The 48,871-nt window shown below is 44.9% G+C and carries 43 protein-coding genes; 40 read left to right on the top strand and 3 right to left on the bottom strand.

Features of this window, described 5'->3' with window-relative positions:
• On the bottom strand, nucleotides 1–539 hold a 539-nt coding region (locus tag C6P11_RS06825), incomplete at its 3' end, for a transposase (RefSeq protein WP_210114206.1).
• A gap of 283 nt (nucleotides 540–822) precedes the next feature.
• Here C6P11_RS06825 and C6P11_RS06820 point away from each other — a divergent pair.
• The 33 genes from C6P11_RS06820 (at nucleotide 823) to C6P11_RS06665 (ending at nucleotide 42,015) form a co-directional block, all read left to right on the top strand.
• Nucleotides 823–2,472, top strand: coding sequence for a GH25 family lysozyme (locus C6P11_RS06820; RefSeq protein WP_135519774.1), 1,650 nt, complete (start codon nucleotides 823–825; stop codon nucleotides 2,470–2,472).
• A gap of 40 nt (nucleotides 2,473–2,512) precedes the next feature.
• Complete coding sequence (locus tag C6P11_RS06815) at nucleotides 2,513–2,995, top strand: hypothetical protein (RefSeq protein ID WP_135519772.1); 483 nt, start codon at nucleotides 2,513–2,515, stop codon at nucleotides 2,993–2,995.
• A gap of 158 nt (nucleotides 2,996–3,153) precedes the next feature.
• Complete coding sequence (locus C6P11_RS06810; RefSeq protein ID WP_135519770.1) at nucleotides 3,154–3,780, top strand: YveK family protein; 627 nt, start codon at nucleotides 3,154–3,156, stop codon at nucleotides 3,778–3,780.
• Nucleotides 3,781–3,804: 24 nt separating this feature from the next.
• Entirely contained in the window at nucleotides 3,805–5,187 is a 1,383-nt protein-coding gene (locus C6P11_RS06805) for a hypothetical protein (protein ID WP_135519768.1), read from the top strand.
• Nucleotides 5,187–5,960 (top strand): DUF4422 domain-containing protein, encoded by a 774-nt coding sequence (locus C6P11_RS06800; protein ID WP_135519766.1) that lies wholly within the window; start codon nucleotides 5,187–5,189, stop codon nucleotides 5,958–5,960. The genes C6P11_RS06805 and C6P11_RS06800 overlap by 1 nt, the downstream gene beginning before the upstream one ends.
• 132 nt (nucleotides 5,961–6,092) lie before the next feature.
• Nucleotides 6,093–7,271 carry a UDP-galactopyranose mutase gene (glf, locus tag C6P11_RS06795; RefSeq protein ID WP_135519764.1) on the top strand — a complete coding sequence of 393 codons (1,179 nt, stop codon included), beginning with the start codon at nucleotides 6,093–6,095 and terminating at the stop codon, nucleotides 7,269–7,271.
• A 128-nt stretch (nucleotides 7,272–7,399) separates the two neighbouring features.
• Entirely contained in the window at nucleotides 7,400–8,335 is a 936-nt protein-coding gene (locus tag C6P11_RS06790; protein WP_135519762.1) for a glycosyltransferase family 2 protein, read from the top strand.
• A 169-nt stretch (nucleotides 8,336–8,504) separates the two neighbouring features.
• Nucleotides 8,505–10,127 carry a hypothetical protein gene (locus tag C6P11_RS06785; protein ID WP_135519760.1) on the top strand — a complete coding sequence of 541 codons (1,623 nt, stop codon included), beginning with the start codon at nucleotides 8,505–8,507 and terminating at the stop codon, nucleotides 10,125–10,127.
• Between the two features lie 156 nt (nucleotides 10,128–10,283).
• Nucleotides 10,284–11,183: a glycosyltransferase family 2 protein gene (locus C6P11_RS06780; protein ID WP_135519758.1), complete on the top strand. Its 900-nt coding sequence runs from the start codon at nucleotides 10,284–10,286 to the stop codon at nucleotides 11,181–11,183.
• A 7-nt stretch (nucleotides 11,184–11,190) separates the two neighbouring features.
• Nucleotides 11,191–12,222 carry an acyltransferase gene (locus tag C6P11_RS06775; RefSeq protein ID WP_135519756.1) on the top strand — a complete coding sequence of 344 codons (1,032 nt, stop codon included), beginning with the start codon at nucleotides 11,191–11,193 and terminating at the stop codon, nucleotides 12,220–12,222.
• Nucleotides 12,223–12,310: 88 nt separating this feature from the next.
• A complete protein-coding gene (locus C6P11_RS06770; RefSeq protein ID WP_135519754.1) occupies nucleotides 12,311–13,018 on the top strand; it encodes a KxYKxGKxW signal peptide domain-containing protein in 708 nt (235 codons plus the stop codon).
• Nucleotides 12,964–14,313 (top strand): NlpC/P60 family protein, encoded by a 1,350-nt coding sequence (locus tag C6P11_RS06765; protein ID WP_135519752.1) that lies wholly within the window; start codon nucleotides 12,964–12,966, stop codon nucleotides 14,311–14,313. Before C6P11_RS06770 ends, C6P11_RS06765 begins: the two co-directional genes overlap by 55 nt.
• A gap of 87 nt (nucleotides 14,314–14,400) precedes the next feature.
• Nucleotides 14,401–15,861, top strand: a complete 1,461-nt coding sequence (locus C6P11_RS06760) for a flippase (protein ID WP_135519750.1) — start codon at nucleotides 14,401–14,403, stop codon at nucleotides 15,859–15,861.
• Between the two features lie 176 nt (nucleotides 15,862–16,037).
• A complete protein-coding gene (locus tag C6P11_RS06755) occupies nucleotides 16,038–17,975 on the top strand; it encodes an SGNH/GDSL hydrolase family protein (protein WP_135519748.1) in 1,938 nt (645 codons plus the stop codon).
• Between the two features lie 130 nt (nucleotides 17,976–18,105).
• Entirely contained in the window at nucleotides 18,106–18,264 is a 159-nt protein-coding gene (locus C6P11_RS10990) for a hypothetical protein (RefSeq protein WP_167849547.1), read from the top strand.
• Nucleotides 18,265–18,329: 65 nt separating this feature from the next.
• Entirely contained in the window at nucleotides 18,330–19,838 is a 1,509-nt protein-coding gene (locus C6P11_RS06750; protein WP_135519746.1) for a hypothetical protein, read from the top strand.
• Nucleotides 19,839–19,990: 152 nt separating this feature from the next.
• A complete protein-coding gene (locus C6P11_RS06745; RefSeq protein WP_135519744.1) occupies nucleotides 19,991–22,252 on the top strand; it encodes an SGNH/GDSL hydrolase family protein in 2,262 nt (753 codons plus the stop codon).
• 186 nt (nucleotides 22,253–22,438) lie between these two features.
• Nucleotides 22,439–23,416, top strand: coding sequence for a 1,4-beta-N-acetylmuramidase (locus tag C6P11_RS06740; RefSeq protein ID WP_135519742.1), 978 nt, complete (start codon nucleotides 22,439–22,441; stop codon nucleotides 23,414–23,416).
• Between the two features lie 117 nt (nucleotides 23,417–23,533).
• Nucleotides 23,534–25,192, top strand: a complete 1,659-nt coding sequence (locus C6P11_RS06735; RefSeq protein WP_135519740.1) for an LTA synthase family protein — start codon at nucleotides 23,534–23,536, stop codon at nucleotides 25,190–25,192.
• A 75-nt stretch (nucleotides 25,193–25,267) separates the two neighbouring features.
• Nucleotides 25,268–25,525, top strand: a complete 258-nt coding sequence (locus C6P11_RS06730; RefSeq protein WP_135519738.1) for a hypothetical protein — start codon at nucleotides 25,268–25,270, stop codon at nucleotides 25,523–25,525.
• Between the two features lie 145 nt (nucleotides 25,526–25,670).
• Nucleotides 25,671–27,596, top strand: coding sequence for a DUF6020 family protein (locus C6P11_RS06725; RefSeq protein WP_135519736.1), 1,926 nt, complete (start codon nucleotides 25,671–25,673; stop codon nucleotides 27,594–27,596).
• Nucleotides 27,583–29,532, top strand: coding sequence for a DUF6020 family protein (locus tag C6P11_RS06720; RefSeq protein WP_135519734.1), 1,950 nt, complete (start codon nucleotides 27,583–27,585; stop codon nucleotides 29,530–29,532). The genes C6P11_RS06725 and C6P11_RS06720 overlap by 14 nt, the downstream gene beginning before the upstream one ends.
• An 85-nt stretch (nucleotides 29,533–29,617) precedes the next feature.
• Nucleotides 29,618–30,565 (top strand): glycosyltransferase family 2 protein, encoded by a 948-nt coding sequence (locus C6P11_RS06715; protein ID WP_135519732.1) that lies wholly within the window; start codon nucleotides 29,618–29,620, stop codon nucleotides 30,563–30,565.
• Between the two features lie 109 nt (nucleotides 30,566–30,674).
• Nucleotides 30,675–32,159 carry a polysaccharide biosynthesis C-terminal domain-containing protein gene (locus C6P11_RS06710; RefSeq protein WP_135519730.1) on the top strand — a complete coding sequence of 495 codons (1,485 nt, stop codon included), beginning with the start codon at nucleotides 30,675–30,677 and terminating at the stop codon, nucleotides 32,157–32,159.
• 143 nt (nucleotides 32,160–32,302) lie between these two features.
• On the top strand, nucleotides 32,303–33,328 hold the full coding sequence (gene hrcA, locus C6P11_RS06705; protein WP_112464122.1) for a heat-inducible transcriptional repressor HrcA: 1,026 nt from the start codon (nucleotides 32,303–32,305) through the stop codon (nucleotides 33,326–33,328).
• Nucleotides 33,329–33,343: 15 nt separating this feature from the next.
• Nucleotides 33,344–33,904 (top strand): nucleotide exchange factor GrpE, encoded by a 561-nt coding sequence (gene grpE, locus C6P11_RS06700; RefSeq protein ID WP_135519728.1) that lies wholly within the window; start codon nucleotides 33,344–33,346, stop codon nucleotides 33,902–33,904.
• A gap of 58 nt (nucleotides 33,905–33,962) precedes the next feature.
• Nucleotides 33,963–35,792 carry a molecular chaperone DnaK gene (gene dnaK / locus C6P11_RS06695; protein WP_135519726.1) on the top strand — a complete coding sequence of 610 codons (1,830 nt, stop codon included), beginning with the start codon at nucleotides 33,963–33,965 and terminating at the stop codon, nucleotides 35,790–35,792.
• A 114-nt stretch (nucleotides 35,793–35,906) separates the two neighbouring features.
• Complete coding sequence (locus C6P11_RS06690) at nucleotides 35,907–36,818, top strand: DnaJ C-terminal domain-containing protein (RefSeq protein WP_135412095.1); 912 nt, start codon at nucleotides 35,907–35,909, stop codon at nucleotides 36,816–36,818.
• A 211-nt stretch (nucleotides 36,819–37,029) separates the two neighbouring features.
• Nucleotides 37,030–37,302, top strand: a complete 273-nt coding sequence (locus C6P11_RS06685; RefSeq protein ID WP_135519724.1) for a hypothetical protein — start codon at nucleotides 37,030–37,032, stop codon at nucleotides 37,300–37,302.
• 12 nt (nucleotides 37,303–37,314) lie between these two features.
• The gene (locus C6P11_RS06680; RefSeq protein ID WP_135519722.1) at nucleotides 37,315–38,061 is read left to right on the top strand and encodes a hypothetical protein; all 747 of its coding nucleotides are present in this window, start codon (nucleotides 37,315–37,317) and stop codon (nucleotides 38,059–38,061) included.
• Nucleotides 38,062–38,186: 125 nt separating this feature from the next.
• Nucleotides 38,187–39,176 (top strand): ribonuclease Z, encoded by a 990-nt coding sequence (gene rnz, locus C6P11_RS06675; RefSeq protein WP_135519720.1) that lies wholly within the window; start codon nucleotides 38,187–38,189, stop codon nucleotides 39,174–39,176.
• 12 nt (nucleotides 39,177–39,188) lie between these two features.
• The gene (gene recJ / locus C6P11_RS06670; RefSeq protein ID WP_135519718.1) at nucleotides 39,189–41,495 is read left to right on the top strand and encodes a single-stranded-DNA-specific exonuclease RecJ; all 2,307 of its coding nucleotides are present in this window, start codon (nucleotides 39,189–39,191) and stop codon (nucleotides 41,493–41,495) included.
• 4 nt (nucleotides 41,496–41,499) lie between these two features.
• Nucleotides 41,500–42,015, top strand: a complete 516-nt coding sequence (locus C6P11_RS06665) for an adenine phosphoribosyltransferase (RefSeq protein ID WP_135519716.1) — start codon at nucleotides 41,500–41,502, stop codon at nucleotides 42,013–42,015.
• A gap of 47 nt (nucleotides 42,016–42,062) precedes the next feature.
• Here C6P11_RS06665 and lexA read toward each other — a convergent pair whose 3' ends face one another.
• On the bottom strand, nucleotides 42,063–42,695 hold the full coding sequence (gene lexA / locus C6P11_RS06660; RefSeq protein ID WP_135519714.1) for a transcriptional repressor LexA: 633 nt from the start codon (nucleotides 42,693–42,695) through the stop codon (nucleotides 42,063–42,065).
• 134 nt (nucleotides 42,696–42,829) lie between these two features.
• On the opposite strand from lexA, the gene C6P11_RS06655 reads away from it, so the two are divergent.
• The 3 genes from C6P11_RS06655 (at nucleotide 42,830) to C6P11_RS11410 (ending at nucleotide 44,627) form a co-directional block, all read left to right on the top strand.
• Nucleotides 42,830–43,084: a DUF896 domain-containing protein gene (locus C6P11_RS06655; RefSeq protein ID WP_003607723.1), complete on the top strand. Its 255-nt coding sequence runs from the start codon at nucleotides 42,830–42,832 to the stop codon at nucleotides 43,082–43,084.
• 90 nt (nucleotides 43,085–43,174) lie between these two features.
• On the top strand, nucleotides 43,175–43,402 hold the full coding sequence (locus tag C6P11_RS06650; RefSeq protein WP_135412082.1) for a YneF family protein: 228 nt from the start codon (nucleotides 43,175–43,177) through the stop codon (nucleotides 43,400–43,402).
• 217 nt (nucleotides 43,403–43,619) lie between these two features.
• On the top strand, nucleotides 43,620–44,627 hold the full coding sequence (locus C6P11_RS11410; protein WP_135519712.1) for an NlpC/P60 family protein: 1,008 nt from the start codon (nucleotides 43,620–43,622) through the stop codon (nucleotides 44,625–44,627).
• A gap of 102 nt (nucleotides 44,628–44,729) precedes the next feature.
• On the opposite strand, the gene C6P11_RS06640 is transcribed toward C6P11_RS11410, so the two are convergent.
• The gene (locus C6P11_RS06640) at nucleotides 44,730–45,374 is read right to left on the bottom strand and encodes a lysophospholipid acyltransferase family protein (protein WP_135519710.1); all 645 of its coding nucleotides are present in this window, start codon (nucleotides 45,372–45,374) and stop codon (nucleotides 44,730–44,732) included.
• 76 nt (nucleotides 45,375–45,450) lie between these two features.
• Here C6P11_RS06640 and C6P11_RS06635 point away from each other — a divergent pair, with 76 nt between their 5' ends.
• The 4 genes from C6P11_RS06635 to C6P11_RS06620 all read left to right on the top strand — a co-directional run.
• Nucleotides 45,451–46,212 (top strand): tRNA1(Val) (adenine(37)-N6)-methyltransferase, encoded by a 762-nt coding sequence (locus tag C6P11_RS06635; RefSeq protein WP_118703884.1) that lies wholly within the window; start codon nucleotides 45,451–45,453, stop codon nucleotides 46,210–46,212.
• Complete coding sequence (locus C6P11_RS06630; protein WP_135412080.1) at nucleotides 46,205–46,495, top strand: GIY-YIG nuclease family protein; 291 nt, start codon at nucleotides 46,205–46,207, stop codon at nucleotides 46,493–46,495. The genes C6P11_RS06635 and C6P11_RS06630 overlap by 8 nt, the downstream gene beginning before the upstream one ends.
• A gap of 8 nt (nucleotides 46,496–46,503) precedes the next feature.
• Nucleotides 46,504–48,213 (top strand): AAA family ATPase, encoded by a 1,710-nt coding sequence (locus C6P11_RS06625; protein ID WP_135519708.1) that lies wholly within the window; start codon nucleotides 46,504–46,506, stop codon nucleotides 48,211–48,213.
• A gap of 119 nt (nucleotides 48,214–48,332) precedes the next feature.
• On the top strand, nucleotides 48,333–48,871 hold a 539-nt coding region (locus tag C6P11_RS06620), incomplete at its 3' end, for a transposase (RefSeq protein ID WP_210114206.1).

The following is a 48,871-nucleotide window of genomic DNA, read 5'->3' as shown; positions in this document are numbered from 1 at the left end:
ACGGTTCCAGTTAAAGCATCGGTCATGATAAGCGGATGGTAACCGACGTTCAAGTAGTGATAATTAAAACCAATTTTTTCTTGATGACCAAAGGTCTCAAAGTAGGTTGAATCCAAATCTAGCACCAGTTCAGTGTTGGCTGATCTTTCATCAATTAAAGAGACAATACGACGATTTAATTCTTGTAGCTCATCAATGTCTTCGTTCGTGAGATGTGATAGAAATCTGGAAATAGTTGGTTGAGATGCCATGTTTTGCGCATAAACAAGTCGATGTTCGATATCTTGGGTCAAGTAATCTGCAACGTCGTCGTTGCGATAACCTTCGATAACTTGAATGAGCATTTGCAATAACAATTCTACCTTAGCATAGCGTGGATTTTTGCGATTATCGTTGAATTCAACGTTATTAAAGAGCCTGGAAATTACAGGCGAATTCAGAAAAATACTAAGCAGCACGTTGCCACCATCCGAGGTAATTGGTGCCCCATTGTCTGAAACTGCAACTAAATGGTTGCTAGGTAATACTTTTTGAGTCATAATTTTAGACGCTCCAATTTTTGAGTATTTGGTTTGTTTTCCACTAACAAAATATCATAAAAAAGAGCTCCTATGGTTTTCACCCAACGGGTGAAAGCGCAAAACCCGCTGAAACGGTATTAACTTGCTGTTTCAGCGGTTTTTTGTTTGTCTTGATGAATAATCCGGGTTAAAGTTTCGTAAGACAGTTAAGAGCTGTCTGTAACAAGATTGACACCGATGTCGGCTAAGATTGATATCGGACTTATAAATCGGGAGAGTCAGAACAATTAGGGAGAAAGTTATGAACTTTAAGAAGGTTCTATTTGGGGCTGCAGCTGCGACAGTTGCCGTAAGTGGTGTATCTTTGATGCCACTCACATCTGCCTTTGCGGCGGATGGTATCCCAACAATTACAGCAGGTGATTCAAACGTCCCAGCGATGGACGTTGTTGACGTGGCTTCATACCAAGGAAACTTGTCAGTGAGCGCGTACAACACAATGAAGAAGTATGGTGTTAAGGCTGTCATCGTTAAGGTGTCAGAGGGTACAAACTACGTTAACCCATACGCTTCAACGCAAATTAAGAACGCACAAGCTGCCGGTTTGGCTGTTGGTGTGTACCACTACTCACGTTTCTCAAACGCAAGTGGTGCTAAGGCAGAAGCAAATTACTTTGCTAAGCAAGTTGCTGCTTTGGGATTGCCAAAGTCAACGTTGATGGTCGACGACTTGGAAGATTCATCAACGAGTGGTAGTGGTTCAACGACGAATGCGAATGCATTTAAGTCACAATTGTCAGCAAACGGTTACGATAACCAAATGCTATACACGTATCCTTCATACATGAGCGCAACTGGTTTGAATGTTTCAAGCTATGGTAACGATCGTGTGTGGATGGCATCGTACCCATTTGCACCAAACAAGAATAACTTGTGGTACACGAACTATGGGGCATGGCAATGGAACTCAGCTACTAAGTTCCCAGGCGTGAACGGATTCTTTGACGTTTCAAAGGATTACTCAGGTAAGTTGTCAAGCAGTGCCATGACTGGTTACTTGCAAGATAAGGATGGTAACTGGTACTGGTTCGAAAACGGTGTAAAGTACACTGGTTTCCGTTTCTACATGGGAACGTACTACTACTTCAAGCAAGGTGTTCGCCAAGAGAACCAATGGGTATCACAATGGGGTAACACGTACTACGTTGGTGCAGATGGACGTGCCTATGATGGCGTTCGTACGATCGACGGTAAGAAGTACTTCTTCGGAAACGACAACACATTCAACCTACGCACGAACCAAATCGTGAAGGTTGATAACGTTGATTACCGTGCCACAGCGGATGGTGTCTTGACACCAAACTCTGGTTACCACTACGATGGTTCTCAATACAACGGTGGTTACCGTTGGTACGAGAACGGCCAATTGTACACTGGCTTCCGTTACTACATGGGAACGTACTACTGGTTCGTTGATGGTGTTCGTCAAAACGAAGGTTGGCGTCAAGCTTGGGGTCTAACTTACTGGACGGACAACCAAGGTCGTGCCGTACAAGGTTTGCGTACACTTGAAGGTAAGCAATACTACTTCGGAAACGACGGTACTTACAACATGCGTAAGAACCAAGTTGTGACGACTGGTAGTGAAGGTGGCGTTGACGTGAAGTACCGTGCCGGTGCTGATGGAACGTTGTCACCATACTCTGGTTATCAAAACGACGGTACTGGTTGGTACTGGTTCGAAAACGGTGCAAAGTACACTGGCTTCCGTATGTACTACGGTGCTTACTGCTACTTCGAAAACGGTGTTCGCCAAGAGAACCAATGGGTATCACAATGGGGACACAAGTACTACGTTGGTGCTGATGGACGCACGGTCCAAGGATCAAACGTTAACATCAATGGTCAAACGTACAACTTTGGTACTGACGGAACGTTCTACCTACGCTAAAATAATGGCATAGGGGTTTGATACCATAGGAGGTTTCGACATGAAAAAGATTATTATCAGCATTATCGCTGTGTTGGTTGTAGTCGGTGGTGGGGTAACTGCTGCCGTTATGACGCACAAGAGTGCACTGAAGGAAGAATCATCTTCATCAGTTGTGAAGAAGGAGACGTCAAGTGAATCTTCAAGTTCATCTGAGTCATCGTCTTCATCTTCATCAAGCTCAAGCGAAGTGGCGCCTGAATCATCTTCAGCACCAGCTGTTTCTGAAACGGCACCGGTTGAATCAAGCTCATCATCAGCCCAAGCGCAAGCTGAGGCTAACAGCGATTGGGCTAACCCAAATCGCACTGATGCGGGTGAGACAATCACTGCCAAGACAGTAACGCAAGCGCGTGCTGAATTGAAGGAAAACGGTGTGGATGACACAACGTTGGGTGACGGTGACGTCCAACAATTGATCAAGATTGGCCAAGCTCAAAACATGTCAGTTTACGACGTGTACAAGCAAAGCTTTAATCAATAATCATTAAGAAAGGATTGCAGATTGTTGCAATCCTTTTTCTATGGGATTTTAAGTTTGGGTTAATCTTGTAAAAACGCGATATAGGCTATAAATCCGGTCTTTATTACGGTATACTTGAAAACGGATTTAATTTTTAAATATGTATTGAGGTAGATATCATGGAAAATCAATTTACCGTAGGCGCATTGTTTAAGCACATGTTGCGCAATGCCTGGTGGATTATTGTCTTGGGAATCGTCGGTGGTGCGGCGATGTTTATTTTGACGAACAAGGTTGCAACGACAACGTACCAGGCAACCCGTCAAATGTACATTGGCAAGAACAACACGGACGCAAAGGATCCTAACTCTCGAGTTATGGCGGATTCATGGTTGTTGAATTCATACGCACAATTGGCAAAGGACGATGCAGTTGTAAACGCAGCTGTTGCTGACCTAAAGGCTGATGGCATTAAGATTAAGCCAGCTGCTTTGACTGCAGCGGTTCACGTTTCTCCTAAGAAGGATACGTTGTTGATGACAGTTCGCGCAACGGCTAACACAAATAAGAAGGCTGTTAAGTATGTTAACGCATACGCAAACGCGTTCAAGACGGTTGCACCTGACAAGTTGTCAGCAATGCCACAACCAGTATTGTTCTCAGCACCTAAGAAGGCTGTTGCTGTGACGACGCCAGGTGGTTCATCAAAGAAGGCCTTGGTCTTCGGTACTGCTGCTGGTTTGCTAATCGGTATCGTTTTGGCATTCTTTACGGGAATTTATAAGAATATGAAGGCAACTGCCTAAGCGAGTATAGAAAGGGGTATGGTGATGGTTTCTTGGTTATTACCAATCGCACTATTACCAAAGACTTACACATACTATCTCTTTGATAGCTCTGCCCAATTGGCCTTGCCGCTGTTCGGCTTGTTCATTTTGGTGAAGCTATATCTGCAACCAACTCAGTTGGAGACAGTTCTGCCAAAGAAAAGCACTCTACGTATTTGGGGTGCTTTTATTGTAGTTCAGCTCGCATTGATGGGCTGGGAGTATTTAAAGATAGGTGAGTCTGTACAGGTTTACGGCCTGATTCACGGTTTCGTCGCCTTTATGACGATGTTGCTAGTTATCTGGGTAGCGTACACGATTCAAAAGATGTCACTGCAAAACTTTGACGATGCCGTTAAGTTTGCTAAGTCAGGTTTGATTGCTTTGGTAGTCTACTTGGCGCTAATCGTTTTGCCACAAATGCTAGTCATGGTTGGGTTCCACCAATTGGACTTTTACGTGAACGGCTTGGCAAAGGTGTTTGAGCGTCACTGGCAAGATCGTGACTTCTACGACAATGGTTCATATGTGACCACGTTGCACCGTTTGAACGGATTTGAACCAGAAGCATCATTCTTGGCACTTTTGTTGGGGATGGTCTTCTCACCAGCGTTGATTATGTTGGTACAAGAACCGATCAAGAATTTCCGTAGCAAAAAGTGGCTTTACTGGCTTGGATGGGGCTTGATTGCCTTTATCTTGGTCGTGATGATGCTTGCTAAGACAACGACTGGTTTCTTGTTGATTGGTTTGCTAGGCTTGATTTTCTTGGTGTCAGCACCAAAGACGCAAAAGATTTGGTTTGGCTCAGCGGCAGTGGCCTTCTTGGTGTTGGTTGCATTGGCCTACCAATTCGTGCCACCGGTTACCCACCAATTGAACACGTGGTTGTTCGAAAAGGGCGGTACGGATAACCGTCTTGGCGGTACAATCGGGTTGCTACAAGCGTGGTTGCACCACCCAATTTTTGGGGTTGGTTTTGGTTTTGAAAGTCACTATATCAATGAGTTCTTGCCAAAGTGGTCTAAGGACAACTTGGAATACATTTACGTTTATAAGAAGACAGCATACCCAATTTTGAACGACATGTTGGGATGGTTGACCCGTTTCGGGTTGGTATTTGTGTTGATGGCCTTCTGGCTATTAGCTGGTTTGCTAAAGCGTGCAGCGTTTGTGTTGAAGCGTTTGGGATCAGGTACTGACTTTAAGACGATGTTCTACCGTGTCACGGTGAAGTCATTCTTCGTTGCTGTGTTCTTGGTAATCGTTGTGGCTTCTATCACGCCAGCTAATGCGACGGGATGGCCAATGATGTTGATGGGATTCTTCTATTGGCGTGTCATCCACATGGCAGAAGATGATTTGAATAACGGAGTACTACAGTAATGAAGATTTTGATTGCGGCACACAAGCCATATCAAATGCCAACTTCAGATATTTATGAGCCAATCATGGTCGGCGCAGCCTTGCATGATAAGGTGATTGATGGTTACACACCTGACAACACTGGCCAAAACATGTCTGACAAGAATGGCTTTTACAATGAGTTGACGGCCTTGTATTGGGCTAAGTACAACTTGCAAGATGAAGATATCCTTGGTTTGGCGCACTACCGTCGTTATTTGGGACGCAAGGCGAGCCACGACTTGGCGGATATTTTGTCTGAAGACGATATTCGTAAGGGATTGGATGAGGCTGACATTTTGTTGCCAAAGCAACGTAACTACTTTATCGAAACGCAAGAAAAGCACTACTTGAACGCCCACGTTAACGAGCCTTACTATGCAATGCGTGAAGTGTTGGAAGAGTTCTATCCGGACTATGTACCAGCATTTGATGCCTTGGGTAAGTCAACGAAGGCACACTTGTTTAACATGAGTGTGATGCGTCAAGATAAGTTCCAAACGTACACGGACTTCTTGTTTGATGTATTGGGTAAGGTTGATGAACGCATCGACGTTGCCAAGTACGAAGGGCAAGATCATCGTTCACTAGGCTTTTTGGCTGAGCGTTTGATGGACACTTGGGTTAACACACAAAACTTGCGTGTTAAGGAATACCCAGTGGTAACAACTGAAAAGACAAACTGGTTGGATAAGGGAACCCAATTCTTGAAGCGTAAGTTTATCAAGAATGGCGAACGTAAGGTTCACTTCTAAACCGAATGAAACACCGCAGATTTTTTCGAATCTGCGGTGTTTTGTGCTCTACGACTAACTTTTTAACCCATTGACGGGCAGTTTATGGTAAAGTAAATAGGAAGATTTATATTCTGAAAGGAATCATCAAAAATGACTTTGAATGATAAGAACTACGACTACCTAATCGTCGGTGCTGGACCATTTGGTTCAATTTTTGCCTACGAGGCGGCCAAGCGTGGTAAGCGCTCATTGATTATTGAAAAGCGCCCACACATTGCTGGAAACATGTACACACACATGGAGCACGGAATTACGGTTCACGACTTCGGTGCACACATCTTCCACACTGATAACAAGGAAGTTTGGGACTACATCCGTCAATTCGCTGATTTTAACGGATACCAAAACCAAGTTGTGGCAAACTACAAGGGTACGTTGTACAACTTGCCATTCAACATGAACACGTTCTACGAGATGTGGGGAACAAAGACTCCTGCAGAAGCTAAGGCTAAGATCGAAGAACAAAAGAACGCTGCTTTGGCTGACTTGGGTGACCGTGAGCCACGTAACTTGGAAGAGCAAGCTATCTCATTGATTGGTACTGATATCTACGAGAAGTTGATCAAGGGTTACACTGAGAAGCAATGGGGACGTAAGGCCACTGAATTGCCAGCGTTCATCATCAAGCGTTTGCCAGTTCGTTTCATCTACGACAACAACTACTTTAACCACCGTTACCAAGGTATTCCAATTGGCGGATACACACAAATCTTTGAGAAGATGTTGGATAATGATTTGATCGATGTTCGTTTGAACTCAGACTTCTTCGAGCACAAGGATGAGTACATTGCTGAGTTCCCACGTATCTTGTACACGGGAATGATCGACCAATTCTTCGACTACAAGTTCGGTGAGTTGGAGTACCGTTCATTGCGCTTCGAGCACGAAGTTATCGAATCAGACAACTACCAAGGAAACTCAGTTATCAACTACACTGATGCTGAGACGCCATACACGCGTGTGATGGAGTGGAAGCACTTCGATGGTTTGTCAGACGATGGTGTGACGATCATTACGAAGGAATACCCACAAACTTGGGATCGTTCAAAGGAAGCTTACTACCCAGTTAACGACGAGAAGAACACGAACTTGTACAAGGAATACGCTAAGGAAGCGCGCCAACACAAGGATCAATTCATCTTTGGTGGTCGTTTGGGACAATACCGTTACTTTGACATGGACCAAGTCTTCAACGCAGCATTGAACGAAGTACGTAAGGAATTCAAGATTCCATCAAGCTTCAACTTTGCTCACGACGAAGAGCACTAATTTAAATTAGCAAATACTAACTGTTTCATTCCGTATGGGATGAAGCAGTTTTTTGTTATCATCTTGAAGCCAAGATAACAAACTGTGTATACTAGGAGTAACGTGAAAAGATTTAGTTGGGGATAAAAATGTCAGAAACATTATCAATTATTGTGCCAGTATTCAATGAACAAGAAACTGTGCCACTATTTTATAAAGCAGTCAATGATGTTCGTGAAAAGCAATTGGCTGACTACACATTCGAATACTGGTTTATTGATGATGGATCAAACGATAATACAGTAGCCGAAATTCAAAAGTTGGCCGACAAAGATGACAATGTTCACTTTGTTGCGTTCTCTCGCAATTTCGGTAAGGAAGCTGGTTTGTACGCTGGGCTTGAACATGCTACAGGTGAATACGTTGCCGTGATGGACGTGGATTTGCAAGATCCGCCAGCCTTGTTGCCTGAAATGGTACAAGGTGTCGCATCCGGCGAGTGGGACGTGGTTGGTACTCGTCGTAAGACTCGCGATGGTGAGCCACCAATTCGTACGTTCTTTAGTGAGTTGTTCTACAAGTTAATTAATCACATCTCTGATAATCACATTGTTGAAGGTGCACGCGATTACCGCGTGATGTCACGACAAGTGGTGGATGCGATTATGTCGATGTCTGAATACAACCGTTTTTCAAAGGGAATCTTTACGTGGGTTGGTTTCCGCCAAAAGTACATTGCCTTTGAAAACACGGAACGCGTTGCAGGTAACACATCATGGTCATTCTGGAAGTTGGTTAAGTACTCAATCGAAGGAATTGTGGCGTTCTCACAATTCCCATTGATGTTGGTATCTGTACTCGGTTTGATTGCTTTCGTCATCGCCGTAATCGGTGCAATTTTCGTGGTTGTCCGCACACTCATGGTACCAGGATCATCTGCTTTTGGTTGGCCATCAATGATTGTTGTCATGCTTGGTATGGGCGGGGTACAACTTCTTAGCCTCGGTATTGTTGGTCGTTACATCTCAAGTATTTACCTGGAAGTTAAGAAGCGTCCGATTTATGTTGCAAAGCAGGTGAAGTAGCGTGAAGAAACGATTTAGTATCTTGCGCAATGAACGAAACGCTAATTTGTTTATAATTGGCGTTTTTTTATTTGTTGCAATCTTTTTAACCTGGCCACTGTATATAAATGATCGTATGATTCTTGGCGTTGATGCTTTTTTTCATATTCACCGTGTGTATGAAACAGCGATGCAAATTAAGCATGGCGATTTGTCATACTTCATGTCAATGTTTGGTTTTGGTCAAACGGGACGAATCGTTAATATGGCTTACGGCCCCGTATTTGCGTACTTAGCGGGAGCGATGTTACTGATTGTTGGCAATTGGTTTAAATGGCAATTTGTAACGAATGTCGTCATTGCATTTGCATCATTAACGGTTAGTTATTTTTCGTTGAAAGCAACGTCAGTAAGTAAGCTTTGGTCCGTTGTTGGCGCTATCTTAATCTATACATTGATGCCTGCACTTAGTTGGTGGCATGATCAAGCGTTTATGGGTGTGGGAGTAATTCTTCTCCCGATTGCGGTGTCACTTGGCATTCGTATGCTGCAGTCTGAAGCGCCCGGTATTAAGCCAATTGCAACAGGAGTTTTGGTCGCAATTGGCATTCAAATCCATATGTTGTCAACCTTGTTTGTGGTGTTGATTTTGGCATTTTATGCTTTGCCAGCTTTTATAAAGACAACGAAGAAGTGGCTGTTTCTAAGAAATGGTGTGCTGTCAATTATTATCGCCTTAATTGGGTCGGCTAATGTTTGGTGGCCGTTGCTCAGCGTGTCTGCACATAATCATTTGTTGCGTCCGTTTATTGAAGGAAACGCCGGTAGTGACATCACATCATTGGCCGTGACTGTTGATGGCAGTCGTAATATGTCAGTCGTGCTGGCAATCATTTTTGTGTCTAGTTTGGCGCTACTACTTCGAAAGGTGATGTGCAAAACTGGACCGGATTTTGTAACGACATGGACGTTGGTTGCGGGAGTTGGCTTGATGTTAATGTCTTTCCAAATCTTGCCATGGCAGATAATTTTAAGTAATCCGCATAACCCAATTTCGTTATTCCAATTTCCAATGAGGTTTGCGATGCCAGCAACAGTTCTGTTAATTTTCGGTATTGCACGTGTGACACAACGTATTACTTTGGTGAACGTAGACCTTGTTCGGTTTGTTGGTATCGTCGTTTCGCTATTTATGGTGTTTAACGTTTATGGTTACGCTGCACAGACAGCGCGAAATGCCAAGGATAAGGATTTGTTTGTGACGCAACCATACGCGACGCCAGCGTTTGTGACACCGGATTTAACCTTAGATAAGCTGGCTAATGACGAACACACGAGCGATTTATCGCTATTAGTGGCAGATGCAACACAAAATTATCCAGACTATCTGCCTATAAGTAAGCAGAGTCAACAAAACTTAAGTGCGAATGATTGGTTCCATGTAAATGGCTATGAAGTCCAGTACCTAGACACTTATGTGACAAACCAAGCTTTGCATAATTTAACGAAGCAAGTTGACGGACAAAAGCTTATCTTGGAGTGGCGAGGCGATAAGTCAAGCACGGTTATCTTGCCGGTTGTCAAATATGCAGAGTCTCAGATTGTTGTGAATGGTAAGACACTTGCTGATAAGGCGCGTGTGACGAAACTAGGTGCGCCGATTATTCAACAACAGTCCGGTAATAATCGAGCCGTAATTACTTTTAAGGCGCCAAAAAGCGTCATTGTTGCTTACGTCGTGACGGTTATCTTTTGGATAGGATTGTTAACTTATATACTGGTAATTAAGGTCCGTAAAACAAAAGCATTATAGGGTTTAATTACCACCGTATTTAATGGTATTATTAAACACGGTGGTTTTTTAGACCCTTAACGAGTTTTAGTCCTCGTTACCTGAAAAGATATTGAACGAAAAACAAAAAGAAGAGATTGCTTGAATTCACTGTAATTCAAATAGGAGGAACTTAACATGTCAGTTAGTGCTGTCGTCGTTACATATAATCGTTTACCAATGTTGAAGGAAGTTATTGCTGCTTTGCAAGCTTCTGAAACACCTGTTGATCACATCATCATCGTTGATAACAAGTCAAACGAAGACACAAAGGAATACTTGACGAGCTTGGGTGACCAAATTGAATACGTCCGCTTGGAAGAAAACCTTGGTGGAGCTGGTGGATTCAACCGCGGTGTTCGTTACTTTATGGAGAACACGACTGATGATTACGTTTGGTTGATGGATGATGACACTGTGCCACACGCTGACACGTTGACTGAGTTGACGGCATACGCTGCTGAAAACCCTAAGTTTGGCTTCTTGTCATCAGACGTTCGTTGGACTGATGGGCACCGTGCTTTGATGAACCAACCAGCACCAATGAACCGTTTGCGTGTTATCCCTGAGGATGCAACGGAACCAGAACAATTGCGTAACGCAACGTTCGTGTCATTGTTGATGAGCCGTGAAGTGGTCGACAAGATTGGTTTGCCAATCACTGACTTCTTCATCTGGGGTGATGATATTGAGTACACGGAACGCGCTGGTCGTGTTTACCCTGGCTACTTTGTGCCAAAGGCTAAGGTAACGCACAAGATGGCTACGAACGTTGGTTCAAACATCTTGAACGATACGAAGGATCGTACGCCACGTTACTACTACTCATACCGTAACAAGGTTTACTATGGTCGTAAGCGTGACTTTGTGGGACACATGAAGTCAAACGCACGTATTACGATGGAATGGATTAAGTTGGCTGTCACACCTGGTGTTGAAGACCGTTCAGCTAAGCTAAAGATTTTGGCAAAGGGTGTTAAGGATGGTCGTAAGTTCAACCCAGTAGTTGAGCACGCGACGAACGCCAAGGAGGCCTAAGCTGCCAATGAAACGTCGGTATTATTTTATGGATGTGCTGAACATCATCGCCACGCTGGCTGTGATTTTTCTGCACACCTCTGAATTTGCTTTTAATTATGAGCCAACACTTCGCTGGGGTGTTGCGGTTGTCATTCAAATCGCATTCATTTGGGCCGTACCGATTTTCTTTATGATTTCAGGCGCTAATTTGCTGAATTATCGAGAGCGATATGACACAAAGACGTTCTTTAAAAAGCGTTTAGGGAAGGTACTTGTACCTTTCTTGGCTTGGTCATTGATTTGGTATATCTTTAATCATTTCTACTTTTTGAATCATGATTGGGGTATCCGCAACTTCTTTGATTTGTTGATGCATGGTCAAATCCAAGCAGTGTTCTGGTTCTTTTACTTTATTATTCCGTTCTATTTTGCGGTGCCGTTTTTGTCATTGATTACGACCCGCGAAAACAAGAAAACAGTGTTGTACGTAATCGCTTGGTTTATCTTGGGCGTTGGAATTGTGGGTTACACGCATTCGTTGCGTGCAACGCCACTTGATTCATTCTTCTCAAACATGCCATTGATTATGTCGACAGGAATTGGCTTCTTCTTTGCCGGCTGGTATTTGCAACAATTCCCACCAGCAAAGTTACAGAAGAAGTGGTATGCACTCGGTAGTGTACTGGCATTTTTGTTCATGCTAGGTCTTACGGTGTACATGTTACATCAAGCTGGTAAGACAATTAACGCTGTATACAGTATCTTCAGTATCGGTGGCTTCTTCTTGCCACTGGGTATCTGGGTATATGTCCGTGATGCGTTAGAAAACTGGGAACCATCACCAAAGATGGCAACTTGGTTAAAGCGTCTTTCAGGTGCTTCACTAGGTGTCTACGTGATCCACGAGTTTATTATTTACATCGCGGAAAACACATACCACCTACAAGCAGGTTCATGGTGGCACATTATTGTGTTCCCATGGTTTGTCTGGGTGTTGTCAATTGCCATTACGTTGGCGTTGCAAAAGATTCCAGTGATTAACCGCTTGATGCCTTAAAATTTTCACATATTAACTGATAATTTTTAATACTCGGTGCGTATTCTGATACGTATCGAGTATTTTTTTAATTTTCAGGGAGTAGAACATGCGTAAAAAGATGTACAAGGTCGGTAAGCACTGGGTTGCTGCGGCTGTTGCAATTGTCGGTATTGGAATGGCTGGTGGGTCAGCTGTATCCGCTGATGAGGTTAAGAGTGAAACGGCTTCAGCTTTGGCGGTTGAAGTTCGAGATGAAGGCGATAACGAGACGAATCAACCAGAGGTGGACACGCCAACAGTGCCGGAGAACGTTGAGACGGTGACGCCAGAAGTGCCACTAGATCCAACGATGCCATCAAATCCAGACACATTAACACCAACAGTGCCTTTGGATCCAACGATGCCATCTGATCCGGAAACGCCAACTCCAACGATGCCTCTAGATCCAACAATGCCCGCTGACCCGGAGACTGAAACACCAACTGTACCAACTACGATTCCAGATGGTAAAAATGAAGCTGATGGCTTGTACTATCAAGATGGTAAGGTTTTGACTGGAATCGCCAAAGCTGACGGTAAGATGTACAAAGATGGATTACCATACACTGGAACAATCAACGATGTGTACTACGTGAATGGTGAAAAGTTTAATGGTACAAAGGATGACGTTCTGTACGAGAACGGTCAGCCGGTTGATGGTGACCGTAAGGGCGTTTTGTATGAAAAGGTAAGCCGGTCAACGGCGACCGAAAGGGTGTTTTGTACGAAAACGGTAAGAAGGTTACCGGTGTTCGTAACGGCATCTACTACGTGAACGGTGTGAAGTTTAACGGAACTAAGGATGGCGCTTTGTACGTCAATGGTGTGAAGTTCAACGGCACAAAGAACGGTGCCTTGTACGTGAACGGTGTAAAGTTCAACGGTACGAAGGACGGCGTGTTGTACGTTAACGGCGCCAAGTTCAACGGTACGAAGAACGGTAAGATTTACAAGAACGGTGTTTTGCTAACAGGAAAGCACTCTGATGGTAAGTTCTACCAAAACGGTGTTGTGTTGACGGGTTACAACGGCAACACGTACTACGTAAAGGGTGCTGCAGCTAATGGTTACATGGCTGACAACACGAAGACGAAGTACTTGTTCAAGAACGGCGTAAAGCAAGCTGGTCGTCAAAAGATTGATGGCACTTACTACTTCTTCGATTTCAACACGAAGCAAATGGTTAAGCACAACTATGTCCAAGCTCAAGACGGTAACTGGTACATGTTTGGTGAAGACGGTAAGATTGTGTCTGACGTTTACCAATGGGCTGGTACGTATTACTACTTCGACCACAACACATTTAAGAAGCACACCAACTCATATGATTTGGCACGCTGGGGTGACTGGTACATGTTTGGTGCCGACGGCCGCATCTTGACTGACGTGGTGAAGTGGGCTGGGTCATACTATTACTTCGACCACAACACATACACAAAGCACACGAACTCATACGACTTGTCACGTTGGGGTGATTGGTACATGTTTGATGGATCAGGTCGTGTGATTTCAGGTTACGAGTACTGGTATGGTCAGTTGTACTACTTCCACGCTGGTACGTACACGAAGGCAGTTAACCAACACGTTCATGAAAACGGCCACCGTTACTGGGCGAATGGCTCAGGACACGTGACGGTTGATTGGACAATTGATAACGCGATTAACATTGGCTCAACGTTGGTTGGTCATTCACCATATGTTTGGGGTGGTGGTCGTAACGGCTGGTCAATTGCACGCCGTGAGTTTGACTGCTCATCATTCGTGCACTGGTCATACGCTAATGCTGGTTTGACGTTGGAGCCAGTTAGCTACACAACGACGTACTCACAAGTAAACCGTGGCCGTGGTGTTAACTGGGGCAGCTTGCGTCGTGGTGACTTGATCTTCTTCGGTGGCTTGGGTCACGTGGGGCTATACCTTGGTGGTGGTTACTTCTTGCACGATTCACCAAACTCACCAACTGGTGGGGTTGGCGTGTCACACTTTAATGACATCGTGAACAAGAATGATGCCCGTTACTCATGGGCGTCAATCGCTGACACATGGGCAACGCGCCGTGTGCAAGGCTAAGCTGACATCTGAATAGCATACTCAAAACACTTCTTCCGTGCTAAACTGGAAGAAGTGTTTTTTAATTATGTAAATTAGGTGAATAACATGCAAATTGTTAAAAATTATTTGTACAACGTGGGTTACCAGTTGCTGACGGTGATTGCGCCGTTGCTAACGATGACCTACTTGGCGCACGTTTTGGGTACGCAAGGTGTTGGTATCCAAGCGTGGACAAATTCCGTTGTAACGTACTTCTTGTTGCTAGCGACACTGGGAATTACCTTGTACGGACAACGTGAAATTGCTTATGTTCGTGATGATGTTGCTGAGCGAGACAAGCGTTTCTGGGAAATCCAAATCCTACATATCATTGTGGGAGTCATCGCGTTGATCATTTACTTCGTGTTCATCTTTGGTATGTCACAAGTGATGACAAATGAGTTCCACAAGTATTACCCACAACTGATTCTACAAGGATGGGTGATTGTCTCAGGCATTTTGGATATTTCTTGGTACTTCATGGGACTTGAGGACTTTAAGAAGACGGTTGTCCGTAATTCTTTGGTTAAGATTGCCATGGTGGTTTTGATTTTCGTTTTGGTTAAGTCAAGTCACGATGTTAACAAGTACATCTTGCTACTGGCATTGACTCAAGTGATTGGAAATATCACGATGTGGTTCTACTTGCCAGGTAAGGTGAAGATGCCAAAGTGGTCTGACATGCAAATCATGCGTCACTTGGGACCGACGGTAGCGATGTTCATTCCGACGATTGCCACGCAAATCTACTTGCAATTGAACAAGACAATGTTGCCAATGTTGGCGCACGGTTCGGCGGACTTGTCAGGTTTCTATGACAACGCTGATAAGATTGTGAAGGTGTCATTGGCCTTGGTTACGGCCGTGGGAACGGTGATGTTGCCACGTGTCGCGAACCAATTTGCGAATGGGGATCACAAGGGTGTTAACAAGGCTATCTACAGTTCAATGGACTTTGTGACGGCCTTGGCGGTACCGTTGATGTTCGGTATGGCTGCTGTGTCACAAAAGTTGATTTTGTGGTTCTTGGGTGAACCGTTTGCGCCAACTGGTGTCACGATTGCGTTCTTGTCACCAATCATTCTGTTCATTGCTTGGAGTAATGTTATCGGCACGCAATATTTGATGCCGGTTAACCGTGTGCGTGATTACACGGTGTCGGTGACATTGGGTGCGGTCGTCAACATTGTGTTGAACTTCGGCTTCATTCCACTATGGGGCTTGTATGGTGCGGCTTATGCAACGGCTTTGTCAGAGTTGATCGTGACAATTTACCAAATTTGGGTTGTGCGCAAAGATTTGGACATGCAACAATTTTTCGGTGGTGTTTGGAAGTACTTTATCGCCGGTGCCGTCATGTTCGTTGTAGTCTGGCCAATCCAATTGGTGATGCCAGCAACTGCATTGTGGTCAATGATTGAAATTGCCATTGGTGGCATTATCTACATGGTTTTGAGTGTTGCGTTGAAGACGAATTTCGCTGGAATCATTATTGATTTCGTGAAGGGAAAGCTACACCGCGCGTAACAGCAATGTCATAAAAAGAGATTATGTTTCAGGCATGTTAGCGTTTTGCTAACATGCCTTTTCATTTTATTTTCGTTTTGTAAGCAACTTAAAATATTCACATATTGATAGAAAATTGGTTAAAACCGCCCCGTATTCTGGTACATATCGAATTTTTAGGGAGGTATTTTCTAGTCATGGGAGATGCACGCAAACAGCTATTGATGGCTGTTTTGGTATTGAGTGCTGGTGGCGCGTTGCTGACAACGCCCCAACCAGTGTCTGCTGACACGATTTTGCACACAACGGAATCACTAGCAACCACCCAATCGATTGAGGGGATTGCAGCCGTAACCCCTTCAGCTGGGGTGGCACCAGTGATTACGGATACATCAGATACAAAGACGAAATTTGCTAACCATAACTTGTGGGCCTTGGGAGACTCACTTGCGGTTGGGTACAACGGGGCTGACGATTCTGATTCTTGGTCAGAAAACTTGCACTACAACATGAAGTACCAGACGTTGCACAATGAGCATGCGCACTCTGGTTCTCAAATTGCAGGTCCAAAGCCTTCTGGTGAGCCAATTCACTTTTCAAAGACGGTTTCTGATGTCATTGGCAATGCTGCCTTCACGTCAGATAAGCAACCGGTGGTGATGATTGAGTTGGGTGTTAACGATTTGAACTACAGCTCGAACAATTTGAAGTACGTGCAAGAACGTTTGTCACAAAACATTCGCACTTTGCGTCAAGCAAACCCAAATGTCGTAATCTACGGTATTTTGCCATTTGCGAATTACTTGGGTGGTGACTTCAACACAATTCACGGTGGTGGTTACAGCTTTAACCAATTGACGGATGCGTTGACAGAAGTTTATGCCAGCTTCAAGATTCCAGTTCTGGATTGGGTTAATTACGATATTGATCGTTCACCTAATTCATTGGGTGATAAGACAGTCCATCCAACTGGTGAAACATACGCCCACATGTCAGAAATTGTTGCTGATTTCATGGACAAGAACGCAAATGTTTTGACGCCAGGGACGGAGAAGGATACGGGTAAGTATTTCTACTCAAACGGTTGGCACTGGAATGACAAGGGTGAAGCACAATATGGTCTTGGTAAGGGATCAAACGGTGTGACGCAACTTGCTGCTGGCGCACAAAAGATTGCGGGTACTTACTACTGGTTCGACCCTAAGTCAGGGGCGATGGCAACGCATGCTGGTGAAGTATCAAACGCGGGCAAGAGCTACTACACTGGTGCTGATGGTAAGTTGATTCAAGGGTTAATCATGGTTAACGGGCAGGTCAACTACTACGGTAACAATGGGACGTACTACAAGCGTCAAAATGATCAAACGGGTTACTTGCAACCATTGAACGGGGGTTGGTACTGGTTTGAAAAGGGACAATTGTACACGGGCTTCCGTAGCTACATGGGGGCTTATTACTTCTTCATCAATGGTATTCGCCAAGAAAATCGTTGGGTTTCAGAATGGGGTAACAAGTACTACGTTGGTGCTGACGGTCGTTCAGTGCAAGGTTCAGCCGTCTTCATCGATGGTGTGCCATACGACTTCGGAACAAACGGCACGTTCCACCTTCGCGGTGCAGCGTCTGGTTACCTAAACAGCCCAAGTGGTTGGCGCTGGTACGAAAACGGTAAGCTTTACACGGGATTCCGCAACTACATGGGTGCCTTCTACTACTTCAACAAGGGTGTTCGTCAAGAGAACAAGTGGGTCTCAGAATGGGGTAACACTTACTACGTTGGTGGTGATGGTCGCTCAGTACAAGGTCATGCTTACATGATTAACGGCGTTGCCTACGACTTCGGTAACAACGGCACGTTCCACAAGCGCGGTCGTACATCTGGTTATGTATACGATGGCTCAAAGAAGAATGGTGGTTACCGTTGGTATGAAGATGGTAAGCTATTTACCGGCTTCCGTTACTACATGGGAACGTACTACTGGTTTGTTGACGGGGTTCGTCAAAACCAAGGTTGGCGTACGGCTTGGGGATACAAGTACTGGACTGACAAGGAAGGACGCGCGGTACAAGGTTGGCAAACAATCAATGGGACGCGTTACTACTTTGGTGAAGACGGAACTTACTTCCTACGTTAATGGTTAATTTGAAAGGAGTGATGAGTGGTTCTCGTCGCTCCTTTTTTGATTAGACATTTACTGTGTAATCACGATATGATAGAAATACCGATTATATTTGAGTAGGGCTTATGAGGATGGTTGAGATAAAATGAAAAAAACGATATCGTATGTCGTCATCGGCGTAGTATTAGCCGTGATTGTCGGGGTGGTTGTGAAGCCAATGTTTGATCCGTTGATGTGGTTGAACGTGGATATGTTTTACCACCTAGCACGTGTGCATCAGTTGGATTATTGGTTCAATGGGTAAGGACTATTTCCACAGAATTTTAATAGCTTTGGCGGTATTGGGATTGCCGTGAACATGTTTTACCCTTGGCAAGTGTTGGGGTATTTGCTGCACTGACGTCAGGTGTCAGTGGTATCTTGTCACAATTGCAATGGATCTTAGCCTTGATGACATTTGCGACAAGCGTTTTGGCGTTCGTTGCTGCCAAGTGGGCTGGGTTGAAGAAACAGCCAGCGTTGCTATTTGCGTTGCTGTACACGTTCCAAGTGCACGTGGCGTTGGAAATGCTAACCAGTGGATCCTTCTCAACGGCTGCTGGGACGATGTTTATTCCATTTGCGTTCTTTGGATTATACCGTGTGTTAGCGAAGCAAGACTTTAGTTGGTCACCAGTTTTGATGATGGCGGTTGGTGGCGTCGGTATGGCGTATGCGCACTTGATGACATTCTTGATTGTGCATCTCATCATGATTATCGCGTTCGTTGTAGTGTTGATTATTTCACCACAACGCCGGCACGTTTTTATGGCCGGTCTCCGCTATGCAGTCTTGCTAGTGCCGGGTGCGTTGGCGGTGCTTGGTCCGATTGTGTATCTGCAAATGTCGAACGTCTTGAAAGCACCAGCTAGTTCTATTTTGGCGCAACGCACGTACAACATCTCTGATTTTGTGTTAAAGCAGCCAGGCTTTGAATCGGGATTGATGTTAGCGCCATTGCTATTGTTGCTATTTTTGTTCCGTCGTTTCTACCAAGATAAGTTAGCTTATGTGCTGGTTGTCGTCGGCGTGGGGATGTTCTTGATGTCAACGAACATCTTCCCGTGGAACGTTTTGCAAAATACACCGATTGCAGTTATTCAGCTGCCAGCGCGTTTGCTGTTGCCATCATTGGCTTTGATTGAAATAATTGTCTTTATGAATGAAATTGAAGACAAAGTTTCAACGGGGATTATCCTTGTTTTGACGGCATTAGCTGTGTTTAATGGGGCGATGGCGGTCGATAATTTTGCAAAGGGCACAAAGCACTTGTCTGAGCTGACAACGGCACAAATTGACCAATTCGGTACAGGTTTGAGTGATGGCTATGGCGTACCAGAAACAGCTGCGATTACCGAGGCTAATACCCGGGAGGAGCGTTTCTGGTTAATGATGAATTATTCGGACTATATGCCAAAGGCAGCTTTGACAAATAAAGCCGATAACTTGTCATTTATCGGCAATGATCAAAACGGTTTACGTTTGTTGGCACATGACTTGCAAGCTGCATCTGGCGCGGTGATTAAGCCAACTAAGGTTAACATAACGCCACAAACGATGACGTTGACGGTGCCGGCAGTAACTGAAACCGGGCATGTTAAGTTGCCGGTGCTAGGTTATAACAAGTTGCCACTTGTGATTAAGGTCGATGGCAAGTTGGTGCCAAGCCGAATCGTTGCTGGCCAATGGGCGATTAATGCGAAGCTATTGCAAGGCAAGACGCACACGGTCACGATTTCACAGCAGACACCAATCTGGCTTGTAATTATGAGTGCCATTTCATTGGCTTGGCCAGTGGTAATTATTGCGATGATTATTTTTCGAAAAGTTAAAAAATAAAGACAAATAAAACGCGTGTTTGCCCATATGACGGGGCTGACACGCGTTTTCTTACGATTTGGTAACGAAAAATACTTACTATTGCAAAGGGCTTGACGAATGTGTTCTATTTGGTAGTCTAAAAGTAAGCAAAACGGGGAGGCCATTACGAAATGGGAAAAGTAGGTAAGCAACTTTTAATTGCGGGAGTTGTATTGGGCACAAGTTCAATGATGACGTTAATGAGTAGTAACGTCTCAGCGGACACGGTGGTACCAGCGCAAGAAAGTTTAGCAACGACGCAATCACTTGAAGGTGTTAAGCCAACGGCAGCGAATGCTGATCAAAAGGCGCCTGAAAAGGATACATCAGATACTAAGCAAGCATTTGCTGACCGTAATTTGTGGACATTGGGCGATTCACTATCAGTCGGTTATAACGGTAGCACGGTGGTTGATTCTTGGTCAGTTAATTTGCACAAGAACATGGACTTTAAAACGTTGTATAACAACCACGCACACTCAGGTTCACAAATTTCAGGGACAACACAATCAAATGATCCAATTCACTTCACACGAACTGTTTCAGAAGTGACGGCCGACCCAAACTTTAAGAACGAAACAAATCCAGTTGTCGTGATTGAACTTGGGGTTAACGATTTAAATTACAGTGCTAACAACTTGGGCTTCGTGCAACAACGCTTGGTTGATAACATCCGTGCGTTGCGCGCAGCTAACCCAAACATTGTGATTTATGGTGTCTTGCCATTTGCAGATTATCTAAACGGTGATTTTGATACGAAGCACAGTGGTGGATACAGCCACAATGACATGGTTAAGGCATTGACCGACGTTTACACTGGTTTTGGGATTCCGGTGTTGAACTGGGATAACTACAAGATTGATCGTTCACCAGCCGCATTGGGTGATAAGACGGTTCACCCAACTGCCGAAACATACCAAAAGATGTCAGCGATTGTCGCCCAATTCTTGGAAGACCACGCTAATGTTTTGACGGATGGTTCTGAGCACGACACGACGGCAAATTATGAAGCAACCCACGTCGGTTGGCAGTATCTTGATAATGGGGATGCACAATACGTGACGAAGGGTGCCGATGGTAAGTTGGCTTTGGCGTCAGGTATCACCAAGATTAACGGTGTGGCTTATTGGTTCGATCCAGAAACACACAACTTGGTTAAGCAAGCTGGTGAAGTCACGCAAGACGGCAAGACTTACTACGTTGGTAAGGATGGCCGTTTGCAACAAAACTATGTTATCGTTGATGGCCAAGTTAACTTCTATGGTGATAACAACACATACTACAAGCGTTACAGTGACAAGTCAGGTTACCTCCAAATGGGTGATGGCACCTGGAAGTGGATTGAAAACGGACAACCATACACTGGGTTCCGCAGCTATTACGGCGCGTACTACTACTTTGTAAATGGTGAGCGTCAAGAAAATCAATGGGTCTCACAGTGGGGTAAGACTTACTACGTCGGTGCTGATGGCCGTTCTGTTCAAGGAAAGGCCTACAAGATTAACGGCGTTGCTTATGATTTCGGCACAGACAACACGTTCTACCTTCGCGGTGGTGAGTCCGGTTATCTAAATACGTCAGATGGTTGGCGTTGGCTAGAGAACGGTCAATTGTACACCGGCTTCCGTATGTACTACGGTGCGTACTACTACTTCATTAACGGTGTTCGTCAAGAAAACAAGTGGGTTAAGGAGTGGGGGAACACCTACTACGTTGGCGCTGACGGTCGCTCAGTCCAAGGAGACGCCTACATTATTGACGGTGTTGCCTACAACTTTGGTACGAATGGTACGTTTAACCTCCGTGGTACAGCGAGCGGTTACTTGTACGACGGCTCAAAGTACAACGGTGGCTACCGCTGGTACGAAGATGGTAACCTATACACTGGCTTCCGTTACTACACAGGCACATACTACTGGTTCGTTGACGGTGTTCGTCAAAATGCCGGTTGGCGTGAAGCTTGGGGTAACAAGTACTACACAGATGCCAGTGGCCGTGCTGTGCAAGGATGGCAAACGATTAACGGTCAACGTTACTTCTTCGGTAACGACGGTACGTACTACTTGCGCAATGCAGATGGCTCAAAGTTTACCGGTGACCTTAGTGACTACAACAGCAATACAAACAGCACCAAGAGTGGCTACTTGTATGACGGATCACAATACAACGGTGGTTACCGTTGGTATGAGAACGGCCAATTGTACACAGGATTCCGCTTCTACATGGGCACGTACTACTGGTTTGTAGATGGTGTTCGTCAAAATGAAGGCTGGCGTGAAGCCTGGGGGTACAAGTACTACACAGACCAAAATGGTCGTGCTGTCCAAGGTTGGCAAACGATTGATGGACAACGTTACTTCTTCGGAAATGACGGCACGTATTACTTGCGATAGTAAATATATTGATAAAGCAGTAACTTTTGCGGAGTTACTGCTTTTTTGTTACAAAAAAGAAATGAATGATAACAAATTGCGACATAATCACTAACGGACTGTTATTTTCGATAGGTAAAATTTTTAAAGACTAAAGATTTAAATTTGTGTTTAAAAATAGAGACCGAAAAACGGGAGAAATGAAAAGTGGTTAGTAAACGAGTAAAGTTATCATTAACAGCGATGGCAGCGACAGCGGGGTTGGTTGCTTTGAACAGTAATATGTTTGAAACGACAGCTTCAGCTGATACACTTGAGTCAATTCAATCACAACAAAAGACGGGTTACTTGAACGATGGTACAGGTTGGTACTGGTTCGAGGGTGGTCAAAAGTACACGGGATTCCGTAACTACATGGGTGCGTACTACTACTTTGTAAATGGTGTGCGTCAAGAAAACAGCTGGGAAACTGAATGGGGTCTAACGTATTACGTTGGTAACGACGGCCGTTCAGTGCAAGGACACTACTCAATCGGCGGTGTTGCCTACAACTTCGGTGATAACGGCACATTCTACATGCGTGGTCGCTCAAATGGTTATGTGTTTGATCAAACTGCTGGCCAATGGTTGTGGATGGAAAACGGTTCACGTTTCACAGGGTTCCGCTTCTACATGGGTGCCTACTACTGGTTCCAAAACGGTGTGCGTCAAGATAACCAATGGGAATATGCTTGGGGTAACACATACTGGGTTGGTGGCGACGGTCGTGCTGCCCAAGGTTTGGTGAACATCGGTGGTAAGCAATACTACTTCGGTAACGATGGTACGTTCAACATGCGTAAGAACACGCAATTCTCTTTGAACGGTTCAACGTACTCAGCTGATGGCAATGGTGTTGTAACGCGTACGGGTTCTGCTTCAGTGCAAGACCAAATGAATAACTTCGCCCAATCATGGTATTGTTGGGATCACAACCAACAATACTACTTGAACTTGTTGATTAGTTACGAATCAGGTTGGAATCAATACGCGCAAAACGGTCAATACTTCGGCTTCTTCCAAACGACAGGTATCACTGATACGTCTGTTGAAGGACAAGCACGTGTTGGATTGGCTTACATTGCTAACCGCTACGGTAACCCACAAAATGCGTGGGGACATATCCGCTCATATGGTTGGTACTAATTTTTAAAAACAACACTGGCGGGGATTTTTGCAGGAATTCCCGCTATTATTTTATAGAGAAAATGGTGATTAGATTTGTTGACGAAGATTAATCAAATAGCGCTCAAACCAGGGGTGGTGAAGGCACTTATTATTACAGCAGTCAGCCTATTGCTTGGGTTGGCGACAACTTTTGCGTTTCAGGTGGCGGCCGTCAACCAAGGTTGGGGAATGGCCGGCCAAACAGGTGACGGTGCGAAGGCTGCTCGTGGCATTGTTTGGTGGATTCTGGGCCACCGCGGCATTCTTTATTTGAGTGCCTTGTGGTTGGCTGGCTTCTTTGCGGTGTTACTGACGCTGTTTAATCGTTGGTGTACGGCGATTTTGATTTATGTGGGATTGTCGGTTAGTTTGACACTAGCGTTGTACCAAAAAATGATGCTTCGTAATGAGGCGATTTTGCCGAGCGACGTTTCTGAACTTGCCTCAGCGCACTCATTGTTGAAGATGTTGGATGATGGCACATTGCATGCGATTATTATCGCAGTAGCTGGCTTTGCCTTGGTCTTTGTTTTGTTGATTATGAGTGATTGGCTTATCCATCGTGGTGCCTGGCGCAATCAGCCAAATAAGCCGTTTGCAAAACGTTTCCGCGCAGTGTTAAACGTGATTGTGGCACCGGTGTATGATCGTCGCTGGCCCCGCGTGGCAACGGTTGTTGTAATGGCGATCTTGATGAGCTTACCAGTGGTGATGCCAACGAAGATGCTGGACACTGTTTATGGCGCGCTGGATAATCAACCTCAAGATTTTGCCAGTTCAGCTGACGCAGCGATGAACGGGCCAATGCTTGTGTTCTTAAAGAATGCGAACGTGAATACGGTCCATATGGATGAACCAGCCGGTTATTCGGAAGCCAAGATGGCCGAAATTGAAAAGAAGTATACGACCGTTGCTAAGGACATCAATGCAACGCGTCAAAATTCATCATTCAAGGGTCAAACGGTGATTTATCTATTGAGTGAATCATTGATGAATCCTGAACGAATTCCTTCTATTACAACGAACCAACCGGTGGTGCCAAACTTGAAGGAAATCATGTCACAAACAACCAGTGGTTTAATGGTTTCGTCTGGGTTTGGTGGTGGTACGGCCAATATGGAGTACATGTCATTGACAGGTATGCCTGTGGCTGGGTACAACAAGAAGATTGATACGCCATACACGCAGATGATTTCACACGTTAAGGCAGCGCCATCAATCTTGAGCTACTTTGATTCAACAGCTTCAACTCACCCGTTTAACGGTACATTCTATAACCGTAAGGGAGCCTACAAGAAGTTGGGGATGCAAGCGTTCTACAACACGGATAGTGATTCATCAGGCGGATTGCCATTTGGTCACCACTTGCCAGGTGGCGGTTACATTAGTGATGAAGCAGCGTTCCTTGATCTGGAATACTACATCAAGAAGGCTGATGATCAGGACAGTCAATTTGTCCAACTATTGACGATGCAAAATCACTTGCCATATCCTGAGAATTCTTTGGAATTGTCTGACGAGGATAAGATTACGGCGGATGTGCCGGACAAGGACGCCAAGGGGCAAGTCGAAATGTATTTGGAAGGCATTCACCAAACCGACAAGCAGTTACCACTTTTGCTTGAGAAGTTGAATGAGACGTCTCGTCCGATTACGTTGTTGTTCTATGGTGATCACTGGCCTAGTATTTTCACGTTTGTGAACCAACAAAAGAATCCGGTATTGTCACACACGGCTGAGTACTTCATTTGGTAAAATGATGCTGCTAAGGAAAAGAATGGGACGGGTGACGTCTCACGACCTTATGCATCACCGAGTGATTTTTCAAGCATGATGCTACAAATGAGCAACATGAAGGTGACACCATACTTTGCGTTGCAAACTGAAATTGCTGACAAGGTACCGGCAGTCGCTAACTTCAAGCGTTTGAATGATGGTAAGTTGGCCTTCGCCGACGCTGAAGGTAAAGAAATTTCAGAGTCGAAGTTGAGCAAGAAGCAACGCGATTTGTTGGCTGACTTGTGCTATGTGCAATATGACTTGTCACAAGGTGATGGTTACCTCACGACAAGCGACTTTTTCAAGTAAGCAAAATTGATAATGAGCAATGTACAGCTGATGCATATTGCTTTTTTATTTGGCGCGATTTGTACCGTCAGACGGGCAAAGTCAGGTGGGCAGCTAGGGTGATTTCTGGTATGCTTTTAGGTAGGACTTTTAGGATGGCATATAGATGATAAATAAGATAAAAGAGTATTGGCCAATCGTGGCTGGGGGATTAGCTCTGTTGGCAACAACGGTTGTTTTTCCGGCTGGTTATGCGACGACGCAAATTGGTCAACGATTTGATGAGCCAAACGGCATGGGACTGTTTAATTTCCTAATGGTGTTTGGCGCGTTTGTTTTACAGAAAAAATTTGCAACACGCGACCTGAACCGTTGGCAATTAGGCGGGACTTGGTTAGCAGGTGTGTTTGTTGCTGCGATTGTAGTGGTGACCAAAGCGTTGGTGGCCGATGAAACCCAAGTGAAAATGATGGGGGCGGGTTATCTGATTGGTACACCGGCCAACATGCTAATTACGTTATTGGCGATTGTTGGATACACATTGCTGTTTGTGGCTTTCTTCCGTGGATTAGCGGGGTTACTAGCCAAAATCAATTTGCCGGCAAAGCGAGTGGCTTACTGGCCAATCTTGCTTGCGATGGTTGTATTTTGGTTGCTATGGACGGTGCCGTATTTCCCAGGTGTCGTCACGTGGGATGGCTTCCGTCAGTTGCTTGAAGTGCAACATCAACGCATTCCGGCTTTGGATTTCACGTATTACCCAACGAACCATCATCCTTGGTTCTCGACGTTGATTTTTGGTGGACTCTTTAGCTTGGGGCGAACGGTGTTTGGTGATGCAAATGGCGGTGTCATGATGATTGTCATTGCACAAATGATCATCGGAGCACCAATTTATGCGTTAGCGACAAAGTACGCCTTTGATCGTGGTGGTCGTATCTTAGGCTGGTCAACGTTTGCGTTCTTTGCGGGTCCCATCATTGCGATGAACCAACAAGTGGTTGATAAGGGAACCTTTTACTTTACGTGGGTGATTGCGTTCTTCTTGGTGTTGTTATTGATTACCGAGAAAATCGGCCAACGCACGATGCCGGCTTGGTGGTTGTTCGTGGCGTATGCGGTTGCTGGTTTCTTGTTGGGCATGTTCCGCAAAGATGGTAGTTACGTCGTCATTTTAGCTAGTTTGATTTTATTGGTTTTGAGCTTTATCAAGTTCCGTCGAGGGTTAGTGCCAGTGGCGGTTGCGACGGTGGTTATTCTTGGTGGCAATGCCATTTGGAATAATGTCGCGATTCCGGCAATGCACGTTCAACCGGGTTCGGCGGGTGAAGCACTAACGATTCCGATGCGCCAGATGGCATACGTTGTGTTGACGGATGAGGCGTCAATTTCAAAGTCTGATTTGAAGAAAATCGACAAAATTATGCCAATTAAGCATTTGAAAGACCGCTATGATATTAATCAAGGTGATAATTTGAAGTCGACGTTCCCAGTGAATTCATTCTTACGCGGATCAGCAGAAATTGAATTCGTGAAGGAAGGTGTTTATAAGAAGGCACCGACCCCTAAGATTGAAAAGGAAATTTCAGACTTCATGGGTGTGTGGCGCAAGATGTTGTTGCAACACCCGATTACGTTTGTGGAAGTGTACTTGCAGGCAAGTAGTCGCTATCTCAATCCGTTTGAAGAAACGGATGATAAGTCAGATGGCTTGATGCTTGGTTGGGGCTACATGGATGACGCCTACATGATGCATCCTGATTGGTACAAAGATTATCACATGTACTTGTCCGAGAAGGACCGTGAAAACGACAATGCAGCGATGTGGATTTACATGCGTTTCCCATTGGTTGAAATGTTCATTCACACGGCAATGCCATTCTTGATGTTGATTTTTGGTGTCGTGGCCATGCGGTTATACAAGTCAAAGACGACCTGGTTGATTTTGTTGCCAGGATTAGCCTTGTTTATGACCGCTAAGTTGGCGCCGGTCAACGGTAATATGCGGTATGCAATGCCTGGATTGTTGATTATTCCGTTGTACATGAGTTTTATTATTTACTACAAGCATCAACGAGATGCAGCAAAGTGAAAGAAGTGAGATTGTGATTGCATACATCAAGAGAGGGGCAGCTTACGCACAATGGCTTGTGATGTTGGTTGCACTGGAGATTATTTACCCGAGTGTGGTTAATGATAGGGAACTGCACCTGAGATTTGCAGTTGATAACGTGAAGATGATGGCCAGTTTGGCAATTGTTGCGTTAGTATTTGTGGTTTATCGCAAAGCGAAGCACCAAACACTTCGCTTCCCATGGTTAACTTGGGTATTGGCATTTGGCTTGTCTTTGTTGGTGAACATTCCAGCGGCGTTGGTTTCAAACGAAGCGCAAGCCAAGATGACCGGCGCGGCGTACCTAGACGGTTCGAGTTCGTTCGGTCAAGTCGCAGTTACACTGATTGCGATTGCTGGTTACACGTTGCTGTTTGCGCGTGCGTTTCAAGGTTTGGCCTACGTATTGCACTTTAAAGAAGGCGAGACCCGCGTCAATTACTGGTTGGTGCTTGTGACGTTACTAGTGTTTTGGGCGTTTTGGGTTCATTTCTACGTGCCAGGTGTCATCACTTGGGATGGGTTCCGTCAATTTATGGAATACCAACATCAAACACTCAAGGCGTATAACTGGACGTACGTGCCAACTAATCACCACCCTTGGCTAGCCACGCTAATTGTTGGCTTCTTGTTTGACTTGGGTCGTAGTTGGTTTGGATCGGTTAACAATGCTGTCTTGTTTGTGGTGGTTGTTCAAATTTTGATTAATGCGCCAATTTTTGCGGCCGTGGCAACGTACGCATTCAAGCGTGGTGGTAAAGTGCTTGGTTGGCTCGTTTACGGTTTCTTTGCCGGACCAGTTGTTGGTTTGACAATGGTAATGATTGATAAGACAGTGCTTTACTACGGCTTCGGCCTTGGATTCTTCTTGATGTACGCATTGGTCGCTGAAACAGTCTTCAAGCATGGCTTTGCTAAGGTCGCCTGGTGGCATTATGTGTTGTACGCGGTGTTTGGGTTGATGATGTCGCTCTATCGTAAAGATGGTGCGTACGTAGTGGATTTGGCTAGCGTCTTGTTGATTGTGTTTGCGGCTATCAAGAATCGTAAGGCTTTGTTGCCAGTTGTGGTTAGTTTCGTTGCTATCTTCGGCTTAACATTTGCTTGGAACAATATGTATCTGCCTGCGAAGGGTGTGATTCCTGGTTCGTCAGGTGAGGCCTTAACGATTCCACTTCGACAAGTGGCGCAACAAGTCATTGTGAACAAGAAGGACTTTACCAAGGCGGACTTGGCTAAGGTTAATAAAGTTATGCCGTTGGCAACGATTGAAAAGTACTACAACGTGCAACAAGCCGATAACTTGAAGACGACTTTCCCAGTGGATACGTTCATTCGTGATCGTGATGATTTGAAGAAAATTCAAAGCGGTAAGTTGTCGATGAAGAATACAGCTAAGACGAAGCGTGAAATCAGTGATTTTATGTCAGTTTGGAAGAAGATGCTCCTTAAGCACCCAATTCAATACATCGAGATGTATATCCAAGCTAATAGTTTGTACTTTAACTTGTTCCAAAACCACCCAGATGGTGGGGATGGTTTGATTTTGGGATGGGGTTACATGGATCCGATTGATTATTTGCACCCTGATTGGTATGACGACTACACGTTTATGACGACAAAGGCGCAACGTGATTTTGGTTATGGCGCTTATACAATTTATGCTAACTTCCCAATGGTTAAGTTGGTGACGCACACAGCATTCGCGCTTTGGGCCTTGTTGATTTTGTTGGCTTTGGTCATTGTTCGCGGTGGTGGCAGTCGCTGGTTGTTGATTCTGCCTGCCTTGGCGATGTTAGGGACGGCGACGTTATCACCGGTTAACGGCTACTATCGTTATGCATTCCTAGCGTTGTATGCGTTGCCAATTTTGATTGCTTTCTACAAGCCGGTGTTCATAAAAAAGGCAAAATGAGGTAATCTAACTGTTATTGTGAAAAAAATCTAAATCAGGTATGATTATTGTTATTGATAAATGTAATAAAAGGTAGACACAAGATATGGATAAGTTAGCGGTATTGATTCCTGCGTACAATGAATCACAAACAATTGCAAAGGTTGTCACAGATGTAAAAGCAGCGACTGCGAATATTCCGGGGACTGTCGTCTATGTGTATGATAACAACTCAAAGGACAACACGGTCGAGTTGGCTGAACAAGCCGGGGCTGTTGTCCGCCGCGAATATGCGCAAGGTAAGGGTGCAGTAATTCGTCGTATGTTCCGTGAAATCGAGGCGGAAGCTTACATTATGATTGACGCCGATGATACGTATCCGGTTGAGGCGATGCCAGAAATGTTTGAACGCGTAACGAAGCGCGGGGTCGACATGGTGGTTGGTGATCGTTTGTCTTCAACATACTTTGAAGAAAACAAGCGTCCATTCCACAACGTTGGAAACAGTTCTGTCCGTATGTTGATTAACACATTGTTTAAGACGGACATCAAGGACATTTTGACGGGTTACCGTGCCTTCAGTTTCCGCTTTGTGAAGACGTTCCCGGTTTTGTCACGTGGATTCGAAATTGAGACAGAAATGTCAATTCACGCAACAGAAAAGAAGATGTTGGTTGAAAACCAAGTTATTGAATACCGTGACCGTCCAGAAGGTTCAGAATCTAAGTTGGACACTGTTGGTGATGGTATTCGTGTCTTGAAGGCAGTTGCTAACTTGTACCGCATTTACCACCCAATGGCATTCTTTGGTTGGATTGCTGGTATTTTGGCAGTGATTAGTTTGGCCTTCTTTGTTGGTCGCGTTTGGTTGCCATTCGCAGCCACAGGCTTAGTTTTGAACATGCCAACGTTGGTTGTTTCAATGATTGTTTTGTTGATTGCCATCTTGGCCTTGTTTGCTGGAACGTTGTTGAACGCAATCCAAGCAAACGAGAAGCGTAACTTTGAATTAGCATTGATTCGAACGGAAGAACGCTTTAACGATCTTAAATAATTGAAATTTAGGCATCTCATATTTGTGAGATGCCTATTTTTTATGCCATTTGTTAATAGAAGTTTGTTATTATTAGAAAAAGATATTAGAGTGTAGGGAAGAGTTTCATATGCAATTATTAAAAGTTTATTTACGGGAAACGGGGATGCGACTACCAACGGAATTGGTACCGCTCTTCTTCTTGACCTACATCGCCCATATTTTAAGGCAACATGCTTTTGGTATTCAGGTTTGGACATATGCGCTGGTAATGTTGACGATTGGTATCTTTTCAACCGGTATTCGTCTTTATGCGCAGACTGAATTGAATAAGATGCCACCTGATAAAAAAGGAAATTCGCATTTCTTTTGGGGCGTTTGGTCCATTCAGTTGGTCATCTTCATCATACTAGCGTTACTGACCTATGGTTTTGTACAACTGTTTGCCCTGCCATATGAAGGGGCAATCAGGTTGCAGTTGTTATTCTACGTTGGTGCAATGTTAGACATTTCATGGCTATTTAATGGGATTAATAAAACGCGCATTGTGGTGCGTCGCGATGCGATTATTCAGATGGCTCGTTTTGTGCCGTTGATCATCTTCGTTAAAAGTCCAGATGACTTATCAGCGTTCATCCTGCTATTGGCCATTACAACGATTGCCGGAAATGTGGTGATGTGGTTTAAATTGCCACAGACCCTAGTACGTGTCGATGTGGCTCGTATTCCAATTCGACGCCATATGCGTTTGATGGCCACGTTCTTCTTGGCGGCAATTTTGCCACAGCTGGCGTTGTACTTGAATAAAGTGTTGCTGTTTTGGCACGATGGCGTTGACGAGGTTGCTTCGTACTACAGTGCCGAACTGGTGGTGAAAGTCGGGATTGCACTGGTGCTTGGTATCGGGATTGCAATGATGGGCCGAGTGACTGAACAACGACAACAAGGGGATGCCTCTGGTGTACAACAATCATTTTATGATGCGGTTGAGAACAGCGCGGCTTTGGCGATTATTATTGCGGTCGGTGTGGCTGTGGTTGGATCGCAAACGGTTTATTGGTTCTTGGGCATCGCTTACGAACAAGTCGGAGCGATTTTGCACGTACTCGCCTTTGTGATTGTGGTGGCCTCATGGCGATACAGTCTGGCGTTGCAACAAATGGCAGCTGAACGTGGCTTCCGCAATTTGTCGATGCCGGTTCAAATTGCCACGGGCATCAATGTGGTATTGAGTTTGGTCTTAATTCCGTGGTTGGGTGTGATGGCCACTGCGTGGATTGCGTTGATTAGTGAAATCGTGGCGTTAGTTTTGCAATTAATCTCATTGCGCCATGTTATTCACTTGTGGCATTTGGTGGCAGTGATTTGGCGCTATATAGTGGCTGGTGTTGTCACGGCGGTCGTGTTGATTGCGATGGTGCATGCTGGTGTGCCAGCGTACCCAAAGTATTCAGCGCTGGAAGCAGCAGTTGGTTTGGTTGTTTATGCGTTGGTGGTCGTTTCGTTCGATACGCCAGTTGCTAAGGCGGCCAACCAAGTCTTGTTGTTCTCTGGTAAAAGAATGTTTGAATCAACGATTGAATTTATTCGCATTGTGCTAAGAATTAGGAAATAGAAACGTAAGCGTCGTAAGGGATTGTGACGCTTTTTAGCACTCTAAAATTTAGAGTGCTAAAATTGTTGACAAGGGTCTATGAGGCGTGTATTATAATAATCGTTAGCACGAAGTACTTGAGAGTGCTAAGAGAGGTGCAGCGTATGTTAACAGAACGGCAGCGGTTAATTTTGGCCGCAATAATTCAAGATTACGCAAAAACCGGTAAAGCTGTTGGATCAAAAACGTTGCTTGAAGAATTAGGGTTGGCAGTTAGTTCAGCCACGGTTCGTAATGAGATGGCCTCATTGGAAGAGCAAGGTTTGTTGCAAAAGGAACATACATCGTCGGGACGGGTACCTTCACAACGTGGTTATCGTTACTATGTAGATAAGATTATGCGTAGTGAACACATGACCCAGGTTGCTCAACAATCCCTTGAGCGTGTTTTCAATCGTAATTTTCAACAAATTGACGATTTGATGCAGACGATGGTGACTGAATTAGCAAATATAACAGGTTACACGGTGGTTGCATTGAAGCCGGAATCAGTTGACACGCGATTGTCTGGGTTCCGGCTGGTACCGGTCGACGGTCAACAAGTGATGGCAATTATCGTCACGAACGACGGCCAAGTTACAAGTCAGAGTTTTAGACTACCCGAGGGAATGGATGTACGTGGTCTGGATGACATGGTTCGCTACATTAATCAAACGTTGGTTAACCAACCGATTGTGGATGTGTTGCGAACATTGTCAGGAGATCTACCATTAAAGATGGAGCGAACAATTCGCACACCAGTTGCATTCTTGCAATTGTTCGGTGATGTTTTGGCTCGCTCGATTCGCGATAAAGTGTTTGTCGGTGGTCGACTGAATGTGTTGGACTACACGGATGACACGGAGCTGCAAGAAATCAAGCAATTATTGCAATTGCTTGATGCGCCAAGTGCGATGCGCCAGGTAATGGGGAACGCAAACGATGGGGTGTTAATTCAAATTGGGGATGAAAACGGGAACAGCTTGTTGTCACCATACAGTTTGATTTCAGCCACATATCGCGTGCCACAACATGGTGTCGGTGCGCTGGCAGTGCTTGGACCGACGGCAATGCGTTACGCGGATGTTGTTAATTTGGTAGATGCCTACCGCAGTACATTATCAACACAGTTATTAGAATATTATCGTTAGAAAAGAGGTGTTAGCATGGCAGAGGATAAGCAAACTCCTGAAGAAGAAGTTGTAGAAGAAACGGTTGAGACACCGGATGTTGACACCGACGCAACGGCGGATGTAGATCCAATCGTTGCGCTAGAAACGGAGATTGCAGAAGCGGAAGAAAAAATCGCTGAAGCAGAAGACAAGTACTTGCGTGCTCACGCAGAAATGCAAAACATGCAAACACGTTATGCAAAGGAACAAGCAACGGCAGTGAAGTATGCTAGCCAAAACTTGGCAAAGTCAGTTTTGCCAGCGCTTGATAATTTGGAACGTGCTTTGCAAGTTGAAGCGGATGATGCAGCGGCACAACAAATCAAGACGGGAGTCGAGATGGTATACAAGACGCTTGTATCTGCTTTGGAAGATAACGACATCAAGGCTGTTGGAGCCGAAGGTGAACCGTTTGACCCTAACTTCCACCAAGCAATTCAATCTGTACCGGCTGATGATGATCACCCGGCAGATACAATTGCTCAGGTTCTTCAAAAGGGTTATGTCTTGGCGGACCGTGTGATTCGTCCAGCAATGGTAGCTGTTTATAACTAAACAACTATTCATTTATTTAATAAAACAAAAAAACTGATCAATAAGAGGTAAAGTAATTATGTCAAAGATCATTGGAATTGATTTGGGAACTACAAACTCAGCTGTTGCCGTTTTGGAAGGTGGACAACCAAAGGTTATCACTAACCCTAATGGTGGTCGCACGACACCATCAGCTGTTTCATTTAAGAACGGCGAAGTGCAAGTTGGTGACACGGCAAAGCGCCAAGCCATCACAAACCCAGACACGATTTTGTCAATCAAGTCACACATGGGTGATGCCAACTACAAGGTGACTGTAGACGGTAAGGACTACACACCACAAGAAATCTCAGCAATGATCTTGCAATACATCAAGAAGTACGCTGAAGACTACCTAGGTGAGACGGTTGATAAGGCTGTTATCACGGTTCCTGCATACTTTAACGATGCCCAACGTCAAGCTACGAAGGACGCCGGAAAGATTGCTGGATTGGAAGTTGAGCGTATCATCAACGAGCCAACGGCTGCCGCTTTGGCATACGGTTTGGACAAGTTGGAGAACGACGAAAAGGTTCTTGTTTACGACTTGGGTGGTGGAACGTTTGACGTTTCTATCCTTGAGTTGGGTGATGGTGTCTTCGAAGTTTTGTCAACGAACGGTGACACGCACCTTGGTGGTGACGACTTCGATGAAAAGGTTATCGACTGGTTGGCTGAGAACTTTAAGAACGAGCACGGTGTTGATTTGAAGGCTGACAAGTTGGCCTTGCAACGTTTGAAGGATGCTGCAGAGACGGCAAAGAAGACGTTGTCATCAGCTAACGAAGCACAAATTGACTTGCCATTTATCACGGCAACGAATGAAGGTCCTTTGCACATTCAAACGACTTTGACGCGTGCTCAATTCAACCAATTGACGGCTGACTTGGTAGAGCGTGCTGAAGAGCCAGTTCGCAACGCTTTGAAGGATGCTGGTTTGACGATGAACGACATCGACAAGGTTATCTTGAACGGTGGTTCAACGCGTATCCCTGCTGTGCAAGAGTCTGTTAAGGCCTTGACTGGTAAGGAGCCAGATCACTCAATCAACCCTGACGAAGCCGTTGCTTTGGGTGCTGCTGTACAAGGTGGTGTTATCACTGGTGACGTTAAGGACGTTGTTTTGCTTGACGTTACGCCATTGTCATTGGGTATCGAAACGATGGGTGGTGTGTTCACGAAGTTGATCGACCGCAACACGACGATTCCTACGTCAAAGTCACAAGTGTTCTCAACGGCCGCTGATAACCAACCAGCTGTTGATATCCACGTTTTGCAAGGTGAGCGTTCAATGGCTGCCGACAACAAGACGTTGGGTCGCTTCCAATTGACTGACATTCCTGCTGCACCACGTGGTGTTCCACAAATCGAAGTTAAGTTTGACATCGACCGTAACGGTATCGTTTCTGTATCTGCTAAGGATTTGGGAACGAACAAGGAGCAAAAGATTACCATCCAAAGCTCAGGTTCATTGTCAGAAGAAGAAATTGAGCGTATGATGAATGACGCCAAGGCTAACGAAGAGGCCGACAAGAAGCGTAAGGAAGAAGTTGACTTGCGTAACGATGTTGACCAATTGATCTTCCAATCAGAGAAGACTTTGGAAGAAGTTGGCGACAAGTTGCCTGATACTGACAAGAAGCCAGTTGAAGACGCGGTTGCTGAGTTGAAGGCTGCTAAGGAAGCTGACAACTTGGATGACATGAAGACAAAGAAGGAAGCTTTGGAGAAGGTTGCCCAAGAATTGGCAGTTAAGTTGTATCAACAAGCTGCTCCTGAGCAAGGTGCACAAGCTGCTGACGGTGCTGCATCAAACGATGACAACACGGTTGACGGTGACTTCGAAGACGTTTCTGACGACAAGAAGTAATTTAGTAACTAAAAACACATTCTTAACTACCCCTATGGTTACTGAGTGACACGAAGCGAGGCCGCAATGCCTCGCTTTGTGATACATATTGAGAAAATTGGGAGGATTGGCCTCATGAACAACACAGAGTTCTACGAGCGTTTGGGCGTTGATAAGAGCGCTTCACAAGATGAGATTAAGAAGGCTTACCGTAAGCTATCAAAGAAGTATCACCCAGACATCAACCACGAGGAAGGTGCCGAGGCGAAGTACAAGGAAATTCAAGAAGCCTATGAGACGCTAGGTGACGAGCAAAAGCGTGCCATGTACGACCAATACGGTGCAACTGATGGTCAAGCTGGTGGATTTGGCGGTCAAGGTGGTTTCGGTGGCTTTGGTGGTGGCCAATACGGCGACTTCTCAGACCTTGGGGACATCTTTAGCCAAATGTTTGGCGGTGGCTTCCAAGATCCTAACCGTCCTCGCAAGGGTCAAGATTTGCAATATCGCATGAACTTGACGTTTGAGGAAGCTGTTTTTGGTAAGGAAACAACGATTTCATACACGCGTTCAACGGAGAACGGTGGCCAAGAAAGCAAGGAGTTGAAGGTGACGGTGCCAGCCGGTGTCGAGAACGGTCAACAAATGCGCTTGTCTGGTCAAGGTGAGGCCGGCTACAACGGTGGTCCTTACGGAGATTTGTTCGTGGTCTTCCGTGTTGCGCCCTCAAAGGATGGCTTTGAGCGCGATGGTGGCACAATTTACTCACGTGTTGCGATTGATTATGCCACAGCCGTTCTTGGTGGTGAAATTGAGGTTAAGACGGTTAATGGTTTGAAGAAGTTGAAGATTCCAGCTGGAACGCCAACTGAAGCGAACTTCCGTCTACGTGGTCAAGGAGCGCCATTTATGCGTGGTGGTCAAGGTGATCACATTGTGACAATTTACGTTGATGTGCCTAAGAAGTTGAACAAGGACCAAAAGAAGGCCCTTGAAGCCTTCCAAGCTGCGATGAACGGCGAGCACAAGAAGGGCTTCTTCGGATAAAGTAGACTGGTCACGTCGGAGGTTTTAAACCTTCGACGTGACCAAGTCGCCCTTATCAGGTGCGTTTTTGGTCTGCCCCTGACTTCAGTCAGGGGTTTTAGACCAACAGCTGCTGTGATAATACTCCAGAATTTTAAGGGAAGATGGCAACCGTTTAAGGTTCGTCATCTTTTTTTATGGCAAAATAGGCTAATAGGAAAAGGTGATAAACATGTTGCTAGCGGATTTTAAATTGTCGACGGCTGGTATGCCGATTGACCGGTTGTTGGCAGCTAGGGTTGATGGTGACATCGTGCCATTGCGATTGGTCGGGATTGATGGTGATCAATTGATATTGGGTACCGATGTTGACCGGCAAGTGACGTTGTCGGATGTCATTGCCTTAGAAGATAATAATTTAAACCTGGTTGTGCGTGATGAGGCACAACAGTTGCACCCTGTTTTTGGCTACCGCGTGGTGGTGGAGCAATTGGTGCTGGGTTAATTGGAGAGAGACATGCAGAAACGTTTAGGATGGCTGATTTTTAGCTTATTATTGGTCGTGGTTGGTAGTGTGATGGTGTTTTTTTATTTCACCGGTCATATGCAAACACGTGTGAATACGATTGCTGAAGAGAAGTTTACAAAACAATTTAAGTCGCCAACCGGTGATGATGATAGCATGAGTGGCGCTGGTAACCAGCCAACGGCCACTGATCAAGCGTCATCTAACTTCGTGGGGACTGCGCAATTGACCGAGGTGGGACAATATCGATTGACCGCTGATGGTATTGAGCAGAAGCTGGTGAAGATGAAGACGCTGAACAAGTACATGACTGATGGTGATTTCACGTATCATATTACTGGCGTTGCATTAGTTCGCGAGCGTGCCCGTGACAACCATGCCTTGCAAATTGCCCGTCGTTTGTACAATGACCACGGATTATCCTCTGAGTACTATACGTTGACGCTTTCGTATACCATTGCAAACGATTCTGCGAAAACCGTTGTGACACGTGGCGTAACCGCTGCGACGTATAAAAACAAAGTTGCCATGTCAATGCTGACAGGGCTGGTGAATAGTGGTCTGGCGACGACCTCTGGCGTTATTTCCGGTGGGTCATCAACAGCCATGATGACTGCTTTGGTACCAAAGGAATACGGCAAAAAAGTGAATCGCGTGGATTTGCAATTCTCAGCATTGTTCGATTCGAATGGCTTGCAGGTCACGAAACCAACGCGTACGATGACCGTGACGTTCTAGTCGGAAACCATTGGGTGATTGACTATAAAAGCCTTGCTAAAAATGGTAAACTAATAGTTAGCTGTAAACCGTCAGTTTGACGTTTTTTTATTTGGTAGAGATGAAAGATAAGGAGTTCCGAAGCCATGCAAATCGAGTTTTTAGGAACTGGTGCCGGCGTTCCAGCGCGTTTTCGTAATGTGACGAGTATCGCGCTACGCCTGCTTGAAGAAATTAATTCCGTCTGGTTGTTTGATGCCGGTGAGGGTACACAAATCCAAATGTTGAGTTCAACGATTCGACCACGAAAGGTTGATAAGATTTTTGTGACCCACTTACACGGTGATCACATTTACGGACTGCCAGGATTGTTGTCATCACGCTCATTCCAAGGCGGTGAAGATGAATTGGTTATCTATGGACCTCATGGTATCAAGCAATTCGTTGAAACGAGTTTGCGTGTTGCCCAAACCCACCTAACATATCCACTAAAGTTTGTGGAGTTGCCTAATGAAGGTGGCGAAGTGTTGCGCACGGATAAGTTTACGGTGACGGCTTTGCCTTTGGATCACAAGATTTTGTCATTTGGCTACCGCGTGGTGGAGCATGATCACGCCGGCGAGTTGTTGGTTGACCGATTGCGCGAGATGAACGTGCCCGCAGGACCGCTTTATGGTGAGTTGAAGCGTGGTAAGGATGTCACGTTGCCTGATGGACGCACAATTAAGAGCGCTGATGTTATTGGACCAGCCAAAAAGGGCCGTACCGTGACGATTTTGGGTGATACGCGTAAAACACCTAATTCAGTTGTTTTGGGACGTGATGCCGATGTTTTGGTGCACGAATCAACTTACGGTAAGGGTGAAGGGAAGCAAGCCCGTAATCACTACCACTCAACGAGCATGCAGGCAGCTGATGTGGCAAAGGAAGCTGGTGCTGGACGTTTACTATTGACGCACATTTCGGCGCGCTATGGGGGTAAGTCAGCGAATGAGTTGGCCTATCAAGCGCGTACGACGTTTGAAAACACGCGAGTTGTGAATGACTTTGATGTCTTTGAAATTCCATTCGGGAAGCAAAGCAACAGCAAGCCGATTAAACTAACACCAGTAGATGATGAAGAACTAGAAGGATAGGAGGACCAAACGATGATTTCACCACGCTATCAATGGGATTTTCCAGCTGTAGCCAATGAAGGGGCTGCCAAAGAAATCGCTGAGACATTCGGTGTTTCAGATTTGGTCGCTAAAATCTTAGTTAATCGAGGTTATGACACTGTTGAAAGTGCCAATGCCTTTTTGCGTCCGGGGATGGACGCGTTGTATGATCCGTTTTTGTTGCATGACATGGATGTGGCGATTGTCCGTATTATGACAGCTATCGACAACGGTGAAAAGATTGTGGTCTACGGTGACTATGACGTCGATGGGATTACTAGTACGGCGATTATGACGTGGGCACTTGAATTGATGGGTGCTGATGTGAGTTATTATGTGCCGAACCGTTTTAATGATGGCTATGGCCCTAATATGGCGCAATATCAACGCTTGGCTAGTGAAGGCATGCAGTTGTTGATTACGGTCGATAACGGTGTCTCGGGTCGTGAAGAAGTGAACTGGTTGATGGCCAATGGCGTTGATGTCATTGTGACCGACCACCACGAGTTGCCAGAACAATTACCTGATGCGGTTGCGGTTGTGCACCCGCGTCACCCGGAAGGTGATTACCCATTCGGCGGCCTTTCTGGTGCCGGAGTCGCCTTTAAGGTGGCATCAGCGTTGCTAGAAGAACCAGCCGATGAGGTGATGGACTTAGCGGCCTTAGGTGCAGTGGCTGACGTTATGGAGTTGGTCGATGAAAATCGCGCGATTGTGGCGATGGGCTTAGCGAACTTGAAAGAAGATCCACGCCCTGGTTTGGCGGCTTTGTTAGAAGTTGCTGGCACTGCCCAAGCGGATATTGACTCAATGACTATCGGCTTTACGATTGGGCCTCGTTTGAATGCGTTGGGACGTATGGCTGATGCAACAGATGGTGTGCGTCTATTGTTGTCAGATGACCCTGAGGAAGCCAGCGAACTAGCCAAGCGCATTGATAAGTTGAACCGTGAGCGTCAAGACTTGGTGGCATCGATTTCTGAAGAAGCGCTTGCTCAAGCAGCCGAGCTAACAACTGATCCAGTTTTGGTGGTTGCCGGTAGTGGCTGGCACGAAGGTGTACTGGGTATTGTTGCTAGTAAGTTAGTTGAAGCGACGGGTAAGCCTGCGATTGTCTTGAATAACGAAGATGGTCAAATGAAGGGGTCTGGCCGTTCAGTGGCGGCCTTTGATTTGTTCGCTGCGTTGGACGGGCACCGTGACTTGTTGACTGCGTTTGGTGGTCACGCCAGTGCGGCTGGTATGACGATTCCCACGGCCAACTTGCAAGCGGTACGTGATGTTTTGCGCGAAGAGGCGGCCAATCAACATTTGGCGGAAGCTGGTTTGCCAGAAATTCGAATCGCTGCTGAAGTGACAGCCAAGGAATTTAACCGTCAAAACTACGAGCAATTGCAGGTACTGGCACCATTTGGTGAAGGGAATCCTGAGCCATTGTTCGCCGTTAATTTGGCAGGTGTCCAGAACGTTAAGACAATGAGTGAAGGCAAGCACTTGCGCTTTACGGCTGAAACAGCTGCCGGTACATTGCCGGTAGTTGCATTTGGTCGTGGGCCGCTTGCTGAAGATCTAACGGGCCGTTTTGAGTCAATTCGCATTGTCGGGACGATGAGTGAAAATAGTTTCCGTGGGGATGTGTCATATCAAATGATGCTCACGGATATCGAAGCTAAGGGATCTTCATTATTAGATTGGCGTACGACACGTTTGACGACGCAAACGTTTGCCAACCCAGCCACGTATATTTTCTTTAACAAGAAGCATTATGAACAACTAGCGCCAACAATTAAGGCGCCGGCTGAAGCGTTGTATTGGGAAGATGCCTTTAACCGAACAAGCGTCGGCACAATGGCCTTTGTGGATATCCCTGACGATATGTCACAATTGGCCGACTTGCTAAAGTTTGTGCCAGCGGGTCGTTTGGCACCGATCTTTTACGCGAAGACACCGGCATATTTGCAAAAAGTCCCTTCAAAAGCCGACTTTGCGAAGGTGTACAAGTTTGCCCGTTCATTCCAAGATATCGCACTGAGAACGCAATATGATGCGGTTTTGGCGCACTTGGGGATGGAACGTTCAATGTTAACGTTGATATTACAGGTGTTTTTGGACGCAAAGTTTGTTACAATGGTTGATGGTGTTTTAAATGCCGTACCTGAGCCAGCGCCAATGGCGTTAGAGGAAACTGCTAGTTATCAGCAATTCCTGGCTCGTCGGCAACTTGAAGAGCAATTGATTTACAGTTCAACTTCTGAATTGGAATCATTGCTCACGAACCTAAGTAAGCAGGAGAGCTAAGCAGATGTTGGATTTGCATGATTACGTTGCCTCAATCCCTAACTTCCCAGAAGAAGGGGTTACGTTCCGCGACATTACGCCTTTGTTGGCTGATGGTGCCGCTTATGCGGAAGCAACGCGTCAAATTACTGAATTCGCTAAGGAGCGTGGTGTTAACGTTATTGTTGGCCCAGAATCACGCGGATTCTTGGTTGGGGCACCAGTTGCCCACCAAATGGGAATTAGATTGGTTCCAGCCCGTAAGCCAGGCAAGTTGCCTCGCGAAGTTATTAGCCAAAGCTACAAGCTAGAATATGGTGAAGCAACTTTGGAACTGCACAAGGACGCTATCAAGCCTGGTGATAAGGTTTTGATTACGGACGACTTGTTGGCCACTGGTGGTACGATTGAAGCCACGATTAAGTTGGTTGAAGCCCTTGGTGGTGAAGTCGTTGGTTTGGCTTTCTTGATTGAGCTTAACGCTTTGCACGGTCGTGATCGTCTTGACGGTTACGAGTTGTTGGCATTGATGAATTACTAACAAAAATAGGACCATCTGTTCAAATTTGAACGGATGGTCCTTATTTTTTAATAAATTGAATCGCGATACAAACCGACAACTTTACCTAGAATAGTGATGTCAGTTGTGATGAACGGTTCGTGGTTATCGTTTTCTGGTTGCAATCGATATTGTGATGCTTCACGGAAGAAACGTTTGATTTGTGTTTGCCCGTTATCAGGTTTTGCGACAACAATGTCACCGTTATCCGCATCATTTTGTCGACGCACAATCATATAATCGCCATCTAGAATCCCGATGTTGATCATGGCGTTGCCACGATTGCGAATCATGAACAAATCACCTTCAAAACGAATCAAATCATCTGGTACAGGGAAGTAATCGACGATATGGTTATTGAGATGCTCATCAGATGTGATGGGCTCATTTTCATCCATAATGGGCATCATGGTTTTATTTGGCTCGTGTAGTCCAAGTGCCTTGATGCCTTCTGGTGTGACGTCGATAGCGCGTGGCTTATCAGGGTCTTTGTGAATGTAGCCTTTCTTTTCCAAACGGCTTAAGTGGCCGTGAACCGTTGAAGATGATGAAAGACCAACGCCTTCACCGATTTCACGAACTGTTGGCGGATACCCTTTTTCGAGTTGTTTCTCGTAAACAAAACGGAGGATCGCAATTTGATTACTTTCTTTTTCGGCCATAAGCTGAAGGACCTCCTAATTCGAATATATTACTATCTATTTTACTTTTAATTCGGGTGGAAATAAAGTAGGGGCAGGAATGATTACGTTTTCGTGTTAAAATAGATGAAAAGCAGATAAAGGTGGTGAAAACCATGGCAGAAACAGAACGTATGATGGCTGTTCGTACCCGCATTAATGAATTGGCAGCCAAGGCGAAGACGCCTGAAGGATTGACTGACGACGAAATCGCAGAGCGTGCAGAATTGCGTACGGAGTTCTTGGATAACTTCAAGGCTGCTTTCCGTTCACAAGTTGAAATGTTGCAAGTTTTCGATGAAAACGGTAATGAAGTCACACCTGAAAAGGTTAAGGACATTCAACGTGATAAGGGATTGCGTGACAACTAGTGAATATTTTGGGAAGAAACCCAGGATAACCTAGTCAAACGGGCGTTTATTCGCTACAATAATATACGAATAACATAATGGAGTAATATCATGAGCACTAGTATTTGGATTTTGATTGTCATCCTTGCCGCAGTCTTGGGTGCAGTTGCAGGTTTCTTCTTGGCACGTCGCTCAATGCAAACGTACTTGAAGAACAACCCACCTATCTCAGAAGAGATGATGAAGTCAATGATGGCTTCAATGGGTCAAAAGCCTTCACAAAAGCGTTTGAACCAAATGATGGCTCAAATGAAGGCACAATCTTCTTCAAAGAAGTAAGGTTATATTAAAGGACTGAATCGTATGATTCAGTCCTTTTTTACGTACTATAGAACGGGAATCGTGGCGGAAATTCTATATTTTTGAATAAAATGTGAAATGATTGTGTATTGTTTCACGTTGTAATAAATTAATAAAATATTAAGGCGCCTATTGTAATGAACGTGTCACATTTAATTGGTATTCTAATAACATCAACAACAGGGGTTATGTTTATATGACATTGTTTAAAACGAAAACTAAAAAGGCATTGGCGCTGACCGCAGCAGTCGTTGCCGGTTTCACGTTTGCGATGGGGCTTGATGCTGGTCACTCAGTTTCAGCCGCCGGCCAAACGGGTTACATTCACGATGGTTCTCAATACAACGGGGGGTATCGCTGGTATGAGGATGGTCAGCTATTTACTGGCTTCCGATTCTACATGGGAACGTACTACTGGTTCGTCGACGGTGTTCGTCAAAACGCTGGTTGGCGCGAAGCATGGGGATACAAGTACTACACTGATGATAGCGGACGTGCCGTACAAGGTAACGTTGTAATCGACGGTACTGCTTACAACTTTGGTGACAACGGTACTTACTACTTGCGTGGTAACGGATCAGGTTACTTGTTCGACGGCTCACCAGCAAATGGTGGTTACCGTTGGTACGAAAACGGGACGCTTTACACAGGCTTCCGTTACTACACGGGAACGTACTACTGGTTCGTTAACGGTGTTCGTCAAAACGCTGGATGGCGTGAGGCATGGGGACACAAGTACTACACTGACGACCAAGGACGTGCTGTTCAAGGAACACGCGTAATTGATGGTAAGTCATACTTCTTCGGTAATGATGGCACATACTACTTGCGTGACGATGATGCCGGTTCACGTATGATTGCAGAGGCCAACCACTGGCTTGGAATTCCTTACCTTTACGGTGGGGCAACGCAATACGGTGTTGACTGCTCAGGATTCGTTTACTTGGTTCGCCAACACGCGCACTTGACTGATTTGGGTCGCACGACGAATGTACAAGCTGCATACTTGCGTTCACACGGTTCACAACCAAAGTCAGCCTCACAAGCACAACCAGGTGACTTGTTGTTCTGGGGTTCAGTTGGTGGTGAGTACCACGTTGGTATGTACATTGGTAACGGTCAAATGATCGACGCACCACAACCTGGTATGACGACTGGTGTTCACCAAGTTTGGGGACAACCATTGGCTTACCACACTATCTAATAACAAATGATTAACACGATTTGCTTCGGCAGGTCGTGTTTTTTGTTGCGTCGCGTGATGGCAAAAAGAAAACGCCGGTCAAAAGTTGACCAGCGTTTCGAACTACTTTGATTCAATTTGTTCTGTCTTTGGCTTGGGATCAATGTATACCCAAGTTGGGTCGATTGACTTGTCGATCTTATCGAAAGCATCAGTCAACGTATCGCCAAATTCGGCCATTGTTTCGTCGGTCAACTTAATCTTCTTGTCGACGTAGATTGGATCACCGAAAGCCATTTTAACGTTGTTACGCTTGAACAAGTCGCCAAACTTAACAGGTCCTTGGTAAACCATCGGCACAAGTGGTGCACCTGACAACTTTGCAATCATCATCGCGCCACCCTTCATTTCTTGTGAGTGACGGCTTCCTGATGGGAACATGATAACGCCAAGTTCAGTTTTCTTTAGGTTGTTCACTGGAATCTTAATCGCTGATGGACCTGGATTTTCACGATCAACGGAAAAAGCATTGGCGTGAACCAAAATCCAGCGTAAAATAGGATTCTTGAAGAGCTCTTTCTTAGCCATGAAGCTAAACTTGTGTGGCCAAGCAGCAAGAGCGAAGAAAATTGGGTCCCACCAAGTGCGGTGTGGGCCAACTAAAATATAATTGCCTTGAGGTAGTTTGTCTTGACCTGTCAACGTGTAACGGCCGTTAATTAGCCATACCACTCCGGCAGCGACATAACGAATAAATGTATAGAACATTTGGTTAATCCTCCTAATAATAACGATTTATTATCCCACAGGTTAGGCAATCTTGGCAAACTAACAGGAGAACATCATGGACGTGAAATTATTACCCGACGAGCGGGTCGACATGCTTTATAACGATGAGGTACATATTATTCAGAGTAAGGAAGTCTTTTCCTTCTCGCTAGATGCCGTCTTGTTGGCGAACTTTGCCCAACCGCGTAAAAACGGCCGTGGCTTGAACGTTGACTTGGGCGCTGGTAACGGTGCAGTGTCATTGTTTATGGCGCACAAGGTGGCAGGCCAAATCGTTGGCGTTGAAATCCAAGAGCGTTTGGCGGATATGGCGACACGGTCAGTTCAAATGAATGATTTGACGGACAAAATTACAATTATCAATAAAGATATGCGTGATATCTTCGACGATATTCGTCCAGGTTCGGCAGACATGGTCGTTTCAAATCCACCATACTTTACAGTCGATAATGAAAATACGGTGATGCACGAAGATGAGCACTATGCGATTGCACGTCATGAAATTAAGGCTGATTTGGACTTGGTAACTTACACTGCCAAGAAGTTGTTGAAGAATAAAGCACACTTTTTCATGGTGCACCGCCCAGATCGTTTATTTGAGATCCTTGAGTCTTTGCAAAAGAATCATTTGGCGCCTAAGCGTATTCAATTTGTGTATCCAAAAGCTGGTGAGCCGGCTAATGTCTTGTTGATTGATGCGATTAAAGACGGCGCCTTGACGGGGGCAACGATTTTGCCACCAATCGTGACGCACAATGACGACGATACGTACACGAAGGCCGTTTGGGACATCTACGAAGGCAAGAGTAATGACTAAACCGTACTATATGTATGTGTTGTTGACTGCTGATAACACATTTTATGGTGGCTTTACGGATGATGTCGGGAAACGTTTCGCGACACACGAGGCAGGTAAAGGGGCAAAGTACACGCGCCCAGCTAGTCGGCATCCATTGAAGCTGCTGTATGCAGAAGCCTTTGATAATAAGTCGGACGCACTGAAAGCCGAAGCAGCTTTCAAGAAGTTAAAGCGCGTTGATAAAGTTGCGTTCTTGAAGGAACATGGTGTGACGGATTTTGAACCGGCAAAGCGGGATTAGGAGGGGAAATGATTAGTGTAGACAAGTTACTAAAAAAGCTTGAGACATTAAACGAGCAATATGACAAGGTCTTGGGGAGTGAAACGCCAACTGGCTATTGGTTTGGTAGAGTGAAGGACGCAGTTAGATTAATTGAGCAAAATATTTCCGGTAACGAACAATTACGAGTTGCGTTAGACGGGGTTGCAGATAATTATCAGCAGAATCTAGATTTTTTTGGGATGCCGGTGAAATCTGACAATCTTTCAAAAGAGGAATACGCTGCGAGTTTGAAAAGTATTTTGGGTAACTTTTATGCGAGAGTGATTAGTGATTTTAAAAGACTAGAATACCTTTCAGTCATAAATGATACAAACGTAATTCTTGTAGGGGGTAACGGTGCGGGTAAGTCGAGCTTTGCATCGTATATAAAGCAAGCATCTACTAGCAATATCGTAATGGTAGCCGCACAAAAGTATTTGTTTATAGATATAAATGGAAATTTTCAATACCAAACTATGACAGGTGATGACGTGCGTTCTGCGCAATCTGTAGATATAGCTGCTTTGGGCAGAAAAGAGACGGAACTCTATAGTTTTAGAGATGCAAATGAGGCGCTTTTTACCAAATTGTTGCGAGCAATGGTTAATGACCATGTAATTGAGCACACGGCGTTCCACGGGAATACGGAAGATTTTAGGTCGAATTTTACGAGGTTACAAGAAGCCTGGAAACTGATCTTTCCAGATATTGAATTTGTTCTGGATGCGTTGAATCGTACCTTGAGAGTTAAGAAAAAAGATGAAGAATATCCAGTCAATGCGATGAGTGATGGTGAAAAGGTGTCCCTTTTTCATTTGTTACAGATATTGTTTGTTGATGATAATAGTTTTGTCTTGGTTGATGAACCAGAGTCTTTTTTGAATCCTACATTGTCGAATCTATTGTGGGATACGCTTGAGGCGGTTCGGCCGGATATAAAATTCATCTACATTTCTCACAATATGAGTTTTGTTGGAAGTCGGAAAGAAGCTAGTTTAATTTGGATTAAGTCATTTGAGTATCCAGATGAGCGGGAGTTGGAACCGATGCAGGGAATAGAAAGCTTGCCTCGAGAGTTAGTCGCCCAGTTAGCTGGTACACGAAAACCGATTATATTCATCGAGGGGGATTATTCTAGTCCGGATTACGCACTTTTTTCAGGAATGTTTAGTGAAGATGCACGAGTTTTTCCTGTCGGAGGTCATGATACTGTTCGGATGTATACGAAATCATATAATAATGCCCCAGAGTTTAACGGCGGAAAGGCTTTTGGAATTGTTGATAGAGATTTGATGGATGAAAATGAAATTTCTATTAGCTTAGAGGATGATATATATACATTGCTGTTCAATGAAATTGAGATGATGTATTTTGATGAAGATATTTTAAGCATGTATTTGACCCAGTTAAGTTATTCGACGGTTGAAGTGGTCAAAAAAATAGATGATTTTAAGAACGCGTTCTTTGAAAAAGTCCGTACTTCAATTGATGAAATAACGTCCATGAAATCAAAGGCAATGCTTGATAGCTTTCTGGCTAGGGAAAGAGTTGAGAAATATAAAAACGTTTCTGTGAGAGACATGCTACAAGAAGTTCAACAAAAGTTAAGCGACCTGAACTTGGAGGAAAAGGATAAGGAGTTTAAATCCCGGATTATTCATCAAGACAAACAAAAACCCGCTGAAACAGCAAGTTAATACCGTTTCAGCGGGTTTTGCGCTTTCACCCGTTGGGTGAAAACCATAGGAGCTCTTTTTTATGATATTTTGTTAGTGGAAAACAAACCAAATACTCAAAAATTGGAGCGTCTAAAATTATGACTCAAAAAGTATTACCTAGCAACCATTTAGTTGCAGTTTCAGACAATGGGGCACCAATTACCTCGGATGGCGGCAACGTGCTGCTTAGTATTTTTCTGAATTCGCCTGTAATTTCCAGGCTCTTTAATAACGTTGAATTCAACGATAATCGCAAAAATCCACGCTATGCTAAGGTAGAATTGTTATTGCAAATGCTCATTCAAGTTATCGAAGGTTATCGCAACGACGACGTTGCAGATTACTTGACCCAAGATATCGAACATCGACTTGTTTATGCGCAAAACATGGCATCTCAACCAACTATTTCCAGATTTCTATCACATCTCACGAACGAAGACATTGATGAGCTACAAGAATTAAATCGTCGTATTGTCTCTTTAATTGATGAAAGATCAGCCAATACTGAACTGGTGCTAGATTTGGATTCAACCTACTTTGAGACCTTTGGTCATCAAGAAAAAATTGGTTTTAATTATCACTACTTGAACGTCGGTTACCATCCGCTTATCATGACCGATGCTTTAACTGGAACCGT

Source organism: Weissella confusa, from assembly GCF_004766315.1.
In the GTDB taxonomy this organism is placed as follows: Bacteria; Bacillota; Bacilli; order Lactobacillales; family Lactobacillaceae; genus Weissella; species Weissella confusa_A.
This window is presented reverse-complemented; position numbering and strand designations above follow the sequence as displayed.

Excerpts from the sequence above, each read along its gene's own strand:
- C6P11_RS06820 (WP_135519774.1), top strand. The coding sequence starts at position 823 with ATGAACTTTAAGAAGGTTCTATTTGGGGCTGCAGCTGCGACAGTTGCC.
- C6P11_RS06815 (WP_135519772.1), top strand. The coding sequence starts at position 2,513 with ATGAAAAAGATTATTATCAGCATTATCGCTGTGTTGGTTGTAGTCGGT.
- C6P11_RS06810 (WP_135519770.1), top strand. The coding sequence starts at position 3,154 with ATGGAAAATCAATTTACCGTAGGCGCATTGTTTAAGCACATGTTGCGC.
- C6P11_RS06805 (WP_135519768.1), top strand. The coding sequence starts at position 3,805 with ATGGTTTCTTGGTTATTACCAATCGCACTATTACCAAAGACTTACACA.
- C6P11_RS06800 (WP_135519766.1), top strand. The coding sequence starts at position 5,187 with ATGAAGATTTTGATTGCGGCACACAAGCCATATCAAATGCCAACTTCA.
- glf (WP_135519764.1), top strand. The coding sequence starts at position 6,093 with ATGACTTTGAATGATAAGAACTACGACTACCTAATCGTCGGTGCTGGA.
- C6P11_RS06790 (WP_135519762.1), top strand. The coding sequence starts at position 7,400 with ATGTCAGAAACATTATCAATTATTGTGCCAGTATTCAATGAACAAGAA.
- C6P11_RS06785 (WP_135519760.1), top strand. The coding sequence starts at position 8,505 with ATGCAAATTAAGCATGGCGATTTGTCATACTTCATGTCAATGTTTGGT.
- C6P11_RS06780 (WP_135519758.1), top strand. The coding sequence starts at position 10,284 with ATGTCAGTTAGTGCTGTCGTCGTTACATATAATCGTTTACCAATGTTG.
- C6P11_RS06775 (WP_135519756.1), top strand. The coding sequence starts at position 11,191 with ATGAAACGTCGGTATTATTTTATGGATGTGCTGAACATCATCGCCACG.
- C6P11_RS06770 (WP_135519754.1), top strand. The coding sequence starts at position 12,311 with ATGCGTAAAAAGATGTACAAGGTCGGTAAGCACTGGGTTGCTGCGGCT.
- C6P11_RS06760 (WP_135519750.1), top strand. The coding sequence starts at position 14,401 with ATGCAAATTGTTAAAAATTATTTGTACAACGTGGGTTACCAGTTGCTG.
- C6P11_RS06755 (WP_135519748.1), top strand. The coding sequence starts at position 16,038 with ATGGGAGATGCACGCAAACAGCTATTGATGGCTGTTTTGGTATTGAGT.
- C6P11_RS10990 (WP_167849547.1), top strand. The coding sequence starts at position 18,106 with ATGAAAAAAACGATATCGTATGTCGTCATCGGCGTAGTATTAGCCGTG.
- C6P11_RS06745 (WP_135519744.1), top strand. The coding sequence starts at position 19,991 with ATGGGAAAAGTAGGTAAGCAACTTTTAATTGCGGGAGTTGTATTGGGC.
- C6P11_RS06730 (WP_135519738.1), top strand. The coding sequence starts at position 25,268 with ATGATGCTACAAATGAGCAACATGAAGGTGACACCATACTTTGCGTTG.
- C6P11_RS06725 (WP_135519736.1), top strand. The coding sequence starts at position 25,671 with ATGATAAATAAGATAAAAGAGTATTGGCCAATCGTGGCTGGGGGATTA.
- C6P11_RS06720 (WP_135519734.1), top strand. The coding sequence starts at position 27,583 with ATGCAGCAAAGTGAAAGAAGTGAGATTGTGATTGCATACATCAAGAGA.
- C6P11_RS06715 (WP_135519732.1), top strand. The coding sequence starts at position 29,618 with ATGGATAAGTTAGCGGTATTGATTCCTGCGTACAATGAATCACAAACA.
- C6P11_RS06710 (WP_135519730.1), top strand. The coding sequence starts at position 30,675 with ATGCAATTATTAAAAGTTTATTTACGGGAAACGGGGATGCGACTACCA.
- hrcA (WP_112464122.1), top strand. The coding sequence starts at position 32,303 with ATGTTAACAGAACGGCAGCGGTTAATTTTGGCCGCAATAATTCAAGAT.
- grpE (WP_135519728.1), top strand. The coding sequence starts at position 33,344 with ATGGCAGAGGATAAGCAAACTCCTGAAGAAGAAGTTGTAGAAGAAACG.
- dnaK (WP_135519726.1), top strand. The coding sequence starts at position 33,963 with ATGTCAAAGATCATTGGAATTGATTTGGGAACTACAAACTCAGCTGTT.
- C6P11_RS06690 (WP_135412095.1), top strand. The coding sequence starts at position 35,907 with ATGAACAACACAGAGTTCTACGAGCGTTTGGGCGTTGATAAGAGCGCT.
- C6P11_RS06685 (WP_135519724.1), top strand. The coding sequence starts at position 37,030 with ATGTTGCTAGCGGATTTTAAATTGTCGACGGCTGGTATGCCGATTGAC.
- C6P11_RS06680 (WP_135519722.1), top strand. The coding sequence starts at position 37,315 with ATGCAGAAACGTTTAGGATGGCTGATTTTTAGCTTATTATTGGTCGTG.
- rnz (WP_135519720.1), top strand. The coding sequence starts at position 38,187 with ATGCAAATCGAGTTTTTAGGAACTGGTGCCGGCGTTCCAGCGCGTTTT.
- recJ (WP_135519718.1), top strand. The coding sequence starts at position 39,189 with ATGATTTCACCACGCTATCAATGGGATTTTCCAGCTGTAGCCAATGAA.
- C6P11_RS06665 (WP_135519716.1), top strand. The coding sequence starts at position 41,500 with ATGTTGGATTTGCATGATTACGTTGCCTCAATCCCTAACTTCCCAGAA.
- lexA (WP_135519714.1), bottom strand. The coding sequence starts at position 42,695 with ATGGCCGAAAAAGAAAGTAATCAAATTGCGATCCTCCGTTTTGTTTAC.
- C6P11_RS06655 (WP_003607723.1), top strand. The coding sequence starts at position 42,830 with ATGGCAGAAACAGAACGTATGATGGCTGTTCGTACCCGCATTAATGAA.
- C6P11_RS06650 (WP_135412082.1), top strand. The coding sequence starts at position 43,175 with ATGAGCACTAGTATTTGGATTTTGATTGTCATCCTTGCCGCAGTCTTG.
- C6P11_RS11410 (WP_135519712.1), top strand. The coding sequence starts at position 43,620 with ATGACATTGTTTAAAACGAAAACTAAAAAGGCATTGGCGCTGACCGCA.
- C6P11_RS06640 (WP_135519710.1), bottom strand. The coding sequence starts at position 45,374 with ATGTTCTATACATTTATTCGTTATGTCGCTGCCGGAGTGGTATGGCTA.
- C6P11_RS06635 (WP_118703884.1), top strand. The coding sequence starts at position 45,451 with ATGGACGTGAAATTATTACCCGACGAGCGGGTCGACATGCTTTATAAC.
- C6P11_RS06630 (WP_135412080.1), top strand. The coding sequence starts at position 46,205 with ATGACTAAACCGTACTATATGTATGTGTTGTTGACTGCTGATAACACA.
- C6P11_RS06625 (WP_135519708.1), top strand. The coding sequence starts at position 46,504 with ATGATTAGTGTAGACAAGTTACTAAAAAAGCTTGAGACATTAAACGAG.